At 28.2% G+C, this 57,671-nt stretch carries 48 protein-coding genes (2 of these 48 cut by a window edge); 12 read left to right on the top strand and 36 right to left on the bottom strand.

The window, feature by feature from the left end:
- Window positions 1-693, top strand: partial view of an NAD(P)H-dependent flavin oxidoreductase gene (locus tag INR60_RS00825; RefSeq protein ID WP_194189575.1) — the 3' portion only. The gene continues 375 nt to the left of window position 1, outside the view; 693 of the gene's 1,068 nt are visible here — the last part of the coding sequence; its start codon lies off the left edge, out of view; the stop codon is at window positions 691-693.
- 33 nt (window positions 694-726) lie between these two features.
- Here the strand turns inward: INR60_RS00825 and INR60_RS00820 are convergent, their stop codons facing one another.
- The gene (locus INR60_RS00820; RefSeq protein WP_194189574.1) at window positions 727-1,980 is read right to left on the bottom strand and encodes an alkaline phosphatase family protein; all 1,254 of its coding nucleotides are present in this window, start codon (window positions 1,978-1,980) and stop codon (window positions 727-729) included.
- A gap of 96 nt (window positions 1,981-2,076) precedes the next feature.
- Between INR60_RS00820 and INR60_RS00815 the strand changes: the two genes are divergently transcribed.
- Window positions 2,077-2,631 carry a restriction endonuclease gene (locus INR60_RS00815; RefSeq protein WP_194189573.1) on the top strand — a complete coding sequence of 185 codons (555 nt, stop codon included), beginning with the start codon at window positions 2,077-2,079 and terminating at the stop codon, window positions 2,629-2,631.
- Between the two features lie 51 nt (window positions 2,632-2,682).
- Here the strand turns inward: INR60_RS00815 and INR60_RS00810 are convergent, their stop codons facing one another.
- The 5 genes from INR60_RS00810 to INR60_RS00790 all read right to left on the bottom strand — a co-directional run bounded on the left by INR60_RS00810 (window position 2,683) and on the right by INR60_RS00790 (window position 6,023).
- On the bottom strand, window positions 2,683-2,850 hold the full coding sequence (locus tag INR60_RS00810) for a hypothetical protein (protein ID WP_194189572.1): 168 nt from the start codon (window positions 2,848-2,850) through the stop codon (window positions 2,683-2,685).
- Window positions 2,851-2,955: 105 nt separating this feature from the next.
- Entirely contained in the window at window positions 2,956-3,495 is a 540-nt protein-coding gene (locus tag INR60_RS00805) for a 2'-5' RNA ligase family protein (protein WP_194189571.1), read from the bottom strand.
- A 62-nt stretch (window positions 3,496-3,557) separates the two neighbouring features.
- Window positions 3,558-4,097, bottom strand: a complete 540-nt coding sequence (locus INR60_RS00800; RefSeq protein WP_194189570.1) for a lysozyme inhibitor LprI family protein — start codon at window positions 4,095-4,097, stop codon at window positions 3,558-3,560.
- A 22-nt stretch (window positions 4,098-4,119) separates the two neighbouring features.
- Window positions 4,120-4,803, bottom strand: coding sequence for a hypothetical protein (locus INR60_RS00795; protein WP_194189569.1), 684 nt, complete (start codon window positions 4,801-4,803; stop codon window positions 4,120-4,122).
- 161 nt (window positions 4,804-4,964) lie between these two features.
- A complete protein-coding gene (locus INR60_RS00790) occupies window positions 4,965-6,023 on the bottom strand; it encodes an endonuclease/exonuclease/phosphatase family protein (RefSeq protein ID WP_194189568.1) in 1,059 nt (352 codons plus the stop codon).
- Between the two features lie 154 nt (window positions 6,024-6,177).
- Here INR60_RS00790 and INR60_RS00785 point away from each other — a divergent pair, with 154 nt between their 5' ends.
- Window positions 6,178-6,630: a C-GCAxxG-C-C family protein gene (locus tag INR60_RS00785; RefSeq protein WP_194189567.1), complete on the top strand. Its 453-nt coding sequence runs from the start codon at window positions 6,178-6,180 to the stop codon at window positions 6,628-6,630.
- 71 nt (window positions 6,631-6,701) lie between these two features.
- Here INR60_RS00785 and gltA read toward each other — a convergent pair whose 3' ends face one another.
- The 3 genes from gltA to INR60_RS00770 all read right to left on the bottom strand — a co-directional run bounded on the left by gltA (window position 6,702) and on the right by INR60_RS00770 (window position 10,263).
- On the bottom strand, window positions 6,702-8,096 hold the full coding sequence (gene gltA, locus INR60_RS00780) for an NADPH-dependent glutamate synthase (protein ID WP_194189566.1): 1,395 nt from the start codon (window positions 8,094-8,096) through the stop codon (window positions 6,702-6,704).
- Window positions 8,096-8,986, bottom strand: a complete 891-nt coding sequence (locus tag INR60_RS00775) for a sulfide/dihydroorotate dehydrogenase-like FAD/NAD-binding protein (RefSeq protein ID WP_194189565.1) — start codon at window positions 8,984-8,986, stop codon at window positions 8,096-8,098. The genes gltA and INR60_RS00775 overlap by 1 nt, the downstream gene beginning before the upstream one ends.
- A 110-nt stretch (window positions 8,987-9,096) precedes the next feature.
- On the bottom strand, window positions 9,097-10,263 hold the full coding sequence (locus INR60_RS00770) for an iron-containing alcohol dehydrogenase (RefSeq protein WP_194189564.1): 1,167 nt from the start codon (window positions 10,261-10,263) through the stop codon (window positions 9,097-9,099).
- Window positions 10,264-10,593: 330 nt separating this feature from the next.
- Here INR60_RS00770 and INR60_RS00765 point away from each other — a divergent pair, with 330 nt between their 5' ends.
- On the top strand, window positions 10,594-10,947 hold the full coding sequence (locus INR60_RS00765) for a hypothetical protein (RefSeq protein WP_194189563.1): 354 nt from the start codon (window positions 10,594-10,596) through the stop codon (window positions 10,945-10,947).
- Between the two features lie 42 nt (window positions 10,948-10,989).
- Here INR60_RS00765 and INR60_RS00760 read toward each other — a convergent pair whose 3' ends face one another.
- The 6 genes from INR60_RS00760 to INR60_RS00735 form a co-directional block, all read right to left on the bottom strand.
- Window positions 10,990-13,701 carry an SH3 domain-containing protein gene (locus tag INR60_RS00760; RefSeq protein WP_194189562.1) on the bottom strand — a complete coding sequence of 904 codons (2,712 nt, stop codon included), beginning with the start codon at window positions 13,699-13,701 and terminating at the stop codon, window positions 10,990-10,992.
- A 517-nt stretch (window positions 13,702-14,218) separates the two neighbouring features.
- A complete protein-coding gene (locus INR60_RS00755) occupies window positions 14,219-16,108 on the bottom strand; it encodes a sigma-54-dependent Fis family transcriptional regulator (protein WP_194189561.1) in 1,890 nt (629 codons plus the stop codon).
- Between the two features lie 196 nt (window positions 16,109-16,304).
- Window positions 16,305-16,604 carry a hypothetical protein gene (locus INR60_RS00750; RefSeq protein ID WP_194189560.1) on the bottom strand — a complete coding sequence of 100 codons (300 nt, stop codon included), beginning with the start codon at window positions 16,602-16,604 and terminating at the stop codon, window positions 16,305-16,307.
- 292 nt (window positions 16,605-16,896) lie between these two features.
- Complete coding sequence (locus INR60_RS00745; protein ID WP_194189559.1) at window positions 16,897-19,812, bottom strand: cellulose binding domain-containing protein; 2,916 nt, start codon at window positions 19,810-19,812, stop codon at window positions 16,897-16,899.
- Between the two features lie 123 nt (window positions 19,813-19,935).
- On the bottom strand, window positions 19,936-20,220 hold the full coding sequence (locus INR60_RS00740; RefSeq protein ID WP_194189558.1) for a hypothetical protein: 285 nt from the start codon (window positions 20,218-20,220) through the stop codon (window positions 19,936-19,938).
- A gap of 649 nt (window positions 20,221-20,869) precedes the next feature.
- Window positions 20,870-23,170, bottom strand: a complete 2,301-nt coding sequence (locus tag INR60_RS00735) for a hypothetical protein (RefSeq protein ID WP_194189557.1) — start codon at window positions 23,168-23,170, stop codon at window positions 20,870-20,872.
- Between the two features lie 155 nt (window positions 23,171-23,325).
- Between INR60_RS00735 and INR60_RS00730 the strand changes: the two genes are divergently transcribed.
- The 3 genes from INR60_RS00730 to INR60_RS00720 all read left to right on the top strand — a co-directional run bounded on the left by INR60_RS00730 (window position 23,326) and on the right by INR60_RS00720 (window position 26,668).
- A complete protein-coding gene (locus INR60_RS00730) occupies window positions 23,326-23,886 on the top strand; it encodes a hypothetical protein (protein WP_194189556.1) in 561 nt (186 codons plus the stop codon).
- 242 nt (window positions 23,887-24,128) lie between these two features.
- Complete coding sequence (gene yjeM / locus INR60_RS00725; protein WP_194189555.1) at window positions 24,129-25,658, top strand: glutamate/gamma-aminobutyrate family transporter YjeM; 1,530 nt, start codon at window positions 24,129-24,131, stop codon at window positions 25,656-25,658.
- Window positions 25,659-25,852: 194 nt separating this feature from the next.
- The gene (locus tag INR60_RS00720) at window positions 25,853-26,668 is read left to right on the top strand and encodes an IS1/IS1595 family N-terminal zinc-binding domain-containing protein (protein WP_194189554.1); all 816 of its coding nucleotides are present in this window, start codon (window positions 25,853-25,855) and stop codon (window positions 26,666-26,668) included.
- Window positions 26,669-27,067: 399 nt separating this feature from the next.
- On the opposite strand, the gene INR60_RS00715 is transcribed toward INR60_RS00720, so the two are convergent.
- The 7 genes from INR60_RS00715 to INR60_RS00685 all read right to left on the bottom strand — a co-directional run bounded on the left by INR60_RS00715 (window position 27,068) and on the right by INR60_RS00685 (window position 33,378).
- Window positions 27,068-27,892: a Cof-type HAD-IIB family hydrolase gene (locus INR60_RS00715; RefSeq protein ID WP_194189553.1), complete on the bottom strand. Its 825-nt coding sequence runs from the start codon at window positions 27,890-27,892 to the stop codon at window positions 27,068-27,070.
- A 116-nt stretch (window positions 27,893-28,008) separates the two neighbouring features.
- Window positions 28,009-28,344, bottom strand: a complete 336-nt coding sequence (locus INR60_RS00710; protein ID WP_194189552.1) for a hypothetical protein — start codon at window positions 28,342-28,344, stop codon at window positions 28,009-28,011.
- A 12-nt stretch (window positions 28,345-28,356) separates the two neighbouring features.
- Window positions 28,357-28,911, bottom strand: a complete 555-nt coding sequence (locus INR60_RS00705) for an EndoU domain-containing protein (RefSeq protein WP_194189551.1) — start codon at window positions 28,909-28,911, stop codon at window positions 28,357-28,359.
- Window positions 28,912-29,002: 91 nt separating this feature from the next.
- Window positions 29,003-30,286, bottom strand: a complete 1,284-nt coding sequence (locus INR60_RS00700) for a gluzincin family metallopeptidase (protein ID WP_194189550.1) — start codon at window positions 30,284-30,286, stop codon at window positions 29,003-29,005.
- A gap of 57 nt (window positions 30,287-30,343) precedes the next feature.
- Window positions 30,344-31,111 carry an EFR1 family ferrodoxin gene (locus INR60_RS00695; protein WP_194189549.1) on the bottom strand — a complete coding sequence of 256 codons (768 nt, stop codon included), beginning with the start codon at window positions 31,109-31,111 and terminating at the stop codon, window positions 30,344-30,346.
- A gap of 165 nt (window positions 31,112-31,276) precedes the next feature.
- Entirely contained in the window at window positions 31,277-32,488 is a 1,212-nt protein-coding gene (locus tag INR60_RS00690) for an ABC transporter permease (protein ID WP_194189548.1), read from the bottom strand.
- Between the two features lie 2 nt (window positions 32,489-32,490).
- Complete coding sequence (locus INR60_RS00685) at window positions 32,491-33,378, bottom strand: ABC transporter ATP-binding protein (RefSeq protein WP_194189547.1); 888 nt, start codon at window positions 33,376-33,378, stop codon at window positions 32,491-32,493.
- Between the two features lie 169 nt (window positions 33,379-33,547).
- On the opposite strand from INR60_RS00685, the gene INR60_RS00680 reads away from it, so the two are divergent.
- The gene (locus INR60_RS00680; RefSeq protein ID WP_194189546.1) at window positions 33,548-33,769 is read left to right on the top strand and encodes a hypothetical protein; all 222 of its coding nucleotides are present in this window, start codon (window positions 33,548-33,550) and stop codon (window positions 33,767-33,769) included.
- Window positions 33,770-33,819: 50 nt separating this feature from the next.
- Here the strand turns inward: INR60_RS00680 and INR60_RS00675 are convergent, their stop codons facing one another.
- The 3 genes from INR60_RS00675 to celB all read right to left on the bottom strand — a co-directional run bounded on the left by INR60_RS00675 (window position 33,820) and on the right by celB (window position 37,684).
- A complete protein-coding gene (locus INR60_RS00675; protein WP_194189545.1) occupies window positions 33,820-34,740 on the bottom strand; it encodes a S8 family peptidase in 921 nt (306 codons plus the stop codon).
- Window positions 34,741-34,946: 206 nt separating this feature from the next.
- Window positions 34,947-36,335, bottom strand: a complete 1,389-nt coding sequence (gmuD, locus tag INR60_RS00670; protein ID WP_194189544.1) for a 6-phospho-beta-glucosidase GmuD — start codon at window positions 36,333-36,335, stop codon at window positions 34,947-34,949.
- A gap of 44 nt (window positions 36,336-36,379) precedes the next feature.
- Window positions 36,380-37,684 carry a PTS cellobiose transporter subunit IIC gene (gene celB / locus INR60_RS00665; protein WP_338014991.1) on the bottom strand — a complete coding sequence of 435 codons (1,305 nt, stop codon included), beginning with the start codon at window positions 37,682-37,684 and terminating at the stop codon, window positions 36,380-36,382.
- Window positions 37,685-37,914: 230 nt separating this feature from the next.
- On the opposite strand from celB, the gene INR60_RS00660 reads away from it, so the two are divergent.
- Window positions 37,915-38,871 carry an alpha/beta fold hydrolase gene (locus INR60_RS00660; protein WP_194189542.1) on the top strand — a complete coding sequence of 319 codons (957 nt, stop codon included), beginning with the start codon at window positions 37,915-37,917 and terminating at the stop codon, window positions 38,869-38,871.
- Window positions 38,872-38,990: 119 nt separating this feature from the next.
- Here the strand turns inward: INR60_RS00660 and INR60_RS00655 are convergent, their stop codons facing one another.
- Entirely contained in the window at window positions 38,991-39,701 is a 711-nt protein-coding gene (locus INR60_RS00655) for a GntR family transcriptional regulator (protein WP_194189541.1), read from the bottom strand.
- Between the two features lie 166 nt (window positions 39,702-39,867).
- Between INR60_RS00655 and INR60_RS00650 the strand changes: the two genes are divergently transcribed.
- The 3 genes from INR60_RS00650 (at window position 39,868) to INR60_RS00640 (ending at window position 42,363) form a co-directional block, all read left to right on the top strand.
- Window positions 39,868-41,232 carry a rhodanese-like domain-containing protein gene (locus INR60_RS00650; RefSeq protein WP_194189540.1) on the top strand — a complete coding sequence of 455 codons (1,365 nt, stop codon included), beginning with the start codon at window positions 39,868-39,870 and terminating at the stop codon, window positions 41,230-41,232.
- A gap of 21 nt (window positions 41,233-41,253) precedes the next feature.
- Window positions 41,254-41,682, top strand: coding sequence for a hypothetical protein (locus tag INR60_RS00645; RefSeq protein ID WP_194189539.1), 429 nt, complete (start codon window positions 41,254-41,256; stop codon window positions 41,680-41,682).
- 126 nt (window positions 41,683-41,808) lie between these two features.
- Window positions 41,809-42,363, top strand: coding sequence for a hypothetical protein (locus INR60_RS00640; protein WP_194189538.1), 555 nt, complete (start codon window positions 41,809-41,811; stop codon window positions 42,361-42,363).
- A gap of 15 nt (window positions 42,364-42,378) precedes the next feature.
- Here INR60_RS00640 and INR60_RS00635 read toward each other — a convergent pair whose 3' ends face one another.
- From INR60_RS00635 to INR60_RS00590, 10 genes are all read right to left on the bottom strand, one after another.
- The gene (locus INR60_RS00635) at window positions 42,379-42,831 is read right to left on the bottom strand and encodes a hypothetical protein (RefSeq protein WP_194189537.1); all 453 of its coding nucleotides are present in this window, start codon (window positions 42,829-42,831) and stop codon (window positions 42,379-42,381) included.
- 825 nt (window positions 42,832-43,656) lie between these two features.
- Window positions 43,657-43,908, bottom strand: coding sequence for a hypothetical protein (locus tag INR60_RS00630; RefSeq protein WP_194189536.1), 252 nt, complete (start codon window positions 43,906-43,908; stop codon window positions 43,657-43,659).
- An 88-nt stretch (window positions 43,909-43,996) separates the two neighbouring features.
- Window positions 43,997-45,868: a molecular chaperone HtpG gene (htpG, locus tag INR60_RS00625; RefSeq protein ID WP_194189535.1), complete on the bottom strand. Its 1,872-nt coding sequence runs from the start codon at window positions 45,866-45,868 to the stop codon at window positions 43,997-43,999.
- 143 nt (window positions 45,869-46,011) lie between these two features.
- Entirely contained in the window at window positions 46,012-48,297 is a 2,286-nt protein-coding gene (locus INR60_RS00620; RefSeq protein WP_194189534.1) for an EAL domain-containing protein, read from the bottom strand.
- A 260-nt stretch (window positions 48,298-48,557) separates the two neighbouring features.
- A complete protein-coding gene (locus tag INR60_RS00615) occupies window positions 48,558-49,220 on the bottom strand; it encodes an Ltp family lipoprotein (protein ID WP_194189533.1) in 663 nt (220 codons plus the stop codon).
- 172 nt (window positions 49,221-49,392) lie between these two features.
- Window positions 49,393-49,701: a nucleoside triphosphate pyrophosphohydrolase gene (locus INR60_RS00610; protein ID WP_194189532.1), complete on the bottom strand. Its 309-nt coding sequence runs from the start codon at window positions 49,699-49,701 to the stop codon at window positions 49,393-49,395.
- Between the two features lies 1 nt (window position 49,702).
- Window positions 49,703-52,177, bottom strand: a complete 2,475-nt coding sequence (locus tag INR60_RS00605) for a DEAD/DEAH box helicase family protein (RefSeq protein ID WP_194189531.1) — start codon at window positions 52,175-52,177, stop codon at window positions 49,703-49,705.
- A gap of 18 nt (window positions 52,178-52,195) precedes the next feature.
- On the bottom strand, window positions 52,196-52,570 hold the full coding sequence (locus INR60_RS00600) for an HIT family protein (protein WP_194189530.1): 375 nt from the start codon (window positions 52,568-52,570) through the stop codon (window positions 52,196-52,198).
- Between the two features lie 78 nt (window positions 52,571-52,648).
- On the bottom strand, window positions 52,649-54,586 hold the full coding sequence (locus INR60_RS00595) for a P-loop NTPase family protein (RefSeq protein ID WP_194189529.1): 1,938 nt from the start codon (window positions 54,584-54,586) through the stop codon (window positions 52,649-52,651).
- 124 nt (window positions 54,587-54,710) lie between these two features.
- On the bottom strand, window positions 54,711-57,671 hold the 3' portion of the coding sequence (locus INR60_RS00590; protein ID WP_194189528.1) for an SIR2 family protein. Its footprint extends 861 nt past the window's final position; only the last 2,961 of its 3,822 coding nucleotides appear in the window; its start codon lies beyond the right edge, outside the window; the stop codon is at window positions 54,711-54,713.

The following is a 57,671-nucleotide window of genomic DNA, read 5'->3' as shown; positions in this document are numbered from 1 at the left end:
GGAAGCGACGTAAAAATCGCTCCTATAGTATCTTCATTAAAAGCTTGCAAGGTTATATTAAAACTTTGGGATAAACACGATGATGTTGCACCTGATTTAGTAGTAGTAGAAGGGCCTAAAGCCGGCGGACACTTAGGTTTTAAAAAGGATGACTTAATTAATCATATTGAAAACTTTGATCAAACTGTAGTTGATATAGTTAATCACGTAAAAGAATATGAAGCAAAATACAACAAAGAGATACCTGTTGTTGTAGCTGGTGGAGTTTACAGCGGATACGATATATCTAAATATCTATCTTTAGGGGCTAGCGGAGTTCAAATGGCTACAAGATTTGTAGCTACCCACGAATGTGATGCTTCTATAGAATTTAAAAATGCTTACGTAGAGTCTAAAAAGAATGATATTGGCTTAGTGAAAAGTCCTGTCGGAATGCCAGGCCGTGCAATTTTAAATAAATTCGTAGATAAAACTAACCTTGGAAATATCAAAGTTCAAAAGTGTTATAACTGCTTAACACCTTGTAACCCAGCTGATACTCCTTATTGCATAACTCAAGCTTTAATTAATTCAGTTAAAGGTGATTTAGATAATGGACTTATCTTCTGTGGTGAAAATGCATACAAAATAAAAGAAATAGTTTCTGTTAAAGATTTAATGCTTGAACTTGAATCAGAATTAAAAGAAGCTTAGAAAAAATCAGTAGGAAGCCTCCTACTGATTTTTTTATTTACTATAATATAAAAATGGTATTTCCATTTCACTTTTACTTAAACCGCCATGAACTCCTTTTTGATTAAAGCTTTCATACATCCAAACCGTGTTATTATCTAAAGGAATTATAATTAAATTTCCTACTCTATCATAAAACCTATCGCTTATATACGGAAATACACCTAGTCCTGATAATTCATCTATAGTAAGAACTAATGCTCTATCTTTTAGCTTTTTACTAAGTATATCTTTAAGTTCTTCTAATTTATCCTCTTTTACATGTAAAAATAAATCTCTTACGTACCCACAAGGCGAATAGATATCTCCTTTTTTATTTTTCTTTAAAAATCTTTCTATATTTTTAACTTCTTTATCTAAATAAATCATTTTTGATAAATCAGCTTCTATTTGTCCGTGGTCTGCTGAAATTATTATATCTATTAGATTTAAATCTTTTATATTTATAAAGAATTTATCAAACTCTTTAAATAATTTATTTATTTCCGATTTAAACTCTAAGGATTTAGGTCCGTATTTGTGCCCTATTGAATCTATGTTTGGAATATAAACATAATAATATTCCTTTTCATCATCTTTTCTTAAATCCGTTTCTAACATTTTAAATAATTCATCATAATTTTTATAATCATTTAGCTTAGCGTATCTAAACATATACTTACTATAAGTACTATCATTTATATAGTTTGGTTGATATGCATTTGATTTAACATTTAAACTTTTAAGTTCTTTAAAGAAACTTTCTTTTGGTAAAAAATCTTCTGGTTTTATTCCCTTATTAGCTAAATTTTCATAAATATCGCTTTCAGTTTCTTTAAATAAAAATGCAGTTATATTATTATCACAAAACTTTTCATAATAATACCACTCATAAATACCGTGCTCATGCACCGGCATGTTTGTAAGGGCAGTTGTAATTTCTCCTGTAGTAGATGACGGGAATTGTGCTAAAATTTTAGATACTACTCCTTCTTTTTCTATAGTTTTAAAGCTTTTAAAATCCTCTTTATATAAATCGTAAAATTCATAAGAGAAGGCATCAACTAAAAAGAATAGAACTTTGTTTGGCTTTGATTTGTAATTATTTATTGTATCTAAAGGAAGATTTTTTAAGGTATTTTCACTTTCACCAAATAATCTTTTTATAGAATTAAATATATTAGAAAACAAATACTCCTCTTCACTTTTTAATACTAAAGAATCTTTGTATCTTTCGCTTACTTTAGAAAAAGACCTTTTATTTATCATAAATATCACCCCACTAAAATACTTCTTATTATTATATCTAAGTAAATGATTAAATTCCAACTTTTTGTCAATAATCTTTTATAAGGGAGGTGTTTTATGTTTAGTTCACTTAAATTTATTTTATTATTTATAGCATTTATGATGCTATTAAAGGCTATATACCCTATTTTAAATAGGCTTACTAAATATAAAGAGCAAAATTATAATTTTTCTTTGAAAGTTAAAAAAGAAAATATAAACAAACTATCTAGATTTGAATTCGAAGGCTTTTGTAAATGGTTATTTGACGGGAATTCTAATATATTAAGTATAGAAGATCCTTACTCTGATCTTTCTAGCGGTGCAGATTTTATATTAAATACTTTAGATTCTGAAAAGATCTATGTAAAATGTAAAAGGAATATAAAAGAAGACACTTTAACTATAGGGTTAGACCCTTGTCAAAGCCTAATTGGCGCTATGGTTTCAGATAATGTTAAAGAAGGCATTATAATAACTATAGGATCCGTTAGTGAAGCTGCAAAAGATTATATAAAATCAATTAATTCAAATACTGATTTTACTTTAACTATAATAGATATGGAAGGGATTTCTAGACTTTTAGAAGCTAAAGAAAACTCTGAAGATTACGAAATAAATGTAACAATATAATAAAGGCAATGGAAAAATAAATTAAATTTATTTTTTCATTGCCTAATTATTTTAACTTCCCATTATCTTTGAGAAAATTTGTCCTGATGTATTATATAAAAAGAATCCTAAAACTATAAGGGCTACGACCATAACTATCAATGCAATCCTCATTTTTTTCTTAGTTCTTTTTATATCTTCTTCTATTTTAAGTTCATCTTCTTTATTTAAATCTTCCACCAATCTTCACCCCTAACAAACAAACTACTCTTACTAATAATTATATACTATTATACTAGATTTATTTCACATAATTCTTAAATTAGTCTTAATTGATTGATAGATTTAAAATAACCTTTTACTTTTTATAACTTTTCCAAGCTTATCAGTTTTTAAATCATATAAACCTATACCATAAAATGCCCCTTCAAAAGGAACAAACACATTTAAAGCGTAGTCTAATACCTTTTTTAGTTCTTCTAAGCTAAGACCACTAGCTAAGCTGCAATGAGGATTCCATCTTTCTGGTTTATAAAATTCACGTGCACTATAATCATAATCTTTCATAACTTTATAAAAATCCCTATGCATGCTTAAAATCTCTTCTGTTATCATAGGCGAAATCAAACAAGTTCCTGTAGTTGGAAATGATCCTAAAATGTCAAACCTACTTTTCATACTCTTTAAACCTTTAGAAAAATCACGTAATCTATTTATAAAATCATCTAAATTATTAATTTCATCATAAATTGCAAGGGTTATATGAGGCTCTAAAAGCTTCACGTTATCAAGCCCTGATCCAATTTTATTTTTTGATAGTTCTCTCCATATACTCTTTATGTATTCCGACGATTTCTCATCTAAAAACAAATCTACAGCATACATACTTATCCCTCCTTTAATTCTACAAACCCTAAGATGCTTCTTAACAATATTTTACCACAAATTTAATTCATATATTTATTTACTATTTCATAACATCTTTTTCTTGTGCTATCTATAAGAGATTTAGTATATACCACTTGCTCATTTTTTTGAGATTTTAATTTATTCGCCGCATTATGAGCCTTGATTTTGCGATCTACAACCCATTTCTTTTCTTCTTCTTTAAGTTTTACGTAATCCTTCTTATTTAAGTTTTTTCCTAAGTAATCGCCGATCTCATTAAGTTTATCATCCCACATTGTAAAGTCTTTATCTTCAGATTCAAAAATTTCACCTAAAGTTTTTTTATTATAATATAAGTTTTCACTTTTATTTTTCATTCTTTCGAACTGCTTTAGTAAACATTTCTTTTCTTCTTTTATAGGTAAATCATATCTAGGTTCTACAGAAAAACTACAATTTTCTAAACTTAAATTTGATTTATTTATATTTTTATTATTTTCCTTATAAGTTATAGTTTTATCTTTTGCATTTTCACAAGAAATAAAGGCTAAAGCTAATAATAAAAATATTAAAAGACTACTAAAGAGCTTCTTTTTCATATATAATCACCTAAACACTTTATTAAAAGAATAATTCACTTGAAAAAGCTATTATATCCCCTTTATTTAATTTTTTTCTAGAGTCTCCTGATGTACTATATTTTTTAGGAACTCTATCTATCCCTTCTTCTAAAACAAAATTATAAACTTTATCATCTTTAAAATTATCTAATTTTTCTTTTAATTTTTTAACTTCATCTTTGCTTAAATAATACTTTGCAATTTTTGTGTAGTAAAAATAAAGCATTAAAGCTAAATCATCATTATTAACTATTTTATAAACATCTAGATTTTCTTCTATACCTTTAATTATTCTACCTATAACGTCTCTATTTACTTCGTAATGATAATTTTCTTCCCCTCCTTTTATAACTTCATAATCTCTTAGATTATCTATTAATTTATCTATAATAAAGCTATATTCTGTCTTTTGGTCTAACCCTTCAATAACTTCTTCTACTTCAAAAATATCTTCACTTATTATAGTACTAACATATTCTTCGTATCTATTAAGTGGTACATTTCCATCATAAACTTCTAAGAATCCATCACTTACATATAAAGCGTTTTTATTTATCATCTCTGTTATAATGCACCCTAATATATTTCTTCTAACTCTTCTATCTTCTAAAATATTTAAATCGTATTTATCTCTATCCATTATTAATAATGCTAATTTTTCTACTAATGTTAATTTATTTTCCATAAAAATCATCTCCTCCTTTTTATATTAAAATAAAGATTTTACCTTTCTATTAACCTTTTAAAAAATTTACATTTCTTCCATACAATTTTAAATAACTATTTCTATATAACATATTTTTATAAAGAAAAACCTAACTACAAAAATATAGTTAGGTTTAAAAATTATTTTAATTCAAATGTTAATGTTGTAGGGTTGTGATCGCTATATTCGAAATTATAGTCTTTTCCTTTTATACTTTTAACCTTTATATTATCAGAAACTAAGAATCCATCTATTACTGATTTTAAATTTTCTCCATCAACATACGGTTTTTCAACTGTTCTGTTACTTGGAGTAAATTTATCTGAATAGATACTAAATCCTTTAGGAGTAAAATCTTCTGGTAATTTTTGAATCCAATCTGGAAGACCTTCTGTAGTTTTAAAATTAAAAGCATCAGTTCCTGGAAGCTGGTTATTAAAGTCTCCACCTAAAATAACATAATTTCCTTTATTATATTCTTCTAAAACGAACTTTTTAATAAATGCAAGTTGTACCTTTCTAACCTTTCCACCCTTATCAAACGCTGAAAGATGTACATTAATTAAAACAAATTCTTTTCCATTTTCTAATTTTTCTCTATTTACAAGCATACATCTATCTAAATCACCAAGTTGTCTAAAGTAAGATTCTTTACCTGGTAAATCATATCTATCTGCACTATTAAAAGAGTATTTAGATAATGTCATTATTCCACTTAAAACTCTTCCGTGAGGATGAGTTATAGGAAGGGGAACCCATTTAACATCAAAATTCTTTGCAAAAGAAGTGCTATAATCTTTAAAATTATTATTAACACTTTCTACTTCATTTACGTTAAAACTTCTACTAGCCTTTTTATCTATTTCTTGTAGAAAATAAAAATCAGAATTTTTATCTTTCATTATATTTTCTATCCCATTTAAATTAGCTTTAACAGCTTCTTCACTTATAGCCCTAGACATCTTTCCGCCATCCATAAAGAAATCAACGTTTTTATCCATTCCTGCATAACCTATATTAAATGTAGTTAGTGTATATTCTTTATTTAATTTAACCGTTTTTTCTCTATTATTCTCTATATTAACTTTTTCTATAGGTTCTGGTTTATAATCTGTTACTATCATAAAACAAACATAACCTAATACTAAAACTAATAATACAATAATTGCATAGATTAATACTTTAATCATTTTCTTCATCTATTACCTCCATTTCTACAACATAAGTTTAATTATAAATATTATATTTTAAATAGGGAAGATAATATTCATCCTTTTACAATTTAGTAACATAGATTTAGTGTATAATGAATTTGTAATTTAACTTATTTTACTTAGAAGGGAAAGATAACTTATGTCAAATAAAGAAAGAGTAGAAGAAATCAGAAAAATTGCAGAAGGTTATTTTGAAAGAGGAGAATTCTTCTGTTCAGAAGCTGTTGTTAAAACTATTAACGATGCTTTAGGGAAACCTTTTTCAGATGATGTAACTAAACTCGCTTCAGGATTTCCTGTAGGAATAGGTAAATCTGGCTGCCTTTGCGGTGCAGTTAGTGGCGGAGTAATGGCACTTGGAATGGTTTATGGACGAAGTCATTTAGAACCTATGAACGATAAAATGTTTGAAGAATCAAAAGCTCTACACGATCATATCCGTGAGATGTATAAAAGTACATGCTGTAGAGTTATGACAAAAGACTTTAAAGAATTCAATTCACCTGAAAGAAAAGCTCACTGCATAAAAATAACAGGTGAAGTTGCAGCTTACGTAGCTAATAGATTAATAGAAGATGGAAAATTAAAATAATCAATATATCTTTATAATTAAAGGAACTCTAAAAAGAGTTCCTTTAATTTTTAAAAAGATTTTATTTAAAACTATAAGTTACTTAAATACTCATCTATAGCAGCAGCTGCATCTTTACCTGCACCCATAGCTAATATTACAGTTGCGGCTCCAGTTACAGCATCTCCCCCTGCATAAACTCCTTTTCTTGAAGTTTTACCTGTTTCATCTTCTGCAACTATACATTTTCTCTTATTTATTTCAAGCCCTTCTGTAGTTGAAGAAATAAGAGGGTTTGGTGAAGTTCCAAGAGACATTATAACTGTATCTACATCCATAACAAACTCAGACCCTTTAATAACTTCTGGTTTTCTTCTTCCAGACTCATCAGGTTCACCAAGTTGCATTTTTACGCATTTCATTCCTGATACCCAGCCGTTTTCATCTGTTAATATCTCTGTAGGATTAGTTAAAATATCAAAAATAATCCCCTCTTCTTTAGCGTGGTGAACTTCTTCTATTCTAGCTGGAAGTTCAGCTTCACTTCTTCTATATACGATATGAGTTTCAGCTCCAAGTCTAAGTGCTGTTCTAGCTGCATCCATAGCTACATTTCCGCCTCCTACTACAGCTACCTTACTCCCCGTTCTAACTGGAGTTTCATAATCTTCTTTAAAAGCTTTCATAAGATTTACTCTAGTTAAATATTCGTTAGCTGAAAATACTCCATTAGCATTCTCTCCTTCTATTCCCATAAATCTAGGAAGTCCAGCACCAGAACCTATAAATACAGCATCAAAACCTTCTTCATTTAAAAGCTCATCTATAGTTATAGTTCTTCCTATAATAACGTTAGTCTCAATCTTTACGCCAAGCTTTTTAATATTTTCAATCTCACCTTTTACTACAGTTTCCTTTGGAAGTCTAAATTCTGGAATACCATAAACTAAAACTCCTCCGGCTTCATGAAGCGCTTCAAAAATAGTTACATCGTATCCAAGTTTCGCTAAGTCTCCAGCACAAGTAAGACCAGCTGGTCCACTTCCTATAACTGCAACTTTTTTCCCCTTTGATTCTTCCTTAGTTGAAAGATCTATATTGTGTTCTCTACCCCAGTCTGCTACAAATCTTTCTAGCTTTCCTATAGAAACAGAGTCACCCTTTACTCCTAAAACACATTTTCCCTCACATTGAGATTCTTGCGGACAAACTCTTCCACAAACAGCTGGAAGTGCACTATATTTTGCAATAATTTTAGCTGCTTCTTCAAAGTTTCCTTCTGCAACTTCCTTCACAAAGCCTGGTATATCAATTGATACAGGGCAGCCTTGTCTACACATTGGCTTTTTACATTGAAGACATCTTTTAGCGTCTTTCATTGCCTCTTCTTCGTTATATCCTAAGCAAACTTCTTTAAAATTAGTAGCACGAACCTTTGGGTCTTGCTCTCTAACTGGTACTCTAACCATTCTCTCATTCATATCCATTACTTTTCACCTCCGCAATGTCCACAACCACCGTGATGAGTATTTCCTTCTTTTTCTTTAAGGATTTTTCTTCCCTCTTCAGTTTTATACATAGTTTGTCTTCTCATAGCTTCATCAAAATCTATCTTGTGACCATCAAACTCAGGCCCATCAACGCAAGCAAATTGGATTTTATCTCCAACTGTAACTCTACAAGCACCGCACATACCAGTACCATCAACCATAATTGGATTTAAACTTACTATAGTAGGTATATTTAATTCTTTAGTTAACATACACATAAACTTCATCATTATCATAGGACCTATCACTATAGCTTCATCGTAGTGTTTACCTTTATTATCTACTAAGTCCTTTAAAAGGTCAGTAACTCTTCCGTCAAATCCATAAGAACCATCATCAGTAGATATATAAAGATTTCCTGCTACTTCTTTCATTTCTGATTCTAAAATTAATATATCTTTGCTTCTTGCACCAATAATTACATCAACATCAATTCCGTGTTCCTTCATCCATTTAACCTGAGGATATACAGGAGCTGCCCCAACACCACCAGCTATAAATAGAAATTTTTTCTTCTTTAAATCTTCTATATTTTCAGATACAAATTCAGAAGGTCTTCCAAGTGGTCCAACAAAATCAGATACACTATCCCCTACTTCAAAACTCGCTAAATCCTTAGTTCCTTTACCTACAACTTGAAAAACTATAGATACAGTTCCTTTTTCTTTATCAAAATCAGCTATAGTAAGTGGTATTCTCTCTCCCTTTTCATCATTTTTTATAATAATGAATTGACCTGGCTTTGCGCTTTTACTAACTCTCTTTGCTTCTATATCCATAAGAAACGTATTATCGTTTAATTTTTCTTTTTTTAAAATCTTATACATAGTAAACTCCCCTTTTTATCATAACTTTTATGTACTTAATAAAAGCTCCCGTATATAAATGCGAGAGCCTTTACTAATTTAGAAGTCTCTTAAATCAATCTTATTAATTATTAAAAATCAACTTCTTCTCCAACAAATGTGCAATTATATAATCTTTCCATAGTTTCATCATCGATTTTTCTTGGGTTTGTAGCTGTACATGCATCTAGGACTGCATTTTTAGCCATAAATTTAACATTTTCAGCGAACTCTTTTTCATCTACTCCATACTCTTTAAATGATGCTGGAATATTTAATTCATTATTTAAATCTCTTATTAATTTAACTAATGAATTTACAAGTTCTTCTGTAGTTTCCCCTTGAAGATTTAATCTCTTCGCTATTTTTGCATATTTTTCACCGCACTCTTTAGCGTTATATTGAATTACTGATGGAAGTAATATAGCATTAGCACAACCGTGTGGTACGTGGAATACTCCCCCTATTTTGTGAGCCATAGAATGTACTATTCCAAGAGATACGTTACTAAATGCCATACCTGCTAAACATTGAGCATCATGCATTTCATCTCTTGCATCCATATCTCCTTCAAATGAAGGTTTTATATAATCTCTAACCATTTCAATTGCATGTAACGCTAATGGATCTGTGTAGTTATCTGCTATAGTTGAAACATATGCTTCTATTGCATGAGTCATAGCATCCATTCCAGTATGTGCAACTAATTTAGGTGGCATAGTTTCTGCAAGTTCTGGATCTACTATTGCAATATCTGGTGTTATTTCAAAATCAGCTAAAGGATACTTAATTTTAGCATTGTAATCAGTTATAACTGAAAATGCAGTAACCTCTGTAGCTGTTCCACTAGTTGAAGCTATAGCTATAAATTTAGCTTTATTTCTTAATTTAGGTAAACCAAATGGTACTATTGCTTCCTCAAAAGTAAATTCTGGATGTTCGTAGAAAATCCACATAGCTTTAGCTGCATCTATTGGTGAACCTCCACCAAGTCCAACTATCCAATCTGGATTAAATTTTTTCATAGCTTCTGCGCCTCTCATAACAGTTTCTACAGAAGGGTCTGATTCTACTCCATCAAAAACTTCAACTTCCATTCCAGCTTCTTTTAAATAATCTTCTATTTTTTGTAAGAAACCAAATCTTCTCATAGAGCCACCGCCCATAACAATCATTGCTTTCTTTCCCTCTAATCCTTTTAGTACTTCTAGAGACCCTTTTCCATGATAGATATCTCTAGGTAATGTAAATCTTCCCATAATTCTCTCCTCCTAATATACTTATATAATCAAAAATTTTTCCCTCGCCTATAATATTTAGCAAATAGCGTGCCAAAATAAAATTTTCTTTTGAAAACGTCTAAAATAGTCATTTTTTTAACAAAGTCTATTTATATCTTTTTCTTCTGTGTACTATTTCGATACACTAATTAACATAAGGTGTACTCTCAAAGTACAATGTACTAATTTAGTACATATTTTAGTTTCTATTTATTTAATTTCTCTCGTTAATATTTATACTAAACCATTTGGAAATTATTTACAATTAGTTTATAATAATATTATAATAATTTTTTTGGAGGTATTATTATGAAACATAAGATTTTATATTTATTTTTAATAATATTTTCTTCTTTTTTATTTATAGGTTGTGAAAAAGATGAAAGATCAAACTGCATAGAAACTTTAGATTTAGTTGTACTTGAAAATAATATTGAAACTATGGATATAGTTGCTAAAGGATATACGAGTTCCTCTCACGAACTAATAGGAAATAAGACTTTAATAAATACAGAAGGAATTGATTTATTCGCATCATCTGGAGAAAAAATCAAAATAAAAAAAATTGAGCCTGGAATGAAATTTACTGTTATGTTTGATGGTACTATAAACGAAACCTCACCAAGCAGATTAAATAACGTAGCTTGGATTCAATTAAAATAAGGTAGCTTAAAATAATTATAAGCTACCTTAACATAATACTTACTATATTAATTTTATAAAATCACTACTTACAAAGCCGTACCCGCCATTATACTCTATCTTATACCACCCGTTTTTAGAGCCTACTACTTTAACTGTAGCGTTTGGACTTAAGTATCCCTTAACTAAATATCTAGTTGAAGCTCCATCTCTAACTCTTAAATTACTAGTTACATTAACTACTCTTCCAACTTTATTATTAGATTCAATCTTATCATTTCTATCTTCTGATTTAGAAGAGTTTTCAGTTATAGTTCTAACACTTACGTAATCTTTATGGATATATCCAGTCTTTCCATCAAACTTAATTTCGTAGAAAGAGCCATGCTTTTTAATTATATCTACTTTATCATTATTTTTTAATCTTCCGATTACTCTGCTATGTGTAGATGCATCATTTCTTACATTTAGATAAGTATGGACTCTTATAGTACCAACTAATGAAGTTTTTACTTCTTGTTTCTTAGTTTCTTCTTTTTTGTCATCATTCTTTTTGTTTTCGTCTTTAGAATCTATATGAACAACCTTTATAACCTTATCTTCAGTCCAAGTCTTAACACTTAAATATTTTTCATAAACATAAGCATCTCTTCCATTAAAGTCGATTTTGTAAAAATCTCCATCTTTCCCTTTTACAGAAACCTTACTTCCATTTCTAAGAGAACCAACTATTCTACTATTAGTTGAATTATCACTTCTTACGTTTAAGTATGAAGATATATTAACTACTCTACCTTCAGAATGTTCTATTTTTATATGTTTAGTTTCTTCTTTTTCCTCAGGTTTAACTTCTGGCTTAGTTTCAGGCTTAGTCTCTGGTTTAACCTCTGGTTTAACCTCTGGTTTTGCAGTTTCCTTACTATCACTTGGTTTAGTTTCTTTATCTAACGGCTTTTCTATAGGTTTAACGACTACTACAGGCTTAGCCTCTTCTTTGTGGATTACCTTTTCTATATCTTTAATATATGTTCCAAAAACATATCCATCATCACCATTAAAATCTATTTTATACCACTCGCCATCTTTTCCTAATATGTTGACAGAGTCTCCTCCGTATAATTTCCCTAAAACTCTAGCTGAAGTTGAAGCATCACTTCTTACATTTAAATATGAATCAACAGACACCGTTCCTTTTACTATTGTTTTTACGTTCTCATCTTTTTCAAAAGCACCTTGAACATATTTATAGTAGTGAGTTGTAGGTGTTACATCATATCCAGTATAAAGTCCTCTGTTATGATAATGATCACCAAATCTATAAACTTGGTTGTCCGCAACTTCTGCAATATGTTTAGCTCTATCTGCCCACCCCATAAACACATAAGTATGAGCTTCTCCAGCAAAACAAATATCACCAGGTTCTAATGAATCTAAGTCACTAGTCTTAACCCAGCTTCTTTTAACTAACTGTTCTTCTAGTTTAGTTGTGTAAGCTATATATTTAGGAATATCAACACCTATTCTACGAAGAGCTTCTGATGCAAAGTAAACACAGGTATTACTAGCATTACCATCATGTAATCTTACAGCCTCTTTAAAGATTGATTTTCTATTATCACTATTTAGTAAGTAATGATAAAGCTTTTCTTGAATAGCAGAATGGAATTTGTTTTCTAGTTTTACTGGCCTCTCTTCTGGCTTAGTTTCTGGTTTTATTTCAGGCTTAGCTTCTGGTTTATTTTCTGGCTTAGCTTCTGGTTTATTTTCTGGCTTAGCTTCTGGTTTTGACTCTTTCTTATCTGAAGTCTTACCTTCTTCTTTAGCTTCACCTTTATCATTTGGTTGTACCTTTGACTTGTCTATTTCCTTATCAGACGGTTTAACTTCTGGCTTTATTTCCTTATAATCCTGTTTCTTTTCTAAATTCTTATCTTCTTTCTTGTCTTCTTGCTTATCCTGTAACTTTTCCCCTTGTTTGTCCTTTTGCGTGTCCACTTTTTTATCAGTAGTATCTTCTAGCTTTTCTGAAGTTTTATCTGAAACTTTTGAATCAATTTTTACTTCTGTTTTGTCTGAAACTTTATCTTTTTGTTTTGCTTCTTCCTTTTCTGAAATCTTATCTTCTGGTTTAGTTTCTGGACTTACTTCACCCTGCTTGTCCTTATTTTTATCAACCGGTTTGACTTCTGAATTATTTGACGCTTTATTATCTACTTTTACGGCTTCATTAGAATCAGTTTTTACTTCTGTTTTATCTGAAGTTTTATTTTCTTCTTTTGAAACATTTTTTACTGAAAGATTTTTAACTTTAGTCTCTAAATTATCATTCACCGTATCTTTTACTGTAAAGTATTTAGTCATTTCATCTTTAAAATACCTTATAACTTCTTTTTGCTCTTCTTTTGGTAATTTTGAAATTAAATCTGTTAATGAATTAAACTGATATTCATTTATTTTTTGAAATTTTTGAAGTTCTACTAATTCTTTTGAGATTTTAACTTTAACAAATTCATCGATAGCATTTTTCACTGTATCCTTATCTGTATTTGTTTTTGCTAAATCTATAGTATTTTCCGTTTTGAACATTTGGTTTTTAGTTTCTTTTACTAAATTTTCTTGCTTAGTTTTCTCTGTAATTTTAGCATTATCTTTTGAAGTGTTTGCAGCATCATTTATGTTTAAAGTATCTGCATTCGCTGTAGTTATTGGTGTAATCGCTATAGTGCTTGCAATAGCACCGATTGCAATTAATACTTTTATCTTTTTGCTCTTCATTTTTACCCCTCGAATCTTTAGTATTTTCTTTCTCTTTTTAATCTATATATTAAATTCTAACAATCTAGTATTTTTTATTCAACGAATCCAGCCTAGTATTTTAACCTTTTAACCTTTTGTTTATTTTTTTAAAACAAAATTCATTTTTGTTCATTTAACATCAACCTAATATAGTTTAAATTTAATTATATTAACTCATCTATTGTTACGGTTGATTGTTGGTATTTTTTATTTGAATAAATCTATATTAGTTTTATCTGGTTAAAGTCTTGTATTTTAAATTTAAATCAAATGATTATTGTCAAATAACCATAAATCTTTTATTTTATAGTATCTTACCTTCTTAACTATTCTAAATCATTTTATTTTCGAAAAACTTTGTTTGGTACATTAAAATTATAGGCTCGTACATCATAAAAGTACGAGCCTATATAAATAATATTTTTACCAACAATACATCATAACATTAAACTAGTTTTTTCTTTTTTTAATAAAAACATCATTCATACTCTTCAAATCATTTTGATTTATAGTACAAAGTATTTCTACTCATTCCAAGTTCTTTAGCTGTTTTGCTTATATTATTATTATTATAATCTATAGCTTTAATAATAATATCTCTTTCTATTTCTTTCATAGACTTATATTTCTCTAAATCTATTTTAATTATCTTTTCTCCATCATTTGTTTTATTTTTAACAATATCATCATAAATAAAATCCTTCTTATTAAGGATATCATAACTCATGCAGCCATCTAAATTAACTATATTTTCAATGCAATTTTCTAATTCTCTAATATTACCTGGCCATTTATATTTTAATAATTTTTCTTTTATAGATTCATCTAAAATCAAGTTAGGTTTATTTAACTTTAATGATTTCATCAAAAAGAAATGATCTATAAGACGACTTATATCTCCAAGTCTCTCCCTAAGCGGTGGAAGCGTTATTGGAATTACACTTAATCTATAATATAGATCTTCCCTAAACCTCTTATTTCTTACCTCTTCTTTTAAATTTTTATTAGTTGCAGCAATTATCCTAACATCTACTGGTATTTCTCTATCACTACCAACCCTAGTTACTCTACCTTCTTGAATAACTCTAAGCAAATGAACCTGCATCTCTATTGGCATCTCACCTATTTCATCTAAAAATATAGTTCCTCCATCAGCTTGTTCAAACTTTCCTTGCTTACCACCTTTTTTAGCTCCAGTAAAGGCTCCTTCTTCATATCCAAAGAGTTCACTTTCTATAAGGTTTTTCGGAATAGCTCCACAGTTTACAGGAATAAACTTTTTATCGCGCCTATAGCTATAATTGTGAATAGCTTGGGCAAAAACTTCTTTACCTGTCCCGCTCTCCCCTTGAATTAATATAGTTGAAGGGCTATTTGCAATAACTTTACAGTTCGTAATAACATTACAAATCGCATCACTTTCGCCTATAATATCATCAAAGGATTTATATGCACCAGTGTTGTTATTTTTAAATTCATCCTCTTCTTTACTTAACGTTACTATTGCCCCTATAAGTTTTTCTTTAAGAATTATCGGTTTAACTACTATTAATGTTTTATGAGAATTATCAAAACTTAATTTTATATCTTTAGTGTATACATTATATAAGTTTGTTCTAAATCCATTTATTATGTTCTCCCAATTTGGAATAATGTTAGCTATCCTTTTACCTATTAACTTCTTTTCGTCACCACAAAGAATTTCTAAAGCTAATTTATTTACCTTTTTTATTTTTCCAAAATCATTTATAAGTATTAAACCCTTATCAGTATTATCCATAATACTTCCCATATAATTATAGGTTTTATCTAAGATTTCCTTAGAATGAATTTTATCTAATTCATTTTCTATAGCTTTTACTCCAAATATAACTAACCCTAAAGAATGTGGATGTTTCTCTGTCCACTGGGCAGTTAGATTTAAACTTCCTATAATTTCCCCGTCTTTGCCGTGGATGGGCGCTGCAGAACAAGTTAACGTTTGAAATAGATTTATGTAATGCTCATCTGCTGTGACTTGTACCGCTCTATCTTCTTCTATAGCGATTCCCATAGCATTAGTTCCAATACTCTTTTCATCCATATACATTCCAACTTTAATATTTAACCTTTCAAATGCTTGTATAGCACCTGTTGCTCCTGCTATATTCAGTATGCATCCATCTTTATCCGTCAATATAATTATAAAATTTTCATCTTTTAACACATCATTAAACATATCCATATATACCTTAGCTTTTTTTACTAAATCCTGATTTTCTTTAAGTAATAGATTAATTTTACTTACATCTAAAACTTTTTTAGAGCTTACCCATTCTCTACCTACACCATATTTCTCACTTCGCTTATGCGACTTCTCAATTATATTATTAGACTCACTATCCATATAATAACTCTTCTCCCCTTAAATTGAATTTCTTCACATATTTATAGTAAAACAAATTTTTTATTATGTATAGTAAGCAATTTTTATTTTCTTAACTTCTGTACGCAAAAAAAGATGCACTTTTAAAGTTGCATCTTTTATAAATTATAATTCCTAGTTATTTTTAAGATTCATTTTGATTCGCTTAACTGTCTTATTAAGAATATACTTTAAATATCTTAGCAATTCTTAATTCATTTAATATGTCTATAGTTGAATCTACGTCATCAATGTTAAATAATTTAGTATTACTTTCTTCATCTAATTCTAAAGATTTTTCAGAATTCAACGCTAAAATCAATTTAATATATCCTAAAAATATATCTTTTTTTTCATCAAAAGTTAGCATTTCATCTATTTCTATAAATACGTCTATTAAACTCTCATAATCTTTAGCTACGATTTTGTTTCCTTCATATACTACTAAATACTTAAGCGAGTTGCAGTTTTCTTCCATATTTCACCTCATAAGTGCCTTTATTAAATTTTTAACTAATTAGTTACCGAATCCTTTCGATAAGAAATACTATCATAAAAATATAATCTTTTAAACACCTTGTTTTATTTGTTAAAAGATAATTAATATTAATTGATATTTTTTCGTGTTTTTATTATTTATATTAAATTCCAAATTAAAGTTATATAATAATTATTATTTATTAAGGCAAAATATTCTCAAACAAGAAAAAACAAGCCCTGATTATCTATATCCTTAAAATACTCCATAATCATGGCTTGCTTATTTCAAATTATTTATAAGTTACATTAATATCTTTTAAGTTGATTGTTTTTTCTCCGCCTTCACAGGCTCCTCCTAAAGATATTTTTTCACCATTTTTAAGTGAACTGTTCCATGCTTTAGGAGTTATCTTGTATACTCCATTTTCATATTTTAAATCAGCATTCCAATTAGAAATTATTTTTTTATCACTTTTAAATGTTAATTCCCAATTAGAAATATCTTTTCCTGTATCATTTTTTATTGTTAAGTCGTAATTTGCATTACCACCCCAATCTGATACTATTTTAAAATCAACGTTAACACCTTTTTTTACATTTTTATTATCACAAGTTACCTTTATTTCGTTGCTAATGCTTTGTCCATCTTTATTTTTTATGATTAATTTGTATATATAATCTCCAGAATCTTTATTATTAAAATCAAACTTTATATTTTGTGAAACCTTATTAACTTCTCCACTTTTAGCTATACGTCCATTTTCTAAAAGCTCGTAAGTTAATCCATTTGATTCTTTTGGTATATTAATATTTATGCTGTAGTTTCCATCATTTTTAAGACTTGATGCTGTTATTTCACCAGACTTTGGCACTACAACCTCTGGAACTATATTGTTTTTAACATTTACTGTTACTATACTACTTGAAGTAGTTCCATTATCATTGATTAAGTCTGCACTATACATATAAGTACCTGTCTCTTTATTTGAAACCTTATATTCTATATTACTTGAATCTTTAACATCACCATTTTTTACCGTTTTGCCATTTTCATATAGCTTATAAGTTTTTCCTTTAGAGTCTTTTGGAATTTCTATATTTATACTATAGTTTCCATCACTTTCTAAATTAGATCCCTTAACTACTGGTTTTAAGGGGGCATCTTTTGAAATACCACTACTTCCAGAAGAAGGATTTGAAACATCGAAAGCATTACTATTTAGCATCAAAGGATTTTTATAATACTCTTGCGCCTTTGTAATCCAGAAGTAATCATCAGTCGGAGGTGAACCTACAGCATCTGTTGACGCACCAACACCCGCTCCAAATAATACTGAAACTATACCTGAATCTTTTACTGAGTCCATATGACTTCCCCAAGTTATAGTATCTCCATTTACTTTTAAACTTGGGTCTTTAGCTTCATTTTGACTAAAGTATTTTAGCCTATCAGCATTTCCAGCTTTAAATGTATCTCCAAAGAAATAGCTTGTAGCAGAATCTTCATAGTAACCTGCTTTATTTTCTAATTCTTTAAAGTTTCCACCTGTATATGGACTCTTAGTAGTTGAATTATTAATATGTCCAACTGGTATTTGCCATAAAATAGCTGGCATACTCATTTGCTCATGCAATGTTTTTGTGTATAAAAGATAGTTATCCCAAATATCTGCATTCCAAAACCACTTAGACTTTTGTGGATTGCTTGCTGCACCATCTTCATAAGCTCCATCTAACCCGTACTTATCTATAGATATAAAATCTGTTCCATAGCTATTTATACCTGCACTTTTATAATAATTTGCAGTTTGAGTTGCAACATCTTTTATAAATTTTCTTCCTGAATCCCATCCTAAAAACTCAGTTTTATGAAGAATCCCTTGGCCTGGAACTTCCGGGCTTGAGTAAGACCAAATATTAAATTGCCATCCGTTATAGGCTTCTTTATAATATTTATCTACTGTATAGTTTATAGCTTCAACTAATCCCTTAACATTATTAGAAAAGTTTGGATCTTTTCCTTTTTCTAATACTCCTGAAGAATATGCAGCTTCAACAAGTGCTGGGATTTCTTCTGGTGATTTATTAGACTGTTGCATCATATACCCTAAAAAGTCTGGCTCAAATATCATTCCTATAGTCTCATCTTTACCATACTCTTTACATATATCTAAGAAGTATTTTAAATCTTTGAAGTATCCTTCAATATAAGCTTTGTCGTTAATATGTTTTAAATCCACGTCATATCCTTCATCATTATCTGGAATATTATAATAAACAAAGAACGGAATCATCCCCATTTTTAAACTTTCGTTTATAAATGTTTTAGCTCTAGCTCCATCTTCGCTTGTCCAACTTCTCCAACCTTTAAATGGACCACCATTTATGTATATATATCTTATGTCTGTCCTTTTATTAGTTAAATCATTTGATGTATCTCTCCAGAAGTTTAAATCTTCATCTTTATCTTCAGAAACTTGCCCTACTGATAAATATTTTGGCATCTTAGGTAAATTGCCTGATTTATCTTTTACTCTTACCCCAATTTGCCTCTCATCAGAAGTTTTATTATCAATAACTCTAAGACCACTTCTTCCTTCACCAATTCCTGTTACTTTCAAAATGTTACCATCAACAACCTCAGCTTTAGCTACAGAAGTATTGTTTGATATTACTTTAAAAGTACTATCAGCGCTTTTAGGATTAGCTAATTTATAACTAACAGTCTCTTGATTTATTGTAAATTGTGAACTTACTCCGTTATCATCAACCTTATCTATTACTATTTTTGCATTACCATTACTCCCAACTACTACAGAAATGGTATCTGTTTTTGTAGTCCCAAAGCTGTTTGTAAATTCTCCATAATAGTAATATGTTCCTGAATTTTGTCTTCCACGAACTTCAGTAACTATAGATTGTGCACTTGGAGTTTTATCTTCAAGTTTTCCTTCTTTTATGACCTTAAACTCACCGTTTGGGCCAAATCTTTCGTAAACTTTATAACTTGTAGCATTATTTCCATACCACATACTACAAGTGATGTCATAGTTACCATCAACGTCAGTTCCCCATTGATTATGAGTTATCTGAGGTTTATTTGGTGCTGCTTCAGCTAATGCAAAAACACTTTTAATAGGCATTAAAAGCATAACAAATGCAAATGCTGTAAATGCAGCTAAAAATTTTTTAGTTTTCTTTTTCAAATCCATCTCCCCCTACATCAAGATACAATTTAAGTTTTAAATTACATAAATTGTATTTAGATTATCTCAATAAATTTAGAATAGGAAATGGATAATATTATAATAAATTGTTAACCTTTACATTTATTGTTTTAAGATATTTTGTAACTTGTCTCTCTTGTCTCTCTTGTCTCTCTTGTCTCTCTTGTCTCTCTTGTCTCTCTTGTCTCTCTTGTCTCTCTTGTCTCTCTTGTCTCTCTTGTCTCTCTTGTCTCTCTTGTCTCTCTTGTCTCTCTTGTCTCTCTTGTCTCTCTTGTCTCTCTTGTCCCTCTTGTCCCTCTTGTCCCTCTTGTCCCTCTTATCCCTCTTATCCCTCTTATCCCTCTTGTCCCTCTTGTCCCTCTTATCCCTCTTGTCTCTCTTGTCCACCTTTGCTCCCTATCCTCTATGGTTGCTTGTCCCTCCAGTATTCTTAATCACTATCCGTCTTTATTGCTTGTTCCTACTTTGACCTTTCCTCATTGTCTTTCTTTGATCCTTATACTTCCTAGTTGCTTGTCCCTCCTTTGCCCCTTTTCATCCTTGTACCCCTAGTCCTCATCGTCCTCCTTGCCTTTTTCACTCCCTCTTTTCCTTCTTGTCCTTCTTATCCCCCTTTGCTCCCTATCCGCCCTGGTTGCTTGTCCCTCCAGTATTCTTAATCCCTATCCGTCTTTATTGCTTGTTCCTACTTTGACCTTTCCTCATTGTCTTTCTTTGATCCCTATACTTCCTAGTTGCTTGTCCCTCCTTTGCCCCTTTTCATCCTTGTACCCCTAGTCCTCATCGTCCTCCTTGTCCTTTTTTCACTCCCTCTCCTCCTTCGTTGCTTGTCTCTCCTTTGCCCCTTTTCATCCTTCTACTTCTTTTATTCTTTGTCACTCTTATCGCTCTTCCCTTTCTGTATCTCCTAATCCTAATATTATATAAATAACAATACCAAAATTAAATTAAAAATAACGATAAAAGTAAAAACACCATTTAGTTTATTAAAACTAAATGGTGCTTTTTTGCAGGTGCTTGACATTTATATTAAAATTTAACTTGGCAAAGTAGTATTATTAACTTTAACAGTTACTATCTTACTCCAAGCTGAAGCCTTATCCCCAAAGATTTCTGCCTTATACATATAATCTCCAGTAGGCTTATTTTTAATATCTATAACTATATTTTCTCCACTACTATTAACTACTCCCTCTTTGATTGTTTTCCCATTTTCAAATATTTTATAGCTAGTTCCTTTAGAATTAGCTGGAATTTTAACGTTAACAGTATAATTTCCATTACTACATAATGTACTAGTTGTAAGTTCAGGTGCTAAAGGTTTTATAACAGTTTCCCCTGAACCTCCGCCAAGATTAACTACATTATCATAATAATGCTGAGCCTTTGTTATCCAAAAATAATCGTCTGTTGGAGGAGAACCTACAGCATCTGTTGAAGCTCCAACTCCAGCTCCAAATAACACCGAAACTATTCCAGCCTCTTTAGTTTCTTTCATATGGTCTCCCCAAGTTATAGTGTCACCATTAACTTTTAATTTTGGATCATTTGCTTGGTTTTTACTAAAATACTCTAACCTTTTAGCTCCTGATGCCTTAAATGTATCACCAAAGAAATAAGTTGTTGCTGAGTCCTCGTAACTTCCTGCGGTATTTTTAAGCTCTTCAAAGCTTTTATTTGTGTACGGACTTATTTCTATTGAACCGTTTATATGCCCTACAGGAATTTGCCATAATACAGCTGGTAAGTTTGTTTCTTGATGCAGTCTGTTTACATATAATAAATAGTTGTCCCAAATATCAGAGTTCCAAAACCATTTTGATTTTTCTGGATCAGTAGCCGCTCCATCTTCAAAAGCTCCATCTAATCCATATTTATCTATAGATATAAAATCTGCTCCGTATGAAGTTATTCCTGAACTCATATAATAATCTGCAGTTTCTTTTGCAACTTGACTTATAAATTCACGCCCAGCTTCCCATCCTATTTGCTCAGTTTTATGAAGTAATCCTTGGTTTGGAATTTCGTGGCTTGAATAAGACCAAATATTAAACTGCCATCCATAATAGGCTTCCTTATAGAACTTGTCCACCATATAATTAATGGCTTCAACTAATCCTTTAACATCATTAGAAAAGTTTGGATCTTTACCTTTTTCTAATACTCCAGATGAATACACAGTATCTACTATAGCAGGTATTTTATCTGGCGCTTTATTTGCTTGTTGCATCATATATCCTAAAAAGTCTGGTTCAAAAATTATACCGATAGTATCATCTTCACCATACTCTTTACAAATATCTAAGAAGAATTTTAAATCTTTAAAATATGCTTCCATATATTTAGGATCATTGATATGAGCTAAATCTAGTTCATAACTTTCCCCATCATCTGGAATGTTATAATACACGAAAAATGGAATCATCCCCATCTTTCTACTTTCTTTTATAAATGTTTTAGCTCTAGCACCATCTTCAGTTGTCCAAGTTCTCCAACCTGTTAATGGGCCTCCATTTATATAGATGTATCTTACATCTGTTCTCTTATTTTTATAATCATTAGAAGAGTCTCTCCAAAAGGCTAGATCTCCTTCTCTATCTTCTGAAACTTGTCCTACTGATAAATAATCAGGCATTCCAGGTAAGTCACCATTATCTTTTCTAACCCTAACACCTACATATCTTTCATCACCAGTCTTTTTATCTACAATTTTAAGTCCGCTTCTTCCGTCTTTTAAAGCGCTAACTTTTAATGTATTGCCATTAACGATCTCAGCTTTTGCTACATCTTTATTGTTAGATATTACTGAGTACTCAGGTGAATTACTACTTGCACTAGTTAATTTATATTCTGTAATCCCCTTGTTAACTGTGAACTGAGTTTTAACACCATCATCATCTATAGAATCTATATATATTTTTGCCTTTTCAACACTTCCTACTGTAACTTCTATAGTATCGCTTTTAGTAGTTCCAAAAGAATTTATAAATTCTACATAATAATAGTATACTCCAGTTTTGTTTCTTCCTCTTATTTCTGTCACCACTGATTGTGGACTCGGAGTGCTGTCTGTAAGTTTACCTTCATTAACTACTGTAAACTCACCCTTTGGACCAAATCGTTCATAAAGTTTAAAGCTAGTTGCATTATTACCATACCAAATACTACATGTGATATCGTAATTTCCATCAACGTCTGTACCCCATTGATTATGGGAAATTGAAGGTTTTGCAGGCACCCCAGTTGTAGCTGCATAAGCTTGTTTTACTGGAATCAATGTGATTATAAAAAATAATCCCATTAGAAGCGCCAGGTTTTTTATACTTTTTTTACCCATTTAAGCCCCTCCTTAAATTAACATATTTTGTATACAATTACATTATCTCACATGATGTCGATTACTTACAATGGTTTTTGTTAAATTATATAATTATTTTTTAATTTAAGTAGTATAATAGAAAGAAAAGTTCAAATGAGAAAGAAGGAATCAATATGAAAACTTTAGAAAAATTTATTATTAATTTATGTGGTACCTTTAACAACAAAGAACAAATTGAAAATGAACTTAGAAATGGTAAAGTAGTTCACCCTAAAGCAAAACATATAAATGCAATTGCAAACGAAAAAATTACTAACTTACCAAGTTACTTTAAAGGTTACTTTATATTAGAAGAAAGCTATTACGATGTTAATGGTAAAACTAATGTAATGCCTCACTTATTTTTATTTACTTTAAATGATGATAAAAAGGTAACCCTTACTTCATATGAAATACCAGAAGGAATTTCTAAAGAGGATTTTAGAAACGATAATAAAGATTTAAAAATGGATTTTAAAAAATTAAAAGTATCTGAAAAATTCACACCTCTTATTTATACCGAGATCGAGGATAATAAGTTTGTTGGCGAAAGCACTAGTGAATTTTCTCCAGTTACAACTTTTGTATTAAAAGAAACTGTTTCTTCTGATTCATTAGAAGTAAGTGAATGTTTTTATAATAACGGAAAATTAACTTTTGGATTTGTTGATCCTATAATTTATAAAAGGCTTTAAAGAATGTGATTTCCTCACATTCTTTTTTTATACTTATCTATTTAAAATCAAACTTACTTTAATTTAATATAGCTATTTTTACAGTTAAAATGAACCTTTTCACTTTTAGTTTATAAAACTTATACACTATGTTCTATTTTTATTCATTTAATTGATGTATTATATGTATTATTAATTACTTTTTGTATATTTATGCAATCACTTTTGCATATTAAAGGGTTTTCACAATTGGAGGAATTTAAATGAACAAAGAAAAAGAGAATGGTTATAGTATTTCCTTTTGGGGATTTATAACAATAATATTTTTGACTGTCTATGCTATAGCAAATAGCGAGCAAGTCTATTATCAAATGGGTTATGCAGCAATTACATACATACTTATTGCAGCTGCACTATTTTTTATCCCATATTCATTTATAGTTGCAGAAATGAGCTCTGCTTTTAAAGATAGAAAAGGTGGTATTTACTCTTGGATGGCCGAATCAGTTAGTGAAAAATTTGGCCTTGTAGGTACATTAATCTGGTATGGTGCATTTGTTGTAATGTGGTTTTCCGCTTCAACTATCTGTGTTTCACTTTCTGTAGCTTTATTTGGTAAAGATACAACATCAACTTGGCACATCTTTGGTCTAAGCTCTGCTCAAACCTTAGCTATAATTGGTGTTATTTATATAGTTATAGCTTCCTTTTTAACAACTAGAGGTCTTAAAAGTATTTCATTTTTATCAAACATATCAATGCTTACAATAATAATTATACATATAATAATCATAGGTGGCGGAATTATCTTATTTGTAAAATCAGGATTTAAATTCGCTGAAAGTTTTGATTACACGAAAGTAAGTTCATATTTTTATGGACCTAATAAAGACTACGCTTCTTTTTTACCTGCTCTGTCTTTTATGGTTTTTTCAATATTCACATTTGCAGGAATGGAAACAAGCTGTGGTTTAGTAGACCAAGTAAAGGATGCTAAAAAAAATGTTCCAAAAGCAATAATAGTTTCAACTATTATAATTACAGCTTTATATATTTTAGTTATTTTAATTTTAGGTGTTGTATGCAATTGGAATGATACATTTGGGAAGTCTGGAGTTAATTTAGCAAATTATTCTGTCTATATTTATCAGCAAGAATTTTATAGACTTGGAACAGTTTTGGGGTTAAGTCAATCTTCTTCTATAGCCCTTGGAGAATGGGTAAACAGAATAATAAGAATTCTTACTTTAATCGGATTAACATCTGTCCCAATTAGAATTTATACTCCAATAAAGCATATGTTTGAAGGATTACCAGAGGGTATGATCCCTAAATCTCTTCAAAAATTAAATAAAAATAATATGCCAGCAAATGCTATACTTTTTCAAACCTGCATAATCGTATTTTTTATTATGCTTTTAGGGTTTGGTGGAGACAGTGTCTCTGCATTATTCGATAAAATGACTCTTATGACATTTGTATCTGGAACCGTACCAATTTCATTTATAATTTATGCTTATATTAAGTTTAAACTTAATGATAATATAAAAAAAGATTATGAGTTTTTTAGGAAAAAAGGCGGTATTATATGGGGATCTATCTGTTTTGCAGTAGTTACTTTTACTAATATTTTCTCAATAATAGAACCTGCGCTAAATGGTAATCTAGATGATACATTTTGGGTAGCTTTAGGACCTGTTCTTTTCGGTGTTTTAGCATTGATTTTATATAAAAAATATGAAAAATCACATGAAAATATAGGTGATTTAAAACATAGTCCAGTTAATTCTTAATTTATAAATCCTAAGAAACTTATTTTTCTTAGGATTTTTTAGTCTTAAGGTATGCACTTATAGTATTCTTTACTCCTCTATAACATTGTTTTGCTTCTTTGTTGGTATTTTACTAAAATAGCCTGAATAAAGTCACTTTTTTATGTCCATAATCAAAATAACTAAAATTTTCAAGAATTTTTCGAGGTGAGATTATGGTACATACATCTACTTGTCCCCATTGCAATTCAAAACATTTTATTAAATACGGTAAATATAGGAATGTCCAAAGGTATCAATGCAAGGATTGTCTTAAAACATTTAATGAAGGAACTGGGCTTGTCTGGCATAATACTAGAAAGAGTGTTGACCTTTGGGATAAATACACTCGTCTTATGCTATCTGGTGCTACTATTAGAGATTGTGCTGATAGATTAGGTATCTGCATAGAAACATCTTTTAGGTGGAGGCATAAGATACTTAAGCATATCGGAACTTATACTGATTCTAGAAGAACTCATATAGTTACAGCTATGAGACACACTAAATTTTTAGAAAACTTTAAAGGGCAAAAGACTCCCCCCGTTTGCACTATTTCTAGAAGAAAAAATATTTTTGTAGCTACAACTATTAATAAAAATAATTACTCTTTAGCTAAGATATCCTTTGATTCTATGAGCCCTACAAAGGAATCTATAGAGAATTTATTAAATGAATTTAACCCTGTCTTTAATACTTATTTCCTGCCAGGAAAAGATAGATTTTCATATCTTGTATCAAAGAAATTAAACTACTCTCTTCATAAAAAGAAAGAATTAGAAATTTCTAGAGAAGAAAGTGAAATTTTACTTAGTCACTGCTCTGATTTTATATTGAATTTAAGAAGATGGCTTAGAAAATTTAGAAGTGTTGCTACAAAATATCTACAAGTTTATTTAAATTGGTTCTTATATATTTACGAAGGATCCTATGAAAAACATACTATTTTATCAAATTTAATAAGTTCTATTTTTTGCGTAAAAGTAATTTGATTTTTCTTAAAGAACCTCATAATATTGGTACGTAGTTATAGCTTGTCCCATCCCCCATTACTTGTCCACTCTTAATAATTTTTTATAGTTTGTCTAAATATTTTTTACTTGTCCAAAATATCAAAATTTTATAGCAATATAGCGAAAATCCCTTGTACCAATAATATTTCGTAACATTTCTGTAGGTTTTTTTGTTTTTTTATAATTGTTTATTTACTACATATCCCCTATGCCTGTTTAGTTTTATTTAATTTAGATGTACAATATCCATGAGGTGATACATCTATGAATTTTCTAGATATATTAATCGCTTTAGCGCCTATTTTTGCTTCAATTTCCATAGCAAAAATGTATGCAAAAAAGAGCTACACTAAAAATTAGTGTAGCTCAAATTACTCTTTATATAAATTTTTCTATAGCTTTAGCAACACCAAAATTAGTATTTGTATCAGTAACAAAAGTTGCTTTTTCTTTTAAAATATCTAGCCCGTTTCCCATTGCAACTGAAACTCCAGCATATTCTATCATAGAAAGGTCATTTTCACTATCTCCAATGCACATAACCTCTTCTCTTTTAACTCCTAACATTTCAGCAAGTCTTTTAACAGCTTCTCCTTTTGAAGTCCCTTTTTTCATCACTTCAAAATTATTAGACCAAGAACTTACAACTTCATACTTTCCTAAAGCTTTAAATTCCTCTTTTGCTTTTTCCATCTCTTTTAAATACTTATTTTCTTTATCTATAGCTATAACTTTTAATATATTTACCTCATTTTCTTTTAACACATCAGTTAAATTTTCATTTACTATAAATTCAACCCTATCACAAGCTTTTACTAGTTTATTCATATCTTTATAAGAATGATCTTCCTCATCTTTTAAACTAATTACTGAGTTGTATGTATTAAAATTAAATCTAAAATCATATTTTTTTAAAATATCATAAATCTCTAAAGTTTCTTCTAAAGATAGAGGATTTTCGTATATTACATCATTAGAATCCCCAGATCTTATGTAAGCTCCATTTGATGAAATAATTGGTGCATCCACCCCAGTCATTCTTGCATAATACTTAGCTGATGTAAATAATCTTCCTGTAGTTATCGCTACGTGAATACCCTTGTCTACAGCCTTTTTTAAAGCATCTCTGTTTTCTTCTGGTACGTTATGATCATCTGCTAACAAAGTCCCATCCATATCTGTACATATAAGTTTTATCGCCATAATCTCTTCTCCTTTGTCCCTTAGTTTGTATATTTTTATTATAACCTAAATAAAAATAAGTAAAATAACAATTGTTATTTTTAACATAAAAAAAGGTAGAAATTAATTCTACCTCTTTAAACTTTATCCCTATTTTCTACCCAAAGTTCTACAAACTTTCTAAGTTCAGTAGTTTCTATTCTGCATTCTTCTGCGTCGTCATCTAGATTGTCATAGATAGTTGTAAAGTCTTTTCTTATTTCAACTCCGCAAACATTTCCATCAATCTCTTCAAAATTACTTTTCCCACTTAATACTTTGTCTATTGCATCAAATACGTAAGTTGGGTCTGAACCTTGAATATCTGACATCAAAAAGTCAGCTACTAATCTTATTTTAGGGGATACAATAATTATTTTTTTCTTTCTTCCGCTTTTAAATGTTATTTCATCGAATTTATAATCATATTTCATAAAATATTACCTCTAATACATTGGGAATGCTGAAATTATTTTTCCTGTTTTTTGATCTAAGTACATACTAATTTGCATGCCTTCTTTTGTTTCTCCCATATAAGTATCTTTGCTACCTTTAACGTATTGTCTGTCGTTATAAGCTTCATTTATAGCGTCTACAACTTGTTGTGGTGTCCAATCTTTAGGATATAAAGTTGATCTACCCTTGTTTGAAGTTTTCTTAACTCCATCTACTTCAACCTCAGCTGTATAAACACCATATTTATTAGGTTTAGAACTTGTACCTTCTATTACTTTTCCCTTACTTCCTGGAAAACCTTCGTAATGGAAGCCTACAGCTTTTCCTCTTTTATTTATCTCACCCTCTAAGATATGCTTTAGAGCACCATGCCTAAAGTTTTCAGTGTTTTGTAAATCTGCTATAGAATTTACTGTATTTGTTACACTTTGCTTATTATTGTTTTGAGCGCCAACATTTGCGCTACTGCATCCTGTTAAAACTCCTACTACTAAAAAAAGACAAGCTAAGAGTTTTGCAAAATTGCTAGTTATTGATTTTTTCATAAAGTACCTCTCCTTCTTTTGATTATTTACCCCTAAAAAAAGTTACATTAAAAACCTTTAATGTAACTTCTATTATACTAGACTTTTCTATTTAATTCATTTTAACAGATTTTAAATAATCTTTTAAATCCTTGTCATTTTTATTATATTTAAGTCCTTCCTCTAGCATTTTTACTCCTTTATCCTTTTCTCCCTTTGATATATAGTGAGTTGCTAAAAACTCATAGGCTCTTGGACTCTTCTTATTTTCTTTGATATATTTTTTAACTGTTTCTACTTTTTCATAGAAAAGATCTAGATATTCTTTATTTCCGTGAACTTCAGTGCAATTACTCTTTGATTCTAATACAGACTTTCTAAGTTCTCTTTCAAAACTACTAAAAGTTTTCCCTGTTACTTTTTCAAAGGATATTGAAAATTCTTCACCAGAATTTTTCATTTCTTTTATTATATTAAAGATTATATCTTCCCCATATTTATCTATTAAGGTTTTAACAGCTAAACTGCTTTGCTTATATTGATCGATATCATATTCAGTATTAAATCCTTCTCCGTCCTTTAAATTCTCAAAAGTAATTATTTCTTCTCCCCCTAATTCCTTTTTACAAATTATACGTCCTGCTGTATATTCTGCTAGACCTTCATCTACCCACCTTGGTATATCTATATTTAATATATCAATTTCTTCAACCATTTTATATAGATAATAATGTGATATTTCGTGTTTTAAAACTTCTTGTAATGGAATTCTTCCACTTAAAATAATATTTAATGGATCACCTGCATTAAGATATATAGTGTTATTTGCAGCTACATAATACCCCTTTACAAAGTGATTTCCGTTAGCTCTCTTAAAAAACACATCTTCATCATAATCTAATTTAATTTTAAAATTAGCCTCTTTATCTCCATATACTTTTTTACATTCTTTTATAGCAAAATCTAATTTCTTTTTTAATATATCTAGTGTTAATTTTGAATTTTCATTATAAAAAATTTCTATTCCCTTATAGTCTTCTTTAATAAATTTTTCATCATAACCTAAAGGCTCTTCGCTTTCTATAAGTAATCTTGCAATTGCATTCCCTGACTTTTGAATATTATTAACCATATAATTAGTTCCAACAACTAATGTTAACAGTACTATATTTGCAAAAACTAAAATTCCCCTTCCTATCCTCTTATCTTTTCTTTTAACCATCCTCTTTATTAGGAGAAATATCATAAATCCAATAAATATTAAAGTTCCAGCTGTAACTATATAAGATAAATGATATTCTTGTACTGGTACAAATATTATATAAACAAATAGCATTACTAAATATAGTCCTATATATAAAACTGATTTCCCTAAACTTTTAAATATTTTTTTCACTTTCCCACCCCTTTATACAAATTATAACATATTTGTATAAAAAAGCTTAGGCTTAAATTATTTTATATAGTCCGTTATTTTATATTGCTCGTACTTTTTTCCTTTATAATTTATAGCGTTTTTAGGGCAATTATGTATACATCTTGTACATAGCATACATTTATTTAAAAATTTAATATTCTTATTATCATTAAAAACTATATTATTTTCCGGGCAATTTTTAACGCATAACCCACACTTTACGCAAGTATCATCTACTGAAAAGTTTTTCCCCATAAATCTTGCCATAACACTAAAAGTTTCTGCTAATAAGTCTTTTCCTAAAACCCCTTTAGTATACTTTTCTAATGGAGTTAATGACTTTTCATTTATTTTATCTATTAGTGCATCCATCTTTTTATCAACTTCTTCTACCATATCTTTTATTTCTTTATCTGTGTTTTTTTCATAACTTCCAAAATAAAAGTTTCTTGGCATAACGTATGTATCTTTTGATAAGATATTATATCCCTTCTTCTCTAGTTTCTTAGATAATGATATTACTCCATTTGCATTTTTAAGCCCTGCTGATGTCGAGTAAACTATACAATCTATATTTTTATTAGGTACATTTCTTAAAACCCATCTAATCATCTTTTCTGGAACGTTTCCCGCATATATAGGACCCCCTAAAATTAAAAGCTCCGTATCTTCATCTATTTTAGGATTTTTATCTATGCTATCTATCTTTACTTCATTATCCCCATTAGATAATTTCTTTCCTAAATAGTCCCCTACGTATTTTGTATTTCCTGTTCCTGAAAAATATATTATATTAATTTTCATAAACCTTCCTCCCCAAATCTTAGTTGCCTACACAACACTTTTTATATATTATAACCCCATTTAGTTGTCCACGCAACTTGTTTTATTTTAAAATAATAGGGAAATTAAACAACTTTAAGTTTAATTTCCCTTATATTTAATATCTGTTATATTTTTTACTCAATATTATTTTTTGATTTCTTTTATAACTTTAAATACTGAAAGCTTTGTTCCATAATGTAAGCTTCCTCTTTTGTAGATTTTTGCACTTACAAAACCTATTATAAATATATATAAAAGATTTAAACCTATACTTAAAATAATTTCTAAAATTCCAACATTTGATAATATAATTCTCTCAAACATAACTAATGGTGAAGCAAATGGAATATAACTTAAAATTATAGCAGGAGTTGAATCAACATGATTTAAACACTGCATAGCAATAATAAATACAGCTATAATTATATAAGTAATTCCCCCTAAAGCACCGTTTGCATCTTGCATATTACTAGCAAGAGACCCAAGCGCACCATAAAGAAGTGAGAAAGTTAAATATCCTATTAAGAAGAAAATGCAGAAAGTTATTATAACTTTGTAATCCACATTTGCACTTTCTAGAATCGAACTTGCCATACCTGAATTTTTAAGCATTAAAGATCCAGCCCCTATTAAAACTCCAAACTGAACTACTCCTACTGCACAAATTCCAAGGACTTTACCAAAGAATAATTCTAAAGGTTTTGCCATAGTTATAAGTGATTCCATAATTCTGTTTGATTTTTCTTCTAAAACTGACATAGCTACCATACTTCCAAGTCCTATCATACCACCGTATAACATAAATATTAAGAAGTACACTATCATCATTCTTCCACTTGAAGCATTTCCTTTTTGGATTACTTCAACGTTTGCAGGAGTCATTAACTTTTTATATTCATCAGGTTTTAAATTAAACTTTTTAATATCTTCTAAAACTTTAAAGTTATTTGTAATTTCATGCACTTTATCTTGAAGGCTTGAACTTGGTTCTTTATTTACATAAAGCTTACCTTCAATATTTTTTTCTGTTTCTACAACTAAAATTCCAACGTAGTCTGATTTATCTTCAGTTAATTTTTTTCTTTCACTATCTAATTCCTTTAGATTATTCCCTAAAATAAAATCATAATCTTCTGAATTAAATCTTTTTAAACTTTCTTCATTTAGCTTTTTAGTTTTAGAATCTTCTAAAACTAAAACTTTATCAGCCTTACCGCTATCAAAAACTTTAACTATTTTATCTAAGTTTGAAAACCCAAATAAAAAAACAAGTGTTATTAAAGTAGATATTATAAACCCTTTATTTCTTATAGCTTCTTTAAAAGTAAATGAAAATATAGTAAAAAATCTTTTCATTATTAATCACCTAGCCTTTCTATAAATATGTCATTTAGGCTTGGCTTTTCAAAATAGAAGCTATCTATTTCTATTCCTTTTTCTATCATTTCTTTTAAAAGATTTCTTCCTTTTTCTAAATCTTTTAGATCAACAACATATTTATTTTTCTGCTCTACGTATGATAATTCTTTATTATCTAACACGTCTTTTATATCAGAGCTAGTTTCTATAACTAAATCTTTCATTCCATATTCTTCTTTTATTTTTTCTAAGTTTCCTTGAAGGATAGATTCCCCGTTTTTAAGCATAACTATTTCATCACAGAATTCTTCAACATCCGCCATTCTGTGAGAACTAAATATTAAAGTCTTTCCTTTTTCTAATAGCTCTCTTATAACATTTTTAAATAACTCAACATTTACAGGGTCTAGTCCACTAAATGGCTCGTCTAAAATTATAACGCTCGGGTTATGCATTAAGGCAACTATTAATTGAATCTTTTGCTTATTACCCTTTGATAGAGTTTCTACCTTTTTATTTAAATAATCTTTGATTTCAAATTTCTCAAGCCAAAAATCTATAGTCTTTAACCCTTCGCTTTTGCTTACACCTCTAAGGCTTAAAAAATATAAAAGTTGATTTTTTACAGTGTACTTTAAGTAAAGACCTCTCTCTTCTGGAAGGTAGCCAAAGTCAGCTTGATTTAACACCTTTTTGCTGCCATCAAAAAGTACTTCCCCTGAATCACTTTCAATAATATCTAAAAGTATTCTAATAGTAGTAGTTTTTCCAGCTCCATTTCTTCCAAGAAGTCCTAAAGCTTCTCCTTCTTCAACTGTAAAGCTTAAATTATCTAAAGCTTTTACGTCTTTGAAGGATTTGCTAATATTTTTTACTTCAATTCTCATTTTTATCCCCCTTTTGTTTTATTTTCCATTTGATTGTAACATACATTTATTCTTTTATCATAATTAGCTCATACTTTTAATCATTTATTCAATATATTTATAGTTATTTGATATATATTTATCAAAACTGTATAATAATATAAACAAATTGATAAAAGGATGTGTTTTTATGAACGAAGGTCAAAAGAAATTCCACGATTTTATACTTCAAAATGTAACTTTAGAAAATAAAGAAAAAGCAGAAGAACTTTTAAAAGAAAGCTTTAAAAAACAAGATGAAGGTAATTTTAATGCTGAATATATGCAAAGTTTTATGCCTAGAATGCTGTGTTTAATAAAACCAGAATCTTTAGAACTTGTAAAAAATATAATGGTTAATCATAAAGGGTAATTTAAAAATTTATAAAATAAAAAGATGCGAAATTCTTCGCATCTTTATTTTTATCTCAAACTACAATATACTAGCCCTTTTCCTTGAAAAGTTCTAGGTGCCTCTAAAGACACAGTGTTTTTTATAAGTTCGCTATAGATTTCATCTTCTGTAAATCTTCTTCCAAACTCTACTTTTGACCACTCTATAATAAGAGCAATTACACCAGTTACAAATGGAGCGCTCATACTAGTTCCCGTTAAAAATGCAAATCTGTTTTCTGGAAATGTAGATAAAATATTTACACCAGGTGCAACAACATCTACTTCTTTATTAGAATTTGTAAAATCAGCTATGCTCTTGCTATTATCAACAGCACCAACACTTATAACTTCGTTGTATGCACTAGGATATAATAATTCATCTGTATCGCTATTTCCGTCTCCTAAATTTCCAGCTGCGCAAACTACAGAAATCCCTAAGCTATTCGCAATCTTTATAGAATCGTGGATTTCCTCTACTTCCTTAGGTGACCCTAACGAAATGGATATAATATCTACCTTTTCCTCTATGGCAAATCTAAAAGCTTTTAGAAAGCTCTCTATGCTTCCTGTTCCGTTACCTTGTACAACCTTTAATATAATTAATTCACATTTAGGAGCTACACCTAAGGCGCTGCTTCCTATAATCCCTGCAACGTGAGTTCCGTGGCCATTATAATCTTTAAAGATATTCTCGTCTGAGTTATCATCTTTAGTGAAATTTTTCCCTAAAATTATTCTATCTCTTAAATAAATATTATCAGCGTCACATCCACTATCTAAAACGGCAATTTTTACTCCTTCTCCAAAGTAACCTATTTTCCAAAATTCATTTACATTTAGCATATCTAATCCGTAAGCTGACTTTTTTATAGTTTCTTTTGGAAGGCTTGTACTAGGCTTAACTATAGCTTGCATGCTTGTATCTACAATCTTCATTACATCTTCCATAATATTAAACTCCACACAGTATAAGCTCTTTTGATATATTATATGTAATAAGCTTAAAAGAGGTTACATAATTTTAGTTATAATAAAAAATAAAAGGTGTTTTTCATATATTCTATGAAAAACACCTCTTTGCAATATAAACCTTCTAGTAACTATAAATCTAGAACGAATTTATCAAAACTTAATTAAAAACTCTAATACTATCTTTAAAAACCATTATTTAAAGAAACCTCTTTTATCCATCTTCCTGATTTTTTAATAGTTTTTATTTGATTTTTAAGGTTTACTGATATAAAACCATATCTATTTTTGTAAGCATTACACCAAGACCAACAATCTATAGGAGTCCAAGTGTGATATCCGAAGCAATTTGAACCTTCTTCTATACCTTTGTGAAGATATTCTAAATGCTCTTTAAAGAAGTCTATTCTATAATCGTCTTCTATAACTCCTTCTTTATTTATATATCTTTCTTCTCCTTCAACTCCCATACCATTTTCTGATATAAACCAAGGTATATTATTATAATTTTCTTTTATATTTATAGCTATATCATACATCGCCTCAGGATAGATTTCCCAACCTCTATAAGGGTTCATCCTTCTGTTTGGCATCTCGTAATTTTCAAAGTACTTATCTGGCATCCAGTTTTCTTTTAAATCTAATTCTTTTTCACGTGCTTTAACTCTTCTAGGCTGATAATAATTTACTCCTAAAAAGTCTACAGTGTTTTCTTTTATTATTTTTAATTCTTCTTCTGTGCTTTCAAAAAGAACATTATCTTTCTTTAAAACTTCTAATAATAATTTAGGGAACTCTCCTTTTACAGCTGGGTCTAAGAATGAATTATTAAAAAAGTCATCTGCAATTTTACTTGCTAAAAGATCTTCTTCACTATCACTTCTAGGATAAGCTGGAGTTAAATTTAAAATTATTCCAATTTCTCCGTCTAAATTATCTTTTTTAAATTCTTCTATAACTTTAGCTGAAGCTAAATTTAAGTTATATAAAACTTGAACTGCCTTTTTACCGTCTACTAGTTTTGGATAATGGAACTGATATAAATACTCTCCTTCTACAACTACTATAGGTTCGTTAAAAGTAGTCCAGTATTTAACTCTATCTCTAAAAAGTTCAAAAGCAGTTTTTGCAAATTTACAAAATAAATCTACTACGTGTTTAGACTCCCACCCTCCGTACTTTTCATAAAGTTCTATAGGAAGGTCAAAATGATGTAAATTCATAATTGGAATCATATTATTTTTAATACATTCATCTATTACATCATTATAAAATTTAACTCCATCCTCATCTGCTTCTCCTGTCTCAAAATCTTTAATAAGTCTAGTCCATTGAATAGATGTTCTAAGTGAATTTAACCCTATTTCATTTAACATCTTTAAATCTGATTTATAACTATTATAAAAGTTAGATGCCACGTTTGGTCCTACCCCATCAAAGAATAGTTCTGGTTCTGTATCAAACCAATAATCAAAAACGCTATCGTGCTTTTTATTAAATCTTCCTTCACTTTGAGGTCCTGATGTTGCTGACCCCCATAAAAATCCTTTTGGAAATTCTAATTTTTTATTCATAAACTTAATCCTCCTAAATTTAAACCTCTCTATTTATATATAATTTAAACTTCTTCACTCTTTTTTAAACTTTCATTTTTTAGATTTATAATATCTAATGACTTTAAAAACGGCATCCAAGCTACGAAAACTATAGCGAAATTAACTAATTGAAGTAGTCCTCCTCTAATTGAGTTTGTAGCTAAAGTTCCACTAAAGAATATAGGTACAGTCCAAGGTACCGCAACCCCTGTTGTTTTTGGAACCATTCCAGTTTTCATAGCGAAATATGATAAAGTTACTACGATGATTGGTGCTACTATCCAAGGTATTAATATCGTAGGGTTCATTACTATTGGTAGTCCAAATATAACTGGCTCATTTACATTAAATATTCCAGCTGGTGCTGAAAGCTTACCTATTTGTTTTAATGATTTACTCTTACAATAAACAAATATTCCTGCAATAACTGCAAGTGTCATACCAGTTCCACCCATTCCTACTGTAAATGTCTCTATAAACTGTTTTGTTATTATGTTTGGAAGATCACTCCCTTTTACAAAGGCTTCATAATTTTCTAAAGATAAAGTATTCCAAACAGGGTCTAAAACTGAATTTACGATTATTTGCCCGTGTAATCCAAAGAACCATAAGAACTGTATAGCAAAAATAGCAACTAATGTAGCAGCTAGTCCACTTCCTAGTGAAACTAAAGGCATTTGAATTATTTCGTAGATAAAATCATGTACATTTCCCCATACTGTATAAGTAAATCCAACTCTTATAGCTAAAAATACTAAAATTACTATACATCCTGGAATTAATGCTGCAAAAGATTTTGCAACTGCTGTTGGTACACCTTCTGGCATTTTGATTGTCCAATTTTTCTTTGTAACAAAAACATAAATACTAGAAGCTATAAATGATCCTATAATTCCAACAAACATCCCTTTAGCCCCAAGTCTAGCTATAGGAATAACATCATTAATTATTTCTCCACCTTCAGTTGTTATACTTAATGGAGTTAAAACTAAAAATGCTGAAACTGCAATTGCAGCTGAAAATATTCCGTCTACTTCATAACTTTTTGCAAAATAATAACCTATACCGATTACTATAAATAATGTTGCAATACTCATAGTTACAGATGGAAGTATTCCAAAAACATTATTTACAAAAAGAACTCCAGCACTTCCTATTATTTTATCTAAATATGGGAAATTCATAAGTACTACTGCAATTGATCCTACAATAGTTAGCGGGAAGCTAAGCATAAATGCATCTCTTAACACTCTAAGGATTCTGCTTGAACCTAACTTTCCTGCTATAGGTAAAATTCTCTCTTCAATAAATAAATTAAATTTGTCCACAAAAAACATCCCCTTTATATTTTATTAATACCTTTAATGTAATCCGTTACACTAAATATATATTAAATTATATTCTTTGTCAACAAAAGATATGTCTTTTTGTTAATAAAAATATATTATTTATCTTTTTATCGTATAACACACAGTCATTTATTACCTTTTATTTTGATTTTGTCCTTTTTAGTGTAAAATAAAATATAAAATGCTAAATTTTACTATGAGGTGACTCTATGAAGTTGGGAATAAAAGTTATTAGAATATTTTTTATATGTTTTATCGTTATATTTATCATTGCATTTATAAGCTATATTAATCATAAATCACAGCTTAAAAAGGAAGATACCTTATTTAAACCACTAGGAAAGATGATTGATGTAAATGGTAATAAAATGAGTATTTATACAGAGGGTGACGGTGATAATACATTAGTTTTTATGTCTGGTGGTGGAACAAGTTCACCAATACTTGATTTTAAATCTTTATATTCACAATTAAGTGATGATTATAAAATTGTTGTAATAGAAAAGTTTGGATACGGATTTAGCGATGTTGTTGATGAAAAGCGAACTATCCAAACTATATTAAATGAATCAAGAGAAGCGCTTCAAAAAGCTGGTATAACAGGTCCATATATATTATGTCCTCATTCTATGTCAGGTATAGAGGCTTTATATTGGGCACAGCAATACCCAAAAGAAGTAAAGGCTATTGTAGGTTTAGATATGGCAGTACCTGATTCATACTCAAAACTCTCTATTAATATGCCTTTAATAAAAATCAGTTCACTTGCAGCACATCTCGGTATAACAAGATTTTTACCTGGTATATCTGAAAGTGATGCTATAAAACATGGAATTTTAAGTGAGGAAGAAAAAGAAATATATAAATCTGTATTTTATAGAAGAACTGCTACTAAAACTATGATAAATGAAGTTTATGAAATTAAAAATAATGCTTCTATAGTTAAAAAAGGAATATCAGTTAATATCCCTATTTTAATGTTTTGCTCTAATGGAGCTGGGACAGGCTGGAATGAAGATGAATGGAAAAAATTTCAGAGTGATTTTATAAATGAAAATAAAAAAGGTAAATTAATTAATTTAGACTGCAGTCACTATGTTCAAAATTATGAATACAAAAATATAGCAAAGAATATAAAATCTTTTACTAAAGAAATAGATAAATAAATATTTTAAATATAATATTTATTTATCTTAGCTTACTATATAATTCAAAAATAAAAATGGATGTCCACTAGAGGCATCCATTTATTTATACTTTTTTACACAAAATCTTTGTGTAAAACCTAATTAACACTTATACTTTTAAATTCGAATTTATCTCCCCTATGTCTTGATTTAGAATATTCAAAAGGCTGTCCTGTATCTAAATAAGCTACTTGTTCTACTTCTAAGATAGGAAGTGGCTCATTAATTTTAAGCTTTTCTTTTTCTAAATCTGTAGGAAGAGATGCCCTTATTGTTCTGTGGGCACTTTTTATTTTTAAGTTTAAATTCTCTTCAATATATTCGTAAAGAGATCCTTTAATAGTATCAATCTTTAAGCCTGGGATTGTATCTATTGGCATATAAGTATATTCAACTACATAAGGCTCACCGTCTGCATATCTTGCTCTAACTATATAATAAACAAAGTCATCTTTATTTATCCTAAGCTTTTTAGATATTTTTTCATCTGGAGTTATTACTTTAAATTCTACTATTTCAGAAGTTATTTTTGCGTTTTTGAAAGTTCTTGAAAACCCTAAAAACTGATTAGATTCACTTATACTTGTAAATTCTTTTTCTGTTATGTCTTTTACAAAGGTCCCAGACCCTCTACGTTTAACAACTAATCCCCTAAAAACTAAGGTATCCATAGCTTTTTTTATAGTAATACGGCTTACACCATAATGCTCACACATCTCTTTTTCTAAAGGTAATTGATCGTTAGGTCCATATTTTCCTTCTTCAATTTTTTTAATTATATCTTCTGCTATTTCTTCATATTTAAGCATTTTTACTTCCTCCACATAAACTATAAATTAATTATAACATTTAATTATGTAAAGTTATATCATTTATAGGGAATGCTAATATTTAAATTAAAGATTTTGATTTATTATATTAAATCTATAAAGTATAATGGAAATATTGGTTTAAAAAACACTTAGGAGGATTAAAATGCTAAAGAAAACAAAATACTTAACATTAATTTTAACTATTTCAATCTTAGGAATATTTTTAGTTTCTTGTACTTCAAAAGATGATTCAAAATCACCTGAAGTTCAAACTAAAACTATAACTACTTCTGAAGTAAAAGAAAACTTAGGGAAAGACAATTGGGTGGTAGTTGATACTAGATCAAACGATGCTTTTAACGGTTGGAAGTTAGATTCTGTTTCTCGCTCAGGTCACATAAAAGGTGCTACTGATTTTTCAGCACTTTGGCTTGACGTTTCAGATAAAGACAAAGACGAAAAACTTGATAAAACTCTAAAAGATAAATGCATAACACCTGATAAAAATATAGTTTTATATGATGCTAACTCTAAAGACTCTAAAAAAATCGCGGATTACCTTTCTAAAAAAGGTTATAAAAACATCTATACTTATGACGTTAAAGAGTGGGCAGATGATAAAAGTTTACCTATGGAATCATTTGAAAATTACGATTTATTAGTTCCACCAAGCTTTGTAAATGACCTGATAGAAGGTAAAAAGCCAGAAACTTTTAATAATGATAACTTTAAAATATTTGAAGTATCTTGGGGAGATTTAGACCACGCTAAAGATTACAAAGCTGGTCACATAAAAGGCGCAGTTCACATCAATACAGACGAGATAGAATCAGCCCCTCTTTGGAGCTTAAACTCTGATAAAGATTTAATTAAGTTTGCTAAAAATAACGGTATAACTAAAAATGATACAGTAGTTTTATATGGCGCTGACCCTATGGCTTCATACAGACTAGCTGCAATTTTAACTTATCTTGGAGTTAAAGATGTCAGAGTCTTAAATGGAGGAACAGCCGCTTGGACTAATGCAGGTTTACCTATGGAAACTACAGTAAACCCTAAAAAGCCTGTAGATTCATTTGGTTCTGATAAGCCTTTAAAGAAAGACTATATAATAGATATAAATAAAGCTAAAGAAATCTTAAACGGAAAAGATTCTAAGCTTGTAGATATAAGATCTTACGACGAGTATATCGGAAAAACTTCAGGTTACCCTGATCTTTCAGAAAAAGGAAGACCAAAAGGTTCAACGTGGGGTAAAGCTGGTTCTGATGCTCACCACCTAGAAGACTATAGAAACATAGATAACACTATGAGAAATGGTGATGAAATACTTGCTATGTGGAAATCACTTGGAATAGATCCAAATGAAAAACTTGCCTTCTTCTGTGGTTCAGGTTGGAGAGCTGCTGAAGTTACAACTTACGCAAATGTACTTGGACTTAAAGATATATCTTTATATTCAAACGGTTGGTACGAATGGTCTTCAGATAAATCAAACCCTACAGAAACTGGAGAACCTACTAAATAATTATTAGAAAAGAGTGCTTAAATGAAAAACAAAACTAAAAGTATTTTATATTCAGTATTAACCTTTTTAAATATGGCAGTTTTAATAAGCTTACTTATTTTAAATAATTTATCAGAAAGTAAGATGGGTGTTATGAGATACTTAGTTTATACTCAGTATAATTACCCAAAGACCTTTTTTAGTAAAAGCTTAACTGCATTTTATCAAGGTATATTAGTTTTAATAATAGCTTCTATTATTTTCTTAATAGTAAAAAAAATTAAAACTAAAAATTATAATAAACCTTTTATAATAAATTCAATTATAGGAATAATATTTTGCCTTTTAGGAATTGCAATTTATCATATCCCAGCCCTTAATGAAGTTTTAATTTATTATTTCTTATGTATCGGTTTATTTTTAATTTCAATATTTGAATTTTTAAAATTACTTATAATTTCAAGAAGATAACCTTGCGCAAGGCTTAAAGCCTTGCGCTTTTTTATTAATTAAATAAAATTTTTATATTAATCCAATTCCCAAAATATGTTATAATTTATTCATTAAGTTTAGGGGGATAGCAAAGGGGGCTCTGCTATGAAAAAAATTATAATTGCACTTTTAATAATCTTATCTACTATTTTACTATTTAACTATGTAAAAAAAGCTGATAAAACTATCTATGGAAATAACGATAAAGAGATTTTAGAAGCTTTAAACTCTGATGAAATGCTAGGGGGTATTTCTAAATCTAATATTAAACTTTTAGATACTTTAAATATTGAAGATACTAAAGTTACTGGGTTTTATTCAGATAGAGCTAGCGGTTATATTTCTTTTGAAAAAAACGAATTAAATGATTATGTTTTTAAAGAAGCATCTGCTTATGAAAATCAAGGAGATGAATTTGAAACTAGATGCCACGCTTTACCTTTTTATAATAAAAACAGCTATATTTTAAGTCTTATTTTTATTAAAAATGTTAACGATAATATCAGGTATGCAGAAGTTTTAGTAAATAATGAAAAACCTATAAAAATAGATTTTAAAGATAAGCCTATGACTTTAGTAGATATAAATAGCAAAGGGGAAAGTTCTAGTATAACTGTAAAGTATTTTGATAAAGATTATAAATTAGTAAAAGAAGGCTAAAAAAAGAAGCATATATTATGCTTCTTTTTCTTTTAATTCTTCTTCTTTTCCTTCTTTGTCTGATTTTACTACTTGTACGTATTTTATTAAAAATAGTATTCCAGATAAAAGTAATGCAAGACCTAGTCCTGTATAGAAAAATGCTATAAATGTGTCAGGAACTAATCCAGAATATCTTAAATAAATTCCTCCACCCATCATAACTGCCATTATTATATATGATTTTAAATCAAAGAATTTATAAAAATATTGTTTTTCTTTATAATCTAAAATCCTAACAACGTGTTTTTGTACCATTTTATAAAATATCATTCCTAAGAATATTGAAAATACTACTACTGATAAAATAATATTTAAAATTGTAACGTGATCTTTATATGCTATAACGCCAAGTCTTACTATATTAAAACCTGCTATACTCCAAACTATTCCTGCTATTAATATAAGATAATTTTTATGCACTTTCATTTCTATCATCTCCAAATTTTTATTCAATTTAAATATATTATTATTTAATATTAATTATTAATAAATAACCTTCTATTCTATTTTAATTTATTCTTTTATAAATTTATAGTCCTTTTTTAATTAATTTTCAAATAATTAATATTTATATAACTCTATTTTTAACAAACAGGTAAAAAAATAATAGACCAAAATAAATATTTTAGTCTATTATCTAATTTACTCTTTATTCTGTGCAATTTTCATTAGCATAACTACTTGCAAACATAATTTCTGATAAATTACATTCTAAAACCGTGCAATATTTTATCCACACTTTTTAACATTTTTATAAATTTCTAAAAATTATCCATTTTTCCTGTGAAGAATGGTACTAAATAAATTAATATCGATATTAAGATATTTAATATTAAAAATATTTTATAAGTTAATTTACTTATTTTTTTTCGTGGAACTTATTTAAACTTAACATGTATGCGGGTATTATAGATATACTAATTGCAATAATAAATATAATACAACATATAATTATATTTATTACTAATGGCAATTCAAATGGAAATATTCTATTACTTAGAAAATCTCCGTTTAATAAGATTATAAAAGCATAAAATGGAATACTTATTATATAACACATAATATAATACTTTAAATAAATTAAATTTTTTTTCATAATTTAAAACTCCTACTTTGTATTCTCATTATATATCCTTATTCTTTGTATCTCTCGTATCAACATTGTAAGTATTAATGTTAGAGAATATATCATTTTTATACTTATGATAATATCTGGTTAAATGCCAATCCCATACTATTCTAATTAATTCTTTATTCTGTGCAATTTTCATTAGCATAACTACTTGCAAAAACAGTTTCTACTAAAACTAATCCTTTAATTATTTCTGAATTTTGAAATTCTAAACCTTCTGCAAGAAGTAATAAAAATAATCCTATTAAAATTATAAATAGCTTCTTTTGTCTTCTTCCATCCCCAACTAAAATTTTCTTATAAAGTGGCTCTAGTATTTTATCTAATAGTAAAGCTAATAGGATTAATACTATAAATTTTATTATAAACATACTACACCCCTATTTAATTGTATAATCTTGGAATAAGTTTGTAAATAAAAACCCTGTAGTCTAATTAAAAACTACAGGGCAAAATTATCTATTTCATTAACTTACAAATATCATTTGTAAATTCAACTGGATCTTCTATATTTAAACCTTCTACTAATAATGCTTGGTTGTATAAAAGATTTGTGTAAAGGCTAAATTTTTCTTTATCACTTTCCATAGATGATTTTAATGAATTAAATACTTCGTGGTTTGTATTTACTTCTAATATTCTTTTTGCTTTAAGCTTTTCGTTGTTTGGCATAGCATTTAAGATTTTTTCCATCTCTATTGAAAGTTCTCCTTCTGATGAAAGGCAAACTGGGTAGTTTTTAAGTCTGTTAGAAGCTCTAACTGCTGTTACTTTATCTCCTAAAGCTTCTTTCATCATAGAGAATAAGTCTTTGTTTTCTTCGTTTTCTTTTTCATTTTCTTCTTTAGATTCAATTCCTAAATCTCCGCTTGAAACTGATTTGAATTCTTTTTCTTTGTAGTTCATAAGAACTTTTATTGAGAATTCGTCTATATCTTCTGTGAAATACAGAATTTCGTATCCTTTATCTAAAAGCATCTCAGTTTGAGGCATTTTTTCTATTCTTTCGTTTGATTCTCCAACTGCGTAGTAAATGTATTTTTGATCTTCTGCCATTCTTTCTACGTACTCATTTAAAGTAACCATTTTCTTTTCTTTTGAAGAATAGAACATAATTAAATCTTTTAAGTCGTCTTTATTCATCCCAAAGTCATCATAAATTCCGTATTTAAGTTGTCTTCCGAATGATTTATAGAATTTTTCGTATGCTTCTCTATCGTTTTTAAGCATAGATTCTAATTCGTTTTTGATTTTGTTTTTAATGTTTTTAGCTATACGGCTAAGTTGTCTGTCGTGTTGAAGCATCTCTCTTGAAATATTAAGTGAAAGGTCAGCTGAATCTACTATACCTTTTACAAATCCAAAGTAATCTGGTAAAAGCTCTGAGCATTTTTCCATTATTAATACTCCGTTTGAGTAAAGTTCTAAACCTTTTTCATATTCCTTAGTGTAATAATCGTAAGGAGTATTTTCTGGAATATATAAAATTGAGTTGTAGCTTATCATTCCATCAACACTTATATGCATATGTCTTAAAGGTTTATCAAAACCAAATCTTTTTTCAACGTAGAAGTTATTATAATCTTCGTCTTTTAATTCTTTTTTGTTTCTTCTCCAAAGTGGAACCATACTGTTTACAGTTTCTTCTGAAACTTTTTCTTCGTATTCGTCCTCAGTTCCTTCTTTTAATTCTGACTTAACTATATCTAATTTGATTGGATATCTTATAAAGTCTGAGTATTTTTTAATTAAACTTCTTAATTTATATTCTTCTAAGAATTCATCATAATTTTCATCTTCAGTATTTTCTTTTAAGTGTAAGATTACAGAAGTTCCTATATTTTCTTTTTCAGCATCTTCTATAGTGTATCCGTCTACCCCGTCAGATTCCCACTTATAAGCTTTGTCTGAACCTAAGGCTTTAGATATAACAGTCATCTTATCTGCTACTAAAAATCCTGAATAAAAACCTACTCCGAATTGACCTATTATATCAAATCCGTCTTTTAATTCATTTTCCTTTTTAAATGCTAAAGATCCACTTTTTGCTATAACTCCTAAGTTATCATCAAGTTCTTCTTTAGTCATCCCTATCCCTCTATCTTGGATAGTTAAAGTTCTCTCTTCTTTGTTTGGGACGATTTTAATAAAGTAATCATCTTTATTAAAAGTAAGGTTACTGTCCTCTAAAGTTTTGTAATAAACCTTATCTGTTGCATCGCTGGCATTTGAAATTAACTCTCTTAAAAATATCTCTCTGTTTGTATAGATTGAGTTAATTACAATGTCTAATAATCTTTTTGATTCTGCTTTAAATTCTCTCTTTGACATCTTGAATTACTCCCCTTCAATTAAAATATTCTATGCGTTAGCACTCTCACCCTTAGAGTGCTAATCCCTAATAAAATATATAACACTATTCCTAATTAATGTCAACTCTATAGAAAAAAAGCTATACTAAAAATAGCATAGCTTTAACTCTTATTTATAAAATCTTTTAATTCATTAATCATTATTGGTTTTGAAAAATAAAAACCTTGGAAATAGTTACAGCCTATCTTACTTAAAGCTTCAAACTGCTCTTTTCTCTCTACTCCTTCAATAACAACATTAAATTCTAATTCTTCACCTATTTCTTTTATGCTATTTATAATTCTATACTCATTATCCACAGCATCATCTAAAATAGTCTTATCTATCTTTAAAGATTCTCCTTTAAATTTCTTTAAATAAGCAAAGGATGTATAGCCTGTTCCAAAGTCATCTAAAGATAACTTAAACCCGTAAAGCTTTAATAAATCTAAATTCTTTAAAGATACTTCCTCTTCTTCAATCATAACTGATTCAGTTATCTCTATACAGATATCCCTGCATTTAAGATTATTTTTTTCAACTATCTTTTTAGCTTTAATTGCAAAGCTTGGCTCTAAAAGCTGAATTGCAGAAACATTAACATTAAACACAACATTACCTATTCCAGACTCTTTAATTATTTTAATATCTTTGCAAAGCCTATCTATAACAAAATAACCTATTTTAATTATTTCTCTAGTTTCTTCAGCTATTTTTATAAACTTATCTGGAGGGATAAATCCAAGCTTTTTATTTTCCCATCTTATGAGAGCTTCTGCCTTAACTACTTCTTTATTCCTGTTAAGTATAGGTTGATATTTTAAAAATAATTCATTATTTTTTATAGCTTGTTCTAGTTCTATAGCTATAGTTTCCTCTTCTTCTGATTCTTTATATCCTTTATCATCAAAAAAGGCTAGTTCGTCACTAGAACCTTTCTTTTTGTTTGTATACATCATAAAGTCACTTTTCTTTATAAGATCACTTAAAGTGTTTCCATCAGTCGGATAAATTGCAGCACCTGCTGAAAATGTAACTAAAAGCTTTTTATCTAAAAGTCTATTTTCCTTAAAGACTTTAAATACATTATTTTTAAAGAAATTTTTAAGTTCCATCTTTGAGGTATAATTTTTATATAAAATTACAAATTCATCCCCTGAAACTCTAGCTAAAACTCCCCTATTTTTAAGTGCTTTAGATAATATCTCTGAAAATCCTTTAAGGTAATCATCCCCAGCTATATGACCATAAACATCATTTATATTTTTAAATTTATTTAAATCTATAAATATAATCGCAAACTCCCTACCTTTTTTAGCTTCTTTATTAAATTCTTCTAATAAGCCTTTTCTATTTAAAACCTTAGTTAAAGAGTCATATAAAATATACTCTTTAGCTTTTTCATCTATAGCTTCATCAAAAGCATTAACTATAAAATCTAGCTGCTCAAAACCTTCTTTGCTTTCAAACTTTTCTTCATCGTATTTATTTAAATAAACTAAAATATTTTTAAGCTTATTTATATTTAATAGAAGAGAGCCTAAGATTTTCTTTTTAACTACAATAAATGAAACTAAGGTCAATAAAATAAATACTAAAAACATAACTAAATTAATAGTGTTTACGTTATTTATAACCCTGTGAATAGTAGATGCATCATTATTAAATGCAAAAAGCATATTACCATTATCTACGATATGAACTCCCTTTTGACTTTTTATCTCCTCTAAAGTTTTAATACCGCTATAATAATCGTAGTATGTACCATCAAGCAATTTTATAAACATCTTTACTTTACCATCGTCTCCGTAAAGATCTCCCATATACCTCGTGAAGGTATCCATATATGTATTTAAAATCACGCAGCCTAGCACCTTATTATTTTTATCCTTAATGAAAGATACAATGGAGATAGTATATCTATCATTAAAGTAATCTCTATGCATTGGGGTAATTATAACCTTCTTACCTTCCATATTTTCTTTAAAAGCTTCTTCAAACCAAGGTCTACTTACCATATCATAATCTTTATGGTATCCGTTTGAACTATAAAGTTCTTTTTCATTATCATCAACTACGTAAATAGATTCTGCAAAACTTATAGTTGTAAGTAAAGCTTTAGCATACTTTACGTTGCTCATAATAATCTTTTCTTTATCTTCGTGAGACCCTTTTTTATTTAATAATTTAATAAGCTCTTTATCAGATGCAAAATCTGAAACAAGCTCCTCTAACCCATTAAAAGTACCTTCAGCTAATTTAGAAATCTGTTTGCTGTAGTTTACGTAGGACTTTTCGTTTATATTATTAGTTATTATCCTCGATGCTAAAAAGTCACCAATTAATAAGAAAGATACTAATACCAGATTTATTGTAAAAAAAGTCTTTAAATCTTTTAATATTTTCACTTAATTCCTCTCGCTTTCTTATTACAATCCTATTATTTAAATAATAATTTAATTTGTTCACCATAAATATGATACCAAATTTAATCATAATTTTTATAATTTATCAAAATTACTAACAAAAAGTTAATGCTAATTTCAAATTTAGTATTATTTATCCTAACTTTTTATTAATTGAACTAAAAAATTAGGATAATACTACTAAAAGTATTATCCTAATATTCTTATAAATTATATATTTTAATTTTTTCTGTCTAAGTATCTTACTTTAATTTATCTACAGCATATTTTGCTTGGTCTTTTGTGAACTTTTCACCATGCTGAGATATTAATTGATCATAAATTGCGTTTGGAGACATATTCATACTGTCTTGATAAGTCTTTGCTTTTTTAAGAGCATTTTCTTTCCAATTTGCTTCTACGTTATCTACAGCATACTTTGCTTGGTCTTTTGTGAATTTTTCTCCGTGCTTTGAAATTAATTGATCGTAAATTCCATCTTTAGACATATTCATAGTATCGCTATAAGTTTCTGCCTTTTTAAGTGCGTTTTCTTTCCAATTTGCTTCTACGTTATCTACAGCGTATTTTGCTGCTTCTTTAGAGAATTTCTCTCCGTACTCTGAAGTTAATTGATCATAAACTCCCTCTTTAGACATACTCATAGAATTACTATATACCTTTGCTTTTGCTAAAGCTGATTTATATTCAGTAGGAACTTTTTTCTCTTCCTTTTTTTCTTTTTTAGGTTTTGAAGTATCTTCTTTTTTAGTGTCACTTGCAGGCTTCTCCCCTGTAGCTACTTCTTGTTTCTTTGAAGTATCTGGTTTTGAATCTTCAGACATAGCGCTACCTACTCCCCCTAAAAGAATAACAACAACTACCCAGAACCAAACTCTCTTGTAAAGTGGTTTACCATTTTTCATTATTAATTCCCCCTATGTAAATAAATTTTAATCACCTAAATAATAGCAACATTTAACATTAAGTTCAATAATTTAGCATTCTTTGTTCATCTTTTTTAGCCTTATTTTTAAAGTTTTTCATATAAAAAAGTTCAACTAAATTTTTAGCTGAACTTTTATTATTTTTGACATATTATTTAACTTCTTTAAGAACTATTCCTTCCTTAAATCCTCCTCTTTCTTCTTTCTTTTCTAGCCTTTTATTTAAAAGATCTTCTTCGCTATATCCTAAGTTATCAGATAGAGCAAATAAGACTTCTAAGATATCTGCAAGTTCTTCTATATTTTTATCTTCTAAATACTCTTTAACTTCTTCTTTTAATTTTAACTCTAAGTATTCTGTCTTTAACTCCCCAGTTATAATTTCAGTTTTAGGAGTTTTTCCTGAAGCTTTTATTATTTCTGGTATTTTATCTCTAACTAATTTATTATAAACTTTCATTTTATTTTCCTCCTTGGAACTTATAATTTCTATTTTTATAAAATTCTATAACTCTCATATTTATAGAATCTAAAACATTTTCTTTAAAGCTATCAGAATCTATAAAATCTTTTAATTTATTACTTAATATAAACTCATCATTTTCTAAACTAAAGAATTCAGATCCTGTATTTAAAAGTGCCTTTAAAGGCATAGCTTTTGCTTTTTTAAGATATTTTTCTTTATCCCAAGATAAATAATCTTTAGTAGTTTTTGAAGCTAATAAATCCTGACCGTTAGAAGGGTTTTCGTAAAACTCCTTCATAAAATTATAGATATCATCTTCATTTATTCTAAGCTTAAAGTCACCTTTATTATAAAAAGCTAAAAGTATAGGCATCTTATAAGTTCTAGACATCTCTGTAGTTTCTATATAATTTATAAAATCATATCCTACAGTATCTAAAAGTTCTGATTTCTCTTCTCCTATCCTTTCTAGGAACTTTAAATAATCTTTGAAAGGATTTTCTTTTGCCTTTTTTCTAACTTCTTTATAAAGTTCATCATCCATAGAAGTAATTAATTCTACTCTACTTGGAGTATGTCCTATTTCTTCTTTTATAGAATTAAACTCATCTAAAATTCTAGTTTTTAAAAAAGTTTCATTTACTAAAACATATTTATAAAAATCTACTAATTTAAAATCAAAATCTACTAAACAGTCCTCTGGATAACTAAAACTATTTGGATTATTTTTAGAATCTTTAGTTTTTACTCCTCCTAAAAGCTTTGGAATAATGTTAGACTTTTTAAAATTACCTATAAAATCTAAAACATTAACATATTCTTTTCCCTTAGCTTTTCTAAGTCCTCTTCCAAGCTGCTGAAGAAATATTGTTTGTGATTCTGTAGGTCTTAAGAAGATTACCATATCTACAGTTTTTATATCCACACCTTCGTTAAACATATCAACAGAAAATATGATATTAATCTCACCTTTTGTTAACTTTTCTATAGCTTCGTTTCTCTCTAAGGCGTACTCTCCCTTTGAATCACTATAAACTGCACAAGCTTTAACTCCATTTTGACTAAAATACTTTGCCATATATTCAGCATGGTTTTTAGAAGAACAAAAACCTAAAGCTCTTTTAGAATTGTACTTACTGTAATGCTTAAATATTAAATCAGCTCTTTTATCTAACATAAGAGCTTTTTCTAATTCTTTTTCTTTAAACTTCCCTTTGAATTTTGGAATTTTAGTGTAATCTACAGTTTCATCAAACACTCCATAATATCTAAAAGGACATAAATCTCCTCTATTTATAGCTTCTGGAAGTCGTATTTCGTAAGCTACGTTGTAATCACAAACAGCAAAAACATCTTTATTGTCAAGTCTTTCTGGAGTTGCTGTTAATCCTAATAAGAATTTAGGTTTGAAGTATTTAATAATGTTTTGATAATTATTAGAAACTGAATGATGAAACTCATCAATAACTATATAATCAAAATAATCTTTTTTAAAATACTCTTCTTTTAAGTATTCTTCCTTACCTAAAGTTTGAACTGAAGCAAATACTATATTTTTGTCATTATCCTTATTTGAACTATTGAAAAATCCCATAGATTCATTACTTCTAACATTTTTATAACTATTAAAAGCTTGTTTTAAAATCTCTTCTCTATGAGCTACAAATAAAACCTTCTTAAAATCTAGAGAATCAAAAGCTGAAAGGTATGTTTTCCCTATCCCTGTAGCTGCAACAACAATCCCTTTATTGTATCCAAGCTTTCTTAATTTTTTAAGTTCATATAAAGCTTCAATTTGCGCTCCTCTAGGACTAAAAATATCTATTACTTTTTCTTCTTCTTTTGAAAAGTTTAACTTTGGTTTTTTATAAATCTTAGAGTAATTTTTAAGTTCTTCATCATTTAACATAATAGACTGATTTAAAAACAAATCTTCAAAGTTTCTAGATATGTAATTAAAATCTTCTTCATTTTGAGATTTTTCTAATCTATAATTCCACTCTATCCCCTTAGTTAAAGCAGAATTTGAAATATTAGAAGATCCTATAAAAACTTCTCCCTCATTATTTTCATAATGAAAAATATAAGCTTTAGGATGAAAAGATCTATTTTTCTCTTTATAAAAAGCCATATTAGCATTTTCCCCTAATATATCTTTCATAAGATATAAAGCCTCTGGCTGAGTTATCCCTAAGTAATTCCCTGTTAAAATTCTAATTTCGCATTTATTTTTAACAGCTTCTTCTATATCTTTTTTTAAAAGCTTAACCCCTGATTCCATAAGAAAAGCTACTATAATATCAACCTTTTTAGCTTTCTTAAAGGCTTCTCTTAATTTATAAACTAAAAAGTCTCTATCGCCCCCTAAAATACAATTATTATTAGAAGTTTTATATTCTGTAGAGGCTTCTTTTAATTCTATGTCATTTATATTTTCTATAACTAATGTCTCTTCTTTTAAAGTACTCAAGTTTTTAACTCCTCTTCTCTATCCTGCATAAAAAACTAATTGTTTTTTGATTCTTCTAACTCCACCTCTAGGATCTTCTATATCACCATTAAATCTAGGAATTATATGCATATGAAGGTGCATAACAGTCTGCCCTCCAGCTGTATCTACATTAACCCCTACGTTATATCCGTTTGGCTTATACTTTTCATCAATTATCTCTTTAACCTTATGAGATAAATCGTACATAGCTTTAATCTCTTCACTAGTCCCATCAAAATAGTTAGAGAAGTGCCTTTTAGGAATAATTAAAGCATGCCCCTCATTTACTGGAAATTTATCAAAAATAGCAAAACATAACTCATTTTCTGCTATGTAATCTTCTTTACTGTATTCACAAAATATACAACTCATATTCTTCTCCTTTATCTTTTTATACATATTTTAGCATATAGAAAAAGGAAGTGCTATTTTAAACACTTCCCTAACTACCTAATTTTTCTCTAAAATACTAATCATTCCAGCTTTAAAAGCTAAAACCTGATTTTTCATATCTTCTTTTATACATTCACTAAAATTATTTTCTATTAATCTTTCCTTATAATAAAGGTTAATATCATTCCTATATCCAGCACCTTTTCCCCATCTAGATATTAGTCTATCCCAGAAAAACACCTCTTCTTCTGGAAACACATCTAATTTTAATTTATCATAAAAATATTTATTTATACACTCCATATATTCGTAGAAATATTTATTGATATCATTTATTAAGAAATCTATTGAACTAATTTGATTTATATTCAAATTTTTAATATCTTTTAAAATATTAAGCTCACTAATAATTTTTTCTTTCCATTTCAATAACTCATCCCTACTTAATCTTTCTATCCTACTTGCCCCTTCGCAAAATATATCACTATTCGAATAAATCCCTCTTCTATTATTAATAGCCATTATAGTACTAGGATATTTTTTATTTATATAATCCCAATATAAATCTTCCATTCTACGCTCAAAATCATAACTGATTACATCATCTTTAATTCTTGCAACAATATCTGTTAAGTCTATTTTAGAACCTTCTTCCAATTTGTTTTTTATATTTTCATATCTAAGTAATAATTTATTCTTCTTATTTTTTAAATCCTCTTCATACCTTACCATTATCTGATTAATGTGATCTATAAAATTTATCCTATCTAATTTTCGTTTTTCTTTTTTATACTCTATAATTTTATCTCTATTCTCAAATATATCGTAATCGTATTCATCTATTTTAATCCTACCCTCTTTATCTAAAAATCTCATTGGATTAAAATATATTATGTTTTGACTGTTTATCATTATACTATTTTCATTAAAAATACTTTCAATTTGTTTTTTCTTCTCATGTATACCCATTTCTTCATCATCAACTTCTCCTTGAAAATCAATCACATTTTCAGGTTGTCCATCTTCAAAATTGACTAAATATCCAAACCTATTTATATCATCTAAATTTCCATACCCTAAATAATAATCCATTATATCTATAACAGATTTTGAAGGTGAATTGAATTTATCTACAAATAATATAATATTATTTGTGCTCTCTCTAAATATATTCTTTATATCAGTTCTCTCAGTGACTGTTGAGTCTGATTCTAGTCCTCTTGTATCCAATACTGTATCAACCTTATATAACTTATCAAAATCAAATATTTCTCTATTTAATTCAATAATTATTTTTTTAGCTAATGGTATATCTTCATATTTTACTAAATTAACTTTTCTAAATACCTTTTTTATCCACTCTTTCTCAGTACATTGTATTTCTTTATGATACTTAATTTCTAAATTATTTCTATTTGTTAAATTACACAACTCTCTAACTTTCATATTAAAAATTTGAAAACCTTCATATCCGCAATTCAAAGCTAAATCTTTTGCTTTATCTACTTTTGTTAATTTATTTTCTGTTAATCCACTCATATTTCTACAAGCACGTTCTAATTCAGTAGGTAAAGAAATTGGTTCTTGTATGTCATAAGTTTCATTAAATATTATTTTTGCAAACCTATCAATAATCTCAACTATTTCATCATATTCATATGGTATAATTTTAATAATTGTTTTTTGATTATTACTTTGTATAACTTCAACCTCAGAAGTCGTTGTAGCTCCTGATCCTGTTTCTAACGAACCTGTAATAACTTTATATTTTCGTTCCGTTTTCTTATTCTTCTTTATTTTTTCAAAATTTAAATTTAAAAGTAGATTTATTATTGTAGTTTTTCCAATACCTTTATCCGCAATTAATATAATTTTATAATTCTGGTTTAATTTTAAATCAATATCTTTTAATTCTTCTTTTATTTTACTAAGTATGCATGAATGCTCTGGATAATTATTAATCAAATTTTCTATTTCTACAAATATTTTTTCCATGTAACCCCCACCTCTTAATCATTTTACAATATTTTATATTTTATTACAATATTTTCAATATAGTGCTTGTAATAATTTTTATATAAACAAAGAAGTAAGTATATAAAAATACTTACTTCTAGGCTTAATTTTCAAAATTTAACTCTGGATTTTTACATCTCCATGAAATTTTGAATTGTTTATATTTTTTATCATCAATCTTTTCCAATATATTAAATGTTTCTTTTATTTCATGTCCGATGTAATCTGGTTTAAACTCTAATATAACTGTTTGTATCTTATCAAAGTTATTTTTATCTACATACTTTTTCAAGTATTCAAATAATTCATATGACATTTCAGAATGTCTTGTAGTTTGCTTTAATATCCTTTTCAATATATCACAAACTTCATCTGAAAATCCTTCTAAATCTCTTAGCGCTATTATGGTGCTTTTTGGAATTTCATCAGTAATTTCACCAGTATTTTCCCTATCTATTTCCTTCAAGATTTTTTCCCATAACTCTATTTGCTTTACAAAGAAATCGTCATAGGTATAGTTGTCATTTAACCTAATACAATCAGATTTTAGAGTCAAGATTTTAAATATTATATCTCTGCTTAAATATTTTTCTTTTATGAAATCTAATCCGCTATCTTCATACCCTAAAAAATATGCAAGTGAAAGATACTCCATTAATCGTCTTAGGACTACCTTGTCCTTAATTTCCTCTAATAAATTATCTATATCTAATTCCTTTAATAATCTAAATCTTTCTTTATTTATTACTCTACTATTAGATAGACCGATTAAAACCAGTTTTTTATTTTCTTTATCCATATCTTTTTTTATTAAAGATTTCATATCTATTGGTAATGACGAAAACCAATAATAATATTGGCCCATTAAAATAAACATTTCTTTTGGTGACCTTTTTAATCTTTTATCGAACAATTCCTTTATATATTGACTTTCATCTTGATTTGCTTTTATTTTATCAACAAATTGTATTTCTAGCTTTATCAAATAGTAATGTACAGAATTTATCAAATTATTATAATAACTTATCTCATCAGTGTTCCATTCTTTATAAAAGTCTTCATTATTACTTATTTTGCTTTCAAGTATTGCTATTACTTCTCTAATTAAACATAATTGATCTTCTGTTGTTTCTTTGTTACTTCTAAGTATTTCTTCATTTACCTCACATATTTCTTTTATTAACGTTGTTTTAGGATACTTATTTCTAATAGGCTTTTCATATATATCTTTAATTTTTTGTATATATTTTTTTATAAATGCTAATAAATCAATATAGTACTTATTTATATTATTTCCTTCCTTTATATTATTCTTAATGCAATTTATAATAATATAAATCCATTCATAATCTTGTACATTTTCTAATTCCATAATTTCACTAAAATATTTTTCAGGGTTTTTTATAAAAAAATCCATTAAAACTTTACTTTCTTTTCGAATATCATATTTAAAATAAAAATTATCATCCTTTATCAATGAAGTTGAAAATTCATTCATGTATTCAACCCAGCCTTTTAAACTCATCTTCTTAGCTTTATCTTTTTCGATATATATCATATTTTCATTATTTATAACTTCTACTTTACCTATAATTGGACGTAATTCATAATCATATTTTAATTTTTCTTTTAACTTAATTGCTAATTCATTTATTTTTCTTGAATTAGTAATTTCACGTGCTCTCTCATATTTCCATATTTCTTCATAATTTTCTTCTCCATAATTTCTTTTAATATAATCTCCTTTGCTTAATAATTCTAATAAACAATCTTCTATTTCATTTATATTGCTATAGGAATTTATCCAATTTAGTATTATTTTTAATTCCCCTGCAAACTCATAATTTCTAAATATATATTCAAAATCGTAGTCCTTGTTTTTTATTTTTTTCACAATAAAATTAAGATCATTATTTTTTTTAATTATATATAGCGATATCTTTTTCAGAATAAAAACTTCACTTTTGAAAAGTAACTCTACTATCTTATCTTTTATATTTTTATTTTGTTCAGCTACATCAATCAAAAATTTAATACGTTCATTTCTAAATAAATATATATCATCAAAAATATTTTGATAAGAATCTTCTGTAAATAAATTTTTAATACTAATTTTCAAATCATCATCATAATCATTATATATTTTTTCTAGTTCCTGATCTATTTGTTTTAAACTTTTATATTCGAACTCTTTAGTTTTGCCATCATAGTCTATAGATATCGTATTTCCTGTTAATTTTATTTTGCAATTCAATCCATTAGATTCTTTTTTAATAAAATCTTCTGTATATATTTTTATAATATTTTCTATGAAAAAATCTTCACTTTTATCCAAATATAAATCAATCAATTTTTTGTTTCTTGTTAAATTATAAATTCCAAAATGATCATTTAATGAATTCATTAAAATTAAATCTAATAATTCTACTCTATATTCTTCAATAAATCTAAAGTAATCCAAATCATCTATATTACGAAGTAAATTATTGATAAAGAACCGACTCATTTCTATTGATTCAAATTTACTATATACACTATTGATATCAAATTCAGATAACTTATCATAAAATTTAACTATATATTCAATAAAACTAGATAAAAAAACGATATCTTTGTTTTCTTTTAAAACCATATCATCTATATATGCTATTATTAATCTAAAAACTGAATTCACATCTCCTACCTCATTAATTACACCATTAATGCTATTTAAGTATTCAATTATCCCCAGAATATTATTATTATTATTCTCTTCTTCAAAATAAGAATTCTGCTTTAACAAGTTATACCACTGATCATATTGTTTCTTTATTTTCCTAAAAAAAGATATTTGTAAACTTTTAAACTCCTTTATTTTAATAGCAAGTTCTTTTCTCTCATCTGAAGATAACTCTTCTTTTAAAATTAAATTACTACATCTATTTAAATTAATTTTATCATTTCTAACTTGATTTTTTTTATTATGCATTACTCTTACTATATTATTTATTTCTCCATAACCATTTTCATTTTTGCTATACCAAAAAATATCAACACTATAATTTTTATAATAATATTCTTTTAA

Origin of the sequence: Clostridium chrysemydis (assembly GCF_015234215.1) — a bacterium.
Taxonomy (GTDB): domain Bacteria; phylum Bacillota; class Clostridia; order Clostridiales; family Clostridiaceae; genus Clostridium; species Clostridium chrysemydis.
The sequence above is the reverse complement of the archived record's forward strand: the minus strand, read 5'-3'. Positions and strand labels throughout refer to the sequence as shown.

Excerpts from the sequence above, each read along its gene's own strand:
- INR60_RS00820 (WP_194189574.1), bottom strand. The coding sequence starts at position 1,980 with ATGATAAATAAAAGGTCTTTTTCTAAAGTAAGCGAAAGATACAAAGAT.
- INR60_RS00815 (WP_194189573.1), top strand. The coding sequence starts at position 2,077 with ATGTTTAGTTCACTTAAATTTATTTTATTATTTATAGCATTTATGATG.
- INR60_RS00805 (WP_194189571.1), bottom strand. The coding sequence starts at position 3,495 with ATGTATGCTGTAGATTTGTTTTTAGATGAGAAATCGTCGGAATACATA.
- INR60_RS00800 (WP_194189570.1), bottom strand. The coding sequence starts at position 4,097 with ATGAAAAAGAAGCTCTTTAGTAGTCTTTTAATATTTTTATTATTAGCT.
- INR60_RS00795 (WP_194189569.1), bottom strand. The coding sequence starts at position 4,803 with ATGGAAAATAAATTAACATTAGTAGAAAAATTAGCATTATTAATAATG.
- INR60_RS00790 (WP_194189568.1), bottom strand. The coding sequence starts at position 6,023 with ATGAAGAAAATGATTAAAGTATTAATCTATGCAATTATTGTATTATTA.
- INR60_RS00785 (WP_194189567.1), top strand. The coding sequence starts at position 6,178 with ATGTCAAATAAAGAAAGAGTAGAAGAAATCAGAAAAATTGCAGAAGGT.
- gltA (WP_194189566.1), bottom strand. The coding sequence starts at position 8,096 with ATGGATATGAATGAGAGAATGGTTAGAGTACCAGTTAGAGAGCAAGAC.
- INR60_RS00775 (WP_194189565.1), bottom strand. The coding sequence starts at position 8,986 with ATGTATAAGATTTTAAAAAAAGAAAAATTAAACGATAATACGTTTCTT.
- INR60_RS00770 (WP_194189564.1), bottom strand. The coding sequence starts at position 10,263 with ATGGGAAGATTTACATTACCTAGAGATATCTATCATGGAAAAGGGTCT.
- INR60_RS00765 (WP_194189563.1), top strand. The coding sequence starts at position 10,594 with ATGAAACATAAGATTTTATATTTATTTTTAATAATATTTTCTTCTTTT.
- INR60_RS00760 (WP_194189562.1), bottom strand. The coding sequence starts at position 13,701 with ATGAAGAGCAAAAAGATAAAAGTATTAATTGCAATCGGTGCTATTGCA.
- INR60_RS00755 (WP_194189561.1), bottom strand. The coding sequence starts at position 16,108 with ATGGATAGTGAGTCTAATAATATAATTGAGAAGTCGCATAAGCGAAGT.
- INR60_RS00750 (WP_194189560.1), bottom strand. The coding sequence starts at position 16,604 with ATGGAAGAAAACTGCAACTCGCTTAAGTATTTAGTAGTATATGAAGGA.
- INR60_RS00735 (WP_194189557.1), bottom strand. The coding sequence starts at position 23,170 with ATGGGTAAAAAAAGTATAAAAAACCTGGCGCTTCTAATGGGATTATTT.
- INR60_RS00730 (WP_194189556.1), top strand. The coding sequence starts at position 23,326 with ATGAAAACTTTAGAAAAATTTATTATTAATTTATGTGGTACCTTTAAC.
- yjeM (WP_194189555.1), top strand. The coding sequence starts at position 24,129 with ATGAACAAAGAAAAAGAGAATGGTTATAGTATTTCCTTTTGGGGATTT.
- INR60_RS00720 (WP_194189554.1), top strand. The coding sequence starts at position 25,853 with ATGGTACATACATCTACTTGTCCCCATTGCAATTCAAAACATTTTATT.
- INR60_RS00715 (WP_194189553.1), bottom strand. The coding sequence starts at position 27,892 with ATGGCGATAAAACTTATATGTACAGATATGGATGGGACTTTGTTAGCA.
- INR60_RS00710 (WP_194189552.1), bottom strand. The coding sequence starts at position 28,344 with ATGAAATATGATTATAAATTCGATGAAATAACATTTAAAAGCGGAAGA.
- INR60_RS00705 (WP_194189551.1), bottom strand. The coding sequence starts at position 28,911 with ATGAAAAAATCAATAACTAGCAATTTTGCAAAACTCTTAGCTTGTCTT.
- INR60_RS00695 (WP_194189549.1), bottom strand. The coding sequence starts at position 31,111 with ATGAAAATTAATATAATATATTTTTCAGGAACAGGAAATACAAAATAC.
- INR60_RS00690 (WP_194189548.1), bottom strand. The coding sequence starts at position 32,488 with ATGAAAAGATTTTTTACTATATTTTCATTTACTTTTAAAGAAGCTATA.
- INR60_RS00685 (WP_194189547.1), bottom strand. The coding sequence starts at position 33,378 with ATGAGAATTGAAGTAAAAAATATTAGCAAATCCTTCAAAGACGTAAAA.
- INR60_RS00680 (WP_194189546.1), top strand. The coding sequence starts at position 33,548 with ATGAACGAAGGTCAAAAGAAATTCCACGATTTTATACTTCAAAATGTA.
- INR60_RS00675 (WP_194189545.1), bottom strand. The coding sequence starts at position 34,740 with ATGGAAGATGTAATGAAGATTGTAGATACAAGCATGCAAGCTATAGTT.
- gmuD (WP_194189544.1), bottom strand. The coding sequence starts at position 36,335 with ATGAATAAAAAATTAGAATTTCCAAAAGGATTTTTATGGGGGTCAGCA.
- INR60_RS00660 (WP_194189542.1), top strand. The coding sequence starts at position 37,915 with ATGAAGTTGGGAATAAAAGTTATTAGAATATTTTTTATATGTTTTATC.
- INR60_RS00655 (WP_194189541.1), bottom strand. The coding sequence starts at position 39,701 with ATGCTTAAATATGAAGAAATAGCAGAAGATATAATTAAAAAAATTGAA.
- INR60_RS00650 (WP_194189540.1), top strand. The coding sequence starts at position 39,868 with ATGCTAAAGAAAACAAAATACTTAACATTAATTTTAACTATTTCAATC.
- INR60_RS00645 (WP_194189539.1), top strand. The coding sequence starts at position 41,254 with ATGAAAAACAAAACTAAAAGTATTTTATATTCAGTATTAACCTTTTTA.
- INR60_RS00640 (WP_194189538.1), top strand. The coding sequence starts at position 41,809 with ATGAAAAAAATTATAATTGCACTTTTAATAATCTTATCTACTATTTTA.
- INR60_RS00635 (WP_194189537.1), bottom strand. The coding sequence starts at position 42,831 with ATGAAAGTGCATAAAAATTATCTTATATTAATAGCAGGAATAGTTTGG.
- INR60_RS00630 (WP_194189536.1), bottom strand. The coding sequence starts at position 43,908 with ATGTTTATAATAAAATTTATAGTATTAATCCTATTAGCTTTACTATTA.
- htpG (WP_194189535.1), bottom strand. The coding sequence starts at position 45,868 with ATGTCAAAGAGAGAATTTAAAGCAGAATCAAAAAGATTATTAGACATT.
- INR60_RS00615 (WP_194189533.1), bottom strand. The coding sequence starts at position 49,220 with ATGAAAAATGGTAAACCACTTTACAAGAGAGTTTGGTTCTGGGTAGTT.
- INR60_RS00610 (WP_194189532.1), bottom strand. The coding sequence starts at position 49,701 with ATGAAAGTTTATAATAAATTAGTTAGAGATAAAATACCAGAAATAATA.
- INR60_RS00600 (WP_194189530.1), bottom strand. The coding sequence starts at position 52,570 with ATGAGTTGTATATTTTGTGAATACAGTAAAGAAGATTACATAGCAGAA.
- INR60_RS00595 (WP_194189529.1), bottom strand. The coding sequence starts at position 54,586 with ATGGAAAAAATATTTGTAGAAATAGAAAATTTGATTAATAATTATCCA.